The 57,671-nt window shown below is 42.7% G+C and carries 44 protein-coding genes (1 of these 44 running past the window's edge); 16 read left to right on the top strand and 28 right to left on the bottom strand.

What is annotated here, in order from left to right; all coding sequences use genetic code 11:
* The 6 genes from mrcB to purH all read left to right on the top strand — a co-directional run.
* Nucleotides 1-724 carry the 3' portion of a penicillin-binding protein 1B gene (gene mrcB / locus FQV37_RS11110; RefSeq protein WP_416220489.1) on the top strand. Its footprint begins 1,772 nt before the window's first position, so the window shows 724 of its 2,496 coding nt (coding positions 1,773-2,496); its start codon lies off the left edge, out of view; it ends in the stop codon at nucleotides 722-724.
* Nucleotides 725-804: 80 nt separating this feature from the next.
* Nucleotides 805-1,617, top strand: a complete 813-nt coding sequence (locus tag FQV37_RS11105) for a tetratricopeptide repeat protein (protein WP_228153215.1) — start codon at nucleotides 805-807, stop codon at nucleotides 1,615-1,617.
* Nucleotides 1,618-1,751: 134 nt separating this feature from the next.
* Nucleotides 1,752-2,678, top strand: a complete 927-nt coding sequence (gene prmA / locus FQV37_RS11100) for a 50S ribosomal protein L11 methyltransferase (RefSeq protein ID WP_102094262.1) — start codon at nucleotides 1,752-1,754, stop codon at nucleotides 2,676-2,678.
* A 172-nt stretch (nucleotides 2,679-2,850) separates the two neighbouring features.
* Nucleotides 2,851-4,137: a DUF3426 domain-containing protein gene (locus FQV37_RS11095; RefSeq protein WP_160023018.1), complete on the top strand. Its 1,287-nt coding sequence runs from the start codon at nucleotides 2,851-2,853 to the stop codon at nucleotides 4,135-4,137.
* A gap of 178 nt (nucleotides 4,138-4,315) precedes the next feature.
* Nucleotides 4,316-4,678: a DNA-binding transcriptional regulator Fis gene (gene fis, locus FQV37_RS14320; RefSeq protein WP_101206126.1), complete on the top strand. Its 363-nt coding sequence runs from the start codon at nucleotides 4,316-4,318 to the stop codon at nucleotides 4,676-4,678.
* Nucleotides 4,679-4,827: 149 nt separating this feature from the next.
* The gene (gene purH / locus FQV37_RS11085; RefSeq protein WP_160023016.1) at nucleotides 4,828-6,408 is read left to right on the top strand and encodes a bifunctional phosphoribosylaminoimidazolecarboxamide formyltransferase/IMP cyclohydrolase; all 1,581 of its coding nucleotides are present in this window, start codon (nucleotides 4,828-4,830) and stop codon (nucleotides 6,406-6,408) included.
* A 192-nt stretch (nucleotides 6,409-6,600) separates the two neighbouring features.
* On the opposite strand, the gene FQV37_RS11080 is transcribed toward purH, so the two are convergent.
* Both FQV37_RS11080 and FQV37_RS11075 read right to left on the bottom strand, forming a co-directional pair.
* Nucleotides 6,601-8,475: a SurA N-terminal domain-containing protein gene (locus FQV37_RS11080; RefSeq protein ID WP_102094267.1), complete on the bottom strand. Its 1,875-nt coding sequence runs from the start codon at nucleotides 8,473-8,475 to the stop codon at nucleotides 6,601-6,603.
* Nucleotides 8,476-8,826: 351 nt separating this feature from the next.
* The gene (locus FQV37_RS11075; protein WP_045445077.1) at nucleotides 8,827-9,099 is read right to left on the bottom strand and encodes an HU family DNA-binding protein; all 273 of its coding nucleotides are present in this window, start codon (nucleotides 9,097-9,099) and stop codon (nucleotides 8,827-8,829) included.
* A gap of 524 nt (nucleotides 9,100-9,623) precedes the next feature.
* On the opposite strand from FQV37_RS11075, the gene FQV37_RS11070 reads away from it, so the two are divergent.
* The 8 genes from FQV37_RS11070 (at nucleotide 9,624) to fdx (ending at nucleotide 16,788) form a co-directional block, all read left to right on the top strand.
* A complete protein-coding gene (locus FQV37_RS11070) occupies nucleotides 9,624-10,268 on the top strand; it encodes a hypothetical protein (protein ID WP_102094268.1) in 645 nt (214 codons plus the stop codon).
* Nucleotides 10,269-10,663: 395 nt separating this feature from the next.
* Nucleotides 10,664-11,173, top strand: a complete 510-nt coding sequence (locus tag FQV37_RS11065; protein ID WP_057759222.1) for an Rrf2 family transcriptional regulator — start codon at nucleotides 10,664-10,666, stop codon at nucleotides 11,171-11,173.
* Nucleotides 11,170-12,396 carry an IscS subfamily cysteine desulfurase gene (locus FQV37_RS11060; protein ID WP_057759220.1) on the top strand — a complete coding sequence of 409 codons (1,227 nt, stop codon included), beginning with the start codon at nucleotides 11,170-11,172 and terminating at the stop codon, nucleotides 12,394-12,396. Before FQV37_RS11065 ends, FQV37_RS11060 begins: the two co-directional genes overlap by 4 nt.
* A 154-nt stretch (nucleotides 12,397-12,550) precedes the next feature.
* Nucleotides 12,551-12,961, top strand: a complete 411-nt coding sequence (iscU, locus tag FQV37_RS11055; RefSeq protein WP_057759218.1) for a Fe-S cluster assembly scaffold IscU — start codon at nucleotides 12,551-12,553, stop codon at nucleotides 12,959-12,961.
* Between the two features lie 232 nt (nucleotides 12,962-13,193).
* A complete protein-coding gene (gene iscA / locus FQV37_RS11050; RefSeq protein ID WP_021814983.1) occupies nucleotides 13,194-13,514 on the top strand; it encodes an iron-sulfur cluster assembly protein IscA in 321 nt (106 codons plus the stop codon).
* Nucleotides 13,515-13,689: 175 nt separating this feature from the next.
* A complete protein-coding gene (gene hscB / locus FQV37_RS11045) occupies nucleotides 13,690-14,271 on the top strand; it encodes a Fe-S protein assembly co-chaperone HscB (RefSeq protein WP_160023014.1) in 582 nt (193 codons plus the stop codon).
* A gap of 211 nt (nucleotides 14,272-14,482) precedes the next feature.
* Nucleotides 14,483-16,363 carry a Fe-S protein assembly chaperone HscA gene (gene hscA, locus FQV37_RS11040; RefSeq protein WP_160023012.1) on the top strand — a complete coding sequence of 627 codons (1,881 nt, stop codon included), beginning with the start codon at nucleotides 14,483-14,485 and terminating at the stop codon, nucleotides 16,361-16,363.
* Between the two features lie 86 nt (nucleotides 16,364-16,449).
* Nucleotides 16,450-16,788 (top strand): ISC system 2Fe-2S type ferredoxin, encoded by a 339-nt coding sequence (gene fdx, locus FQV37_RS11035; protein ID WP_101206134.1) that lies wholly within the window; start codon nucleotides 16,450-16,452, stop codon nucleotides 16,786-16,788.
* Nucleotides 16,789-16,884: 96 nt separating this feature from the next.
* On the opposite strand, the gene FQV37_RS11030 is transcribed toward fdx, so the two are convergent.
* From FQV37_RS11030 to FQV37_RS11010, 5 genes are all read right to left on the bottom strand, one after another.
* On the bottom strand, nucleotides 16,885-18,306 hold the full coding sequence (locus FQV37_RS11030) for an adenylate/guanylate cyclase domain-containing protein (protein WP_205962089.1): 1,422 nt from the start codon (nucleotides 18,304-18,306) through the stop codon (nucleotides 16,885-16,887).
* A 311-nt stretch (nucleotides 18,307-18,617) separates the two neighbouring features.
* Nucleotides 18,618-19,049, bottom strand: coding sequence for an HIT domain-containing protein (locus FQV37_RS11025; RefSeq protein ID WP_057759208.1), 432 nt, complete (start codon nucleotides 19,047-19,049; stop codon nucleotides 18,618-18,620).
* Between the two features lie 149 nt (nucleotides 19,050-19,198).
* Complete coding sequence (mfd, locus tag FQV37_RS11020) at nucleotides 19,199-22,921, bottom strand: transcription-repair coupling factor (protein WP_102094440.1); 3,723 nt, start codon at nucleotides 22,919-22,921, stop codon at nucleotides 19,199-19,201.
* A gap of 217 nt (nucleotides 22,922-23,138) precedes the next feature.
* Nucleotides 23,139-23,675: a ribonuclease E activity regulator RraA gene (gene rraA / locus FQV37_RS11015; RefSeq protein ID WP_102094439.1), complete on the bottom strand. Its 537-nt coding sequence runs from the start codon at nucleotides 23,673-23,675 to the stop codon at nucleotides 23,139-23,141.
* A 197-nt stretch (nucleotides 23,676-23,872) separates the two neighbouring features.
* Entirely contained in the window at nucleotides 23,873-24,574 is a 702-nt protein-coding gene (locus tag FQV37_RS11010) for an NAD-dependent epimerase/dehydratase family protein (protein WP_102094438.1), read from the bottom strand.
* 464 nt (nucleotides 24,575-25,038) lie between these two features.
* Between FQV37_RS11010 and rpsT the strand changes: the two genes are divergently transcribed.
* Nucleotides 25,039-25,305: a 30S ribosomal protein S20 gene (gene rpsT, locus FQV37_RS11005; RefSeq protein ID WP_010200097.1), complete on the top strand. Its 267-nt coding sequence runs from the start codon at nucleotides 25,039-25,041 to the stop codon at nucleotides 25,303-25,305.
* A gap of 155 nt (nucleotides 25,306-25,460) precedes the next feature.
* On the opposite strand, the gene FQV37_RS11000 is transcribed toward rpsT, so the two are convergent.
* The 19 genes from FQV37_RS11000 to FQV37_RS10910 form a co-directional block, all read right to left on the bottom strand.
* A complete protein-coding gene (locus tag FQV37_RS11000; protein ID WP_057759202.1) occupies nucleotides 25,461-26,297 on the bottom strand; it encodes a histidine phosphatase family protein in 837 nt (278 codons plus the stop codon).
* Nucleotides 26,298-26,455: 158 nt separating this feature from the next.
* Nucleotides 26,456-27,253 (bottom strand): metallophosphoesterase, encoded by a 798-nt coding sequence (locus tag FQV37_RS10995; protein WP_240991019.1) that lies wholly within the window; start codon nucleotides 27,251-27,253, stop codon nucleotides 26,456-26,458.
* A 225-nt stretch (nucleotides 27,254-27,478) separates the two neighbouring features.
* Nucleotides 27,479-28,177, bottom strand: a complete 699-nt coding sequence (gene pyrF / locus FQV37_RS10990) for an orotidine-5'-phosphate decarboxylase (protein WP_160023008.1) — start codon at nucleotides 28,175-28,177, stop codon at nucleotides 27,479-27,481.
* Between the two features lie 104 nt (nucleotides 28,178-28,281).
* Complete coding sequence (locus FQV37_RS10985; protein ID WP_101206142.1) at nucleotides 28,282-28,689, bottom strand: lipopolysaccharide assembly protein LapA domain-containing protein; 408 nt, start codon at nucleotides 28,687-28,689, stop codon at nucleotides 28,282-28,284.
* Between the two features lie 62 nt (nucleotides 28,690-28,751).
* Nucleotides 28,752-29,057 carry an integration host factor subunit beta gene (locus FQV37_RS10980; protein ID WP_057759195.1) on the bottom strand — a complete coding sequence of 102 codons (306 nt, stop codon included), beginning with the start codon at nucleotides 29,055-29,057 and terminating at the stop codon, nucleotides 28,752-28,754.
* A 324-nt stretch (nucleotides 29,058-29,381) separates the two neighbouring features.
* Nucleotides 29,382-31,070, bottom strand: a complete 1,689-nt coding sequence (gene rpsA, locus FQV37_RS10975; protein WP_057759193.1) for a 30S ribosomal protein S1 — start codon at nucleotides 31,068-31,070, stop codon at nucleotides 29,382-29,384.
* A 307-nt stretch (nucleotides 31,071-31,377) separates the two neighbouring features.
* Nucleotides 31,378-32,145 (bottom strand): (d)CMP kinase, encoded by a 768-nt coding sequence (gene cmk, locus FQV37_RS10970; RefSeq protein ID WP_102094434.1) that lies wholly within the window; start codon nucleotides 32,143-32,145, stop codon nucleotides 31,378-31,380.
* Between the two features lie 189 nt (nucleotides 32,146-32,334).
* Nucleotides 32,335-32,859, bottom strand: coding sequence for a tRNA adenosine(34) deaminase TadA (gene tadA, locus FQV37_RS10965; RefSeq protein ID WP_240991018.1), 525 nt, complete (start codon nucleotides 32,857-32,859; stop codon nucleotides 32,335-32,337).
* A gap of 27 nt (nucleotides 32,860-32,886) precedes the next feature.
* Nucleotides 32,887-33,624: a uracil-DNA glycosylase gene (locus FQV37_RS10960; RefSeq protein WP_160023004.1), complete on the bottom strand. Its 738-nt coding sequence runs from the start codon at nucleotides 33,622-33,624 to the stop codon at nucleotides 32,887-32,889.
* Between the two features lie 180 nt (nucleotides 33,625-33,804).
* Complete coding sequence (clpA, locus tag FQV37_RS10955; protein WP_160023002.1) at nucleotides 33,805-36,345, bottom strand: ATP-dependent Clp protease ATP-binding subunit ClpA; 2,541 nt, start codon at nucleotides 36,343-36,345, stop codon at nucleotides 33,805-33,807.
* A 635-nt stretch (nucleotides 36,346-36,980) separates the two neighbouring features.
* Nucleotides 36,981-37,376, bottom strand: a complete 396-nt coding sequence (locus FQV37_RS10950; RefSeq protein WP_101206289.1) for an ATP-dependent Clp protease adaptor ClpS — start codon at nucleotides 37,374-37,376, stop codon at nucleotides 36,981-36,983.
* A gap of 166 nt (nucleotides 37,377-37,542) precedes the next feature.
* Nucleotides 37,543-38,409, bottom strand: a complete 867-nt coding sequence (locus tag FQV37_RS10945) for a hypothetical protein (protein ID WP_160023000.1) — start codon at nucleotides 38,407-38,409, stop codon at nucleotides 37,543-37,545.
* Between the two features lie 103 nt (nucleotides 38,410-38,512).
* Nucleotides 38,513-39,580 (bottom strand): N-acetyl-gamma-glutamyl-phosphate reductase, encoded by a 1,068-nt coding sequence (gene argC / locus FQV37_RS10940; RefSeq protein ID WP_160022998.1) that lies wholly within the window; start codon nucleotides 39,578-39,580, stop codon nucleotides 38,513-38,515.
* Nucleotides 39,581-39,700: 120 nt separating this feature from the next.
* On the bottom strand, nucleotides 39,701-40,837 hold the full coding sequence (hemE, locus tag FQV37_RS10935; RefSeq protein ID WP_160022996.1) for a uroporphyrinogen decarboxylase: 1,137 nt from the start codon (nucleotides 40,835-40,837) through the stop codon (nucleotides 39,701-39,703).
* Between the two features lie 92 nt (nucleotides 40,838-40,929).
* On the bottom strand, nucleotides 40,930-42,102 hold the full coding sequence (proB, locus tag FQV37_RS10930) for a glutamate 5-kinase (RefSeq protein ID WP_057759177.1): 1,173 nt from the start codon (nucleotides 42,100-42,102) through the stop codon (nucleotides 40,930-40,932).
* Between the two features lie 78 nt (nucleotides 42,103-42,180).
* Nucleotides 42,181-43,386: an Obg family GTPase CgtA gene (cgtA, locus tag FQV37_RS10925; RefSeq protein WP_160022994.1), complete on the bottom strand. Its 1,206-nt coding sequence runs from the start codon at nucleotides 43,384-43,386 to the stop codon at nucleotides 42,181-42,183.
* Between the two features lie 290 nt (nucleotides 43,387-43,676).
* Nucleotides 43,677-45,119: a glyceraldehyde-3-phosphate dehydrogenase gene (locus tag FQV37_RS10920; protein WP_160022992.1), complete on the bottom strand. Its 1,443-nt coding sequence runs from the start codon at nucleotides 45,117-45,119 to the stop codon at nucleotides 43,677-43,679.
* Between the two features lie 356 nt (nucleotides 45,120-45,475).
* Nucleotides 45,476-46,708 (bottom strand): lipocalin family protein, encoded by a 1,233-nt coding sequence (locus tag FQV37_RS14165; RefSeq protein WP_160022990.1) that lies wholly within the window; start codon nucleotides 46,706-46,708, stop codon nucleotides 45,476-45,478.
* A 449-nt stretch (nucleotides 46,709-47,157) separates the two neighbouring features.
* Nucleotides 47,158-48,279 (bottom strand): NUDIX domain-containing protein, encoded by a 1,122-nt coding sequence (locus tag FQV37_RS10910; RefSeq protein WP_160022988.1) that lies wholly within the window; start codon nucleotides 48,277-48,279, stop codon nucleotides 47,158-47,160.
* Nucleotides 48,280-48,577: 298 nt separating this feature from the next.
* On the opposite strand from FQV37_RS10910, the gene hemP reads away from it, so the two are divergent.
* Nucleotides 48,578-48,736, top strand: a complete 159-nt coding sequence (hemP, locus tag FQV37_RS10905) for a hemin uptake protein HemP (protein WP_227672156.1) — start codon at nucleotides 48,578-48,580, stop codon at nucleotides 48,734-48,736.
* 151 nt (nucleotides 48,737-48,887) lie between these two features.
* Here hemP and FQV37_RS10900 read toward each other — a convergent pair whose 3' ends face one another.
* Both FQV37_RS10900 and FQV37_RS10895 read right to left on the bottom strand, forming a co-directional pair.
* Nucleotides 48,888-53,882, bottom strand: coding sequence for a translocation/assembly module TamB domain-containing protein (locus FQV37_RS10900; protein ID WP_160022985.1), 4,995 nt, complete (start codon nucleotides 53,880-53,882; stop codon nucleotides 48,888-48,890).
* A 102-nt stretch (nucleotides 53,883-53,984) separates the two neighbouring features.
* A complete protein-coding gene (locus FQV37_RS10895) occupies nucleotides 53,985-57,482 on the bottom strand; it encodes an autotransporter assembly complex protein TamA (protein WP_160022983.1) in 3,498 nt (1,165 codons plus the stop codon).
* Nucleotides 57,483-57,671: the final 189 nt, after the last annotated feature.

The following is a 57,671-nucleotide window of genomic DNA, read 5'->3' as shown; positions in this document are numbered from 1 at the left end:
CTTTGCCACTGGTGGCTTCCGTACGCCTATTCATAGTATTCGTACGGTCATTGATGATCGCGGCCGTATCTTACAGCGTACTGGGCTTAACACTCAGCGCAGTATTCCACCTGAAACCAACTTTTTGACCAACTATGCATTACAGCAAGTCGTCTCAAATGGTACAGCCAGACGCGCCCAATCACTCGGCAGTAATTTAAACCTAGCCGGAAAAACAGGTACAACAAACGACTACCGTGATGCTTGGTTTGCAGGCTATAGTGGTAACTATGTGAGTGTCGTTTGGGTTGGTCGTGATGATAATAAACCGATTGGTTTAAGTGGTGGCACTGGCGCCTTACCAGTTTGGGTAGATTATATGAAACGCCTAAAACTGACTCCAGTTGCCCTACCAGAGCCAGAAGGTATCGAGTGGTTATGGCTAGAGAACAATTCAGGCAAACTGTCTAATGAACGCTGCGCTAACGCTCGCTACTTACCAGTAATGTCAGCTCACCTACCAGAAGAAGCCAGCAGTTGTGCGCTGAGCCTGTATCAGCAAGATCGCGCTCGTGAACAGACACAGTTTCAGAACCAGCAAGGTGATATCAATCAACAACGTCGCCGCGAAGGTTTAGAGATTCCAAATGTTGAATCTGATGATGCAGCAGGTAGCAGCGAGCAAAGTGAAGGTGATGAAGACCGTGCTGATACTTGGTATGACCGTGCTGTTGAATGGTTCTAGCTATTGAGTGGTTCTAGCTGTTGAATGGCTCTAATAGTGTTTTTGATATTTAGCTTTTAATATTTAAAAAAGGTTTTAACATGATGGTGTCATCTTTACGGACAACTACTTCAGTAAAACAAACCATAGTGCTATGGCGCAATAAAATCACGTCAAACAATACATTACTTGCAGGCAGCGCGATCGTTGGCATGCTAAGCCTAAGTGCTTGTCAGACGGCACCTAGCACGTCGACTACAGTGCAAACCACGCCTGTTCAAACATTACCAACGTCACAACCGACCGTGCCATCAACGACAACTGCTCCAGCGCATATCACGGAAGCAAATGATCAAAGCAACTATCCAACCGAGCCTTACGATGCGGTTGAACAGTCCGAAACACCAAATCCGTTAACGCAAGAAACCCCTGTATTTACGCCTCCTGCTCCAGAAGTGATGCAGCCTGATCCTGTTATCATTGCACCTTCTCGTAACGACTATATAATCTCTGAACCATCAGTACCGTCGCATAATGAATTACTTGAGCACGCTAGAAGAAACTCGCAGCAACGTACTCAACAATCTGTAAGCAATAATAGTAATCTACCTGCGTTTCGCAATTTGATGCAAGTAGGTATCAGTCAGTTGAAAGCGGGCAATCTAACCAATGCCGAGAACAGCTTTACCCGTGCACAGCGTCTAGCGCCCAAATCATCGGCGGTATACTTCTATTTGGCACAAGTAGCATTAAAAAAGAACCAGCCTCGTAAAGCAGAAGCGATGGCACGTCGTGGTCTTAGCGTCTCTCAGGATAGCAGTCGTAGACGAGCACTATGGCAAGTTATATTGCAATCAGGACAAGCTCAGGGTAACTCACGCGTGGTCAATGAAGCAAAACAAGCACTGCGCTAATAGCTGAGTATTTGTGCCTCTTAGATTCATTAGTTAAAACATCTATATACATCATGAATTTCGTTGTATGTAGACTTATCTAGGGTATTCCCTAACACCTACACTTATTTTTATTTCCGCTTAAGGTTATCTTTATGGCATGGCAACAACTGCATTTACAATGCGAAAAATCAAACGTCGACTTGGCTGAAGCGCTTTTGTTAGAAGCAGGCGCATTATCAATAGCTTTAGACGATGCTGGCGATCAACCTTTGTTTGAGCCACTTCCAGGTGAATCGCCGCTTTGGGATGAGGTGATACTAACAGGATTGTTTGATGCGACTACTGATGCAGGTAGTCGTCAAGCGGTTGAGCAATTAAGTCATGAAATTGCTGCACAAGTACAGGCTACTCGTATCTGGCTAACGGCTGTTGATGATAAAGACTGGGAGCGCGAATGGATGAGCAACTATCATCCTATCGAATGTGCTAATGACCTATGGATTGTGCCTGACTGGCTAACACCGCCTAACCCTGAAGCCACCAATATCATTATGGACCCAGGTTTGGCATTTGGGACTGGCTATCATGCTACGACTCGCCTATGCCTAGACTGGCTAACAGAGCAAGACCTAACAGACAAAGTGGTTATCGATTATGGTTGTGGCTCAGGTATTCTAGGGATTGCTGCTTTGCTATTGGGTGCACGTCAGGTATATGCAGTCGATATTGACCCGCAGGCGGTACTTGCTACCAATCAGAATGCAGTACGCAACAATGTAGGCGAACGTTTACAGGCATTTCTACCAGAAGAATTTACAGAGTACTGCTCGCAACATGATGTGTTGCCTGTAGAAGTGATTGTTGCCAATATTTTAGCAAAGCCGCTTATTGGTTTAGCACCTTACTTTGCAACACTGGTTGCGCCAAAGGGCCGTATCGTTTTGGCAGGTTTGATTGAGTCGCAAACCGAGCAAGTCACTGAAGCTTATCAGCCATATTTTGCACTCGATCCTAAGCATGCTTTTACTGCGCAAGAAGACCAGCATTGGCAACGTTTATCAGGTACATTTACTAGCTAGCAACATTTAATTACATCTGTTACGATAGAGGGCAGTCAAATGTTATGTGTTTGACGCCACTCTGTCTTTGCCTACAATTCATCGAAATTAAATAAGTAAAATGCGTATTGTGGGCCGCTATTGGTGAGTGGCTAAGCGGTATTGATAACCATACTTTTTTGGATTCGCCTCTATGACCACGCCAATAGAAACCCAATGCCCCCATTGCCAAGCTTGCTATAGCGTTAAACAAACTCAACTAAATCAAGTCAATGCTACCATCAGCTGTGATCGGTGCCAGCAAAGTTTTTTGGTCAATAAACATCTTGTGGTAAATTCTGAGGTCATTCAAAAACCAACACCACAAAAAAATATTCCTGCTCAACAAAAAGCTCAAACTCAACCAATATCAAATGAGCAAAAAGCGAATACTAGTAGCAATCAGCATAAGCCTCAAAATATTCCGAAGCCCCCCACAGCTTCAACTAATAAGAAAAAATCATCTGATGCTTTAAATTATGATGGTTTAATCCATGACGATATGGATATAGACGAGCCAGAAGAAAATGTTCAAGAGTATGACTCTTTAGATAATCAAGAGTATGACTCATTAGATAGCATGGATGCATGGTTGACTCAAGCCAGTAATACCAGTCCTAGCGTAGCAACTACAGAAAAACCGAAAGCACCCTCTTCTAAAGAAACTATCAAAAGCCCTAATCCATCAATAAAGAAACCATCTACTAGTACAATATCAGCATCCTCATCAACACAGGACATGCTCAGCTCGGCAGCGGCCAATGATATTCATGCCAATGTTGAGAGTACTGATAACAATTCATGGCTGCAAAAACTATTAGAAGAACAAAATCAAGACGAAGAAATACCGCCAGACGATACAGACTTATCACAGCTTCTATCTGATATGGGAGTACCCGTTAAAGATGAAGACCCTGCTGCCGACGATCGTTTAAGAAAAACCCAGTTACCGTTTGCACCAACCCAAACGACACGTTCAATTGCATCATTGTTATGGGTACTAGGTTGTTTGGTCCTAGCACTGCTACTCGCGGCACAGTATGTTATTTTTAACTTAGAAAATTTAGTCAAAAACCCAGCTTATGCTCAGCGTCTCCAATCGATATGCTCTGTCGCTGCCTGCAGCTTACCCAGTGCAGATTTATCAGCGCTTACCATCAGCAATACCTTTCATAGAAGCAGTCAGATTAAAACTGCTGGTACATTTAGTGATATAGGCGCTACTCTAAGTAATGGCAGCCCGCAGGCACAATTATACCCCAATGTTAAAATAAGCGTTTACGGTAGAGACAAGCTTATTGGAGAGTTCATTGCAGATCCAAACGATTATTTATTAGGCAAGCAAAGTCAGTTAATGGCCAATACAGATAGACAGCTATTGTTTACTATCCCTATCGCTAATGCGCAAATTCGCGACATTACTATGACCGCTCTTTATTAAATTAGAGTGTTATATATAAATAAGTCTGAGTAGAAAACACGCTGTAAATTCATTTTCAATTAAACCGTGATAGCCAAGATAACGATGAATCTATCAGCGCTAGGCGATATTAATTTGATATACTATGGTTCTGACCCCTTACAATCAGAATTTTTCTTCATCTCAAGGATATGATTTTATGGCACCTCATGCACAGCATAATGCCAATCATTTTGCTAAAAGCTCTGAGCACCCTGCCGATTATAATAAAGACGAATACCAACCACCTACGCACGGCTTTGATTTTGCTAGTCAACACTATACAAGTAGTGCGCAGCAACCTCTACGGGTTCATGTGGAGCGTGTGGTACGTCAGTACTTTGCGATGTTAGGAGATGAGATGCCCACTGATTTATATGAGCTGATTTTGAAGCAAGTCGAAGAGCCTCTCTTATCTGTCGTCCTAGAAAAAACAAGAGGCAACCAAACCAAATGTGCTCAGATATTAGGCCTAAATCGAGGCACTTTGCGCAAAAAAATGAAAACCTATGATTTAATGTAGCATTGTTATATGAGCTTACCCATCATCATTGACTATCATTATGTATGGCAATCAAACGTTCGTCGCTTTATCTATCATGATACGGCATACCGTTGTCATCATCACCTTGCCAGACGTTTACGTCAGGCTTTTTTTATGGAAAATTTCTTATGAGTACAACCCCACTTGCCCTACTATCGGTCTCCGATAAGTCTAATATCGTCGAGTTTGCTCAAGGCCTTCTCAAAGCAGGTTTTGGTTTATTATCTACTGGCGGTACTTATCGTCTGCTCACAGAAAACAATGTCGACGTGACTGAAGTATCAGATTACACAGGCTTTCCTGAAATGATGGATGGCCGTGTTAAAACGCTACATCCTAAGATTCACGGTGGCATTCTAGGACGCCGCGGTACAGATGATGCAGTTATGAGTGATCATTCGATCGAACGTATCGACTTGGTCGTCGTGAACTTGTATCCGTTTGCTGAAACGATTGCACGTGCTGACGTAACTATGAACGACGCTATCGAAAACATCGATATTGGTGGCCCTACCATGGTACGTTCAGCGGCGAAAAACCACGCTCATGTGGGTATCGTCACTGATCCAGCTGATTATGACCGTGTACTTAGCGCCTTAGATGGTGGCACCGAACTGACAACTGCTTTGCGTTATGATTTGGCAGTAAAGGCGTTTGAGCATACTGCACAGTACGACGGTATGATTGCAAACTTCTTAGGTAGCCGTGTCAACGAAACTCAAGAACCAGAAAACTTCCCACGTACATTCAATGTACAACTTGAAAAAGCTCAAGACCTACGCTACGGTGAAAACCCGCATCAAAACGCGGCTTTCTATACTGAAAACCAGCCTTTAAAAAGCAAACAAGCTTCAATCGCAACAGCTAAACAGTTACAAGGCAAAGCATTGTCTTATAACAACATCGCTGATACCGATGCTGCGCTTGAGTGCGTTAAAGCTTTCAGCGCGCCTGCTTGCGTTATCGTTAAGCATGCCAACCCTTGTGGTGTCGCGGTTGATAATGATCAAGTAGCTGCTTATCGTACTGCTTTTAGCACCGATCCTGAATCGTCTTTTGGCGGTATCATCGCATTCAACCGTCCGTTGACGCTTGCTGCGGCAAAAGCCATTATCGACAATCAGTTTGTAGAAGTAATCATTGCACCTAGTATCGAAGACGGTGTACTTGAAGCGACAGCTACTAAGAAAAACGTACGCGTATTAGTATGCGGCGAGCTACCAGCACCAGATCAACGCGATATCCAACTTGACTATAAGCGTGTCAACGGTGGCCTACTGGTACAGGAGCAAGATCTAGGCTTAATCACTGCTAACGACCTAAAAATCGTCACTGATGTACAACCAACTGAAGCGCAAGTGGCAGATCTACTGTTCAGCTGGAACGTGGCAAAATATGTTAAATCTAATGCCATTGTCTACGCAAAAGGCCAACGTACTATCGGTGTTGGCGCAGGCCAAATGAGCCGCGTTAACTCAGCACGTATTGCTGCTGTCAAAGCAGAACATGCTGGACTAGCAACTGAAGGTGCTGTTATGGCATCAGATGCGTTCTTCCCTTTCCGTGATGGCATCGACAATGCTGCTGAAGTAGGTATCTCTGCTATCATTCAGCCAGGTGGCTCTATGCGTGATGACGAGACCATTGCTGCTGCTAATGAGCATGGTATCGCGATGGTATTTACTGGCATGCGCCATTTCCGCCATTAAACAATCACCTATTAGTTTAAAACTGGAATTAGTCACAGCAATTGTATTTATTACTGCGACTAATTTTCAGTCTATATAACATTCGTGATAATTATCGTTAAAGCATCACCCAAAAAAAAGCCACTGTATCAATCGATACAGTGGCTTTTTTACGTCTAAAAATAAGAATAAGAATAATAATCTAACAAATACTTAGCGTCCTTGCGCGTTTGCCATATTGCTTTCATTAATCTCAACCGTGTACACCATCCGTAGATAGTCCAAATAGTCTTGCAACTGGTCTTGGCCTAAATTGTCACGAATGATACTGGCTGTTTGCGCTCTTTGCATATCAGACAATGGTGACTGCTGCTCAGTTTTAATACGGTCTCCAACCAGTAGCGTTGCACCCATTTCAGTCTCACTAGCAATCGCTACAACACCATTATCAGCGGCTTGCTGACTAAATGCCAATCCACGCTCTTTGTCTGTTAGCTGCGTCGTTTGACGGTTAATCTCACCCAGTGCTTGGAAACTAACCGACTGCTTACTTATATCAGCTGGCGTCTTGATACCAGCAGCCAATGCTTTAGCATCTTTTAAAGCTAATGCTGTCGCTTTCTGCTGACGGAGTATTTGAGTGATTCTTGGAGTTGCATTTGCTAGAGCAAGCGTCTTAGTAGGACGATAATTGCTTGGCTGTAACCATACGGTACCGTTGCCAACTTCTACGCCTGCCGTTACCGCCTGATCTTGAATAGTAAACTCATCAAAGGCCTGCTTAACCACTACTGGTTGCGGCAGTGCTGATTTGTTGTTCACTTTACGATAATCTTTGATACGCTTGAGGCTGACGTTTTCTTGCTGTGCAATATCTTCGATACTGAAACCATCTGCTGCCAAATCATTGATTGATGTCACTTTATCAGCATAGATTTCCTGACGTTTATACTCTTTTGCTTTCGCAGTTAGCTCTTCACGCATACTGTCTAGACTTGGAATTTTTTTGCCATTATCTTCAGTAACCGTAAATATCTGATAACCAAAGCTAGTCTTGATAGGCGCAGTCACATCACCAACGCTCAACCCTTCTAGTGCCTCTTGCACAGTATCCGCGTCACTGCCAAACACTGACGGATTAAAGCGTCCGATATCACCACCTGTTTCACCTGATGGATCATCCGACTCTGCTTTAGCAAGCGCAGCAAACGCTTCACCTTTATTCAGACGCGCTTTCACTTTATCGGCTCGTGTCTTAGCATCTTTACCAGTAAACAGTATCTGACTGACTTTACGCTCATCAGTAGCCGCAATGCTCTGCTTATATGCTTCATACTGCTGCTGCAACTCTTCTGCGGTTACTTCATCAACCTTGATAGTTTGCGGGCTAAGCTGGATATAAGCCAAGTCAACCATCGCTGCACTTTTCAATGTGTCTTTGTTGGCATCATAGTATGATTGAATGTCTGCTTTACTAAGCTTAACTTTGTCAGCATAGTCTTGCCAATTAAAGCGATGCACCCAAACGTTGCGCGACTCAAGTTGCAAGTCAATCAATTGACTGACCGCTTGCATAGGATAGACGGCCGTCCCAACAATACTGGCGTTCAATTGATCCAAGCTTAACTGATTGCGAAATTCTGCAAATAGTTGATTTTTGGTCATGCCGCGCTGACGCAAGAAGTTTGAGAACTGATCGTTTGAAAAGTTACCTTCTGCATCTTGGAATATTTCTTCTTGACGCAGCAAACGATTGATCGTGTCGTCAGACACTGTCATACCAAGCTTACCTGCTTGCTGCTCTAACAACGTACGGTCGATTAGACCCTTTAATACTTGCTCATGAAGCACATCTTCATTCAATAAGCTGGCATCTTCAACTTGCTCTAATACTTCAGAACGACGGCTATTGACAGCAGTTTGATACTCGGACAGTCCTACGCTTGCCTCACCTACCTGCGCAATCTGGTTGGGATCGACGTTGCCGCCAAAATAGCTTTCGACACCCAAGAGAGCGAGCGGCGATAGGCATAAAATCAATAAAATGCGACCTGGCCAGCTTTTTAAGAAATCGCGCAATTTATCCATAGTTATCTCTGCTTTATTAACCTATATTGATGAAAAACCATTGTAATACTGTTAGGAGCTGTTGAGTGCAACCTGTCAATATCAGTACTATTTAAGCTAGCAATGGTAAGAGTAAGAGCGTATGCATTTTATAGTAAAAAACAAAATTTACTAAAGAAATCTGACTTAAATGACACACCTATCGCGCGCCCTATGATACGTGATTTTTCATGCAGACTCAAAATATTCACGACGCATGATACAAACTATAGCGATAAAAAAAGCACCTAAATATTAGGTGCTCTCTTCGATGGTTAGCTCATTACTTCAGCTATAGACCACCGACTATCATTTTATGCTTAAAAAGGCGGCTTAATTCAAGCGCTCTTTTAAGTTTTTACCAGCTTTGAAGCTTGGTACTTTGCTTGCTGGAATGCTTAGCTCTTCGCCAGTCTTAGGGTTGCGACCAGTGCGTGCTTTGCGATCTTTTACACTGAAAGTACCAAAGCCAACTAATGAGATGCTATCGCCAGCTTCTAGCGCTTCGCCAACACTTTCCATAACAGCGTTTAGTGCATCACCAGCTTGGGTTTTATTTAGACCACTTTTGTCTGCGATGCTATCAATTAATTCTGACTTATTCATAAAATTTCCTTCAAGTTTAAGGGGGTAATAAATGCTCACGCCAAGTATTGTAACGCTCTCATGGTGCTTACGCAATAAAAACTACCTAACTGGCGCATTAACAGGTTCTTCTTTGTTATCGTCTTTATATCAAGGCAGCATAAGGAGCGCAAGCGATTTTACATATTTTTGTGCTCTACACTACGTATTTGACACCTAATGTTACGCAAAGCGTTAGGAACTTATATATAAGTGGCTCTGTATAACTGAGACGATTGGCTTTCCTATTTTCTACGCTTTGTCAGATTTGTCAATTGCCGTCTGTGCATTGCTATGCATTAAGTTTGTATATTACTGGTCATAAATAAGAGTGTCTTTATTGACTGCTAAATTGTAATGTAATAGTTTAGCCACTACAGAAACTAGCGTTACTTTTTATTATAAAGACGTTACTATAAGCAAAATATCACTGCAAGTATTGGGCAAATACAGACTTCTGTTTGCTAAATATCTAAAACTTGCTAAATAAAAAACGGATTACTTACATGAAGCGTTCTACGTTGTCTCACTCTTTTCTTAATATCATTTTAGTATTTATCGAGTCGGCGCTGACATTATTGTTACGTTTGGATCCTGAATTGCGTAAGGCCGCTTATCCGCTTGCTAAGCAAGGCACCGTGGTGGCGCTTCGCCTGTATTTACCGCATGTAGAAGTATTTGCCACCTTTAGTACCAAAGGCGTGTTACTAGATGCTCAGCTGCCGATTGGTCGTAGTGAGCCTGACGTGGTTATCAATGCCTACAGCATTCAAGTTATCAACGCCATCACCACTCATGATAGCGAAACCACTGAAAAGCTACAGATGCGCGGTGAGTCGATTCAAGTACAACTGGTTAAACAGTTTATTATGCAACTTGGGCTTGGCAGCTTGATTCAGGGGCTGATCAAAAAGATAAAGGGTGGTAAAGCTAAAACCAAACCTACAGAAGCTGACTTGGAAGAAAAAAAGAACAACTACAAACTGCGTATTAAAGAACAGCAAACACAGATCAATACCTTGACCATTAAAAACCGTGAACTTGAAACAACCGTGAGAGAGCTTCAAAGCAAGCAAAAGATGTTGATGATTGTCACTGTTGTTGCCCTTGTCATTATGATCGGTTCAATCATCGCACTATTGATGAATTAGTTTTGCTTCGTTGAATTACCTATAAATAAGCGTTCAATGTCTTCTATAGATATTGAACGCTTATTTTTTACTTCGTCAAACGTATCTGTAGCAGACAAATTAAGCTGCTTATGTCTCACTCATATATCTTTTCTAAACATCATTATTTTTATCAATTACAGCAATAAGCTTGATTAACCATTGAACCACACTTTAATCTTGACTAAATTACTCGGGATTAAGTATAATTACCTTAATCGTTGCACACATCGGGTTAATCATCTGTTGTTCAATAACGACAAGACAAAACTTAGCTGACGTATTATTGGTTGCTCTTTTTATCTTATGAGTACTTATTAAGACTTTCGGCTAAGATCGTTGTTAAACATAAATGACATCAAGTTTGGAGATAACACATGCGTTTGACTACTCGGGGCAGATACGCTGTTACCGCATTATTAGATTTGGCATTACAGACCAGCCAACAAGACAGTGCTGTATCGTTATCCGATATCGCCAAACGGCAATCGATTTCAATCTCGTATCTTGAACAGTTATTTTCTAAACTTCGCAAACGCGGCCTTGTCACGAGTATTCGCGGTGCTGCAGGTGGTTATCACCTAGCTAAGCCATTGAATGAGATAGATGTGATGAGCATCATATCTGCGGTTGATGAGTCAGTAAACGCGATGCAGTGTGAAGGACGCGGTGACTGTCAAGGTGGTACAATGTGCCTAACTCACGATCTGTGGTGTGCACTATCAAATCATATCGAACAGTACTTGAAAAATATAACATTAGCGCAATTATTAGATATGGAAAATGTGCAGTCAGTCTCAGAGCGTCAGCACACCTCTACAAAAGATATTTCCATAAAAGACATTAATACTATTACTCTATCGAACAGCGAGGCAAACCCAGCATGAGCCAACATAACAACCTTATATACTTAGATTATGCCGCCACTACCCCAGTTGCTAAATCAGTAGCTGCTAAAATGAGCGAGTATTTGACTGTAGATGGTGTCTTTGGTAACCCAGCTTCACGCTCACATGGTTACGGCTGGCAAGCGGAAGAAGCAGTAGAAACTGCTCGCGGTCAAGTTGCTGAAGTTATCAACGCTGATCCACGCGAAATCGTATTTACTTCTGGCGCGACTGAGTCTGACAACCTAGCCATTAAAGGTGCAGCACATTTTTATCAGTCTCGTGGTAAACATATCATTACCAGTAAAATTGAGCACAAAGCTGTATTAGATACCTGCCGTGAGCTTGAGCAAGAAGGTTTTGAGATTACGTATCTTGAGCCACAGCCAAGCACAGGTCTTATCCTGCCAGAGCAAGTAAAAGAAGCACTGCGTGATGATACGATTTTAGTATCACTTATGATGGTGAACAATGAGCTTGGTACTATTACTGATGTTGCAGCGATTGGTGAAATCACTCGCGAAGCTGGTGTGGTTTTCCATGTTGATGGCGCACAGTCTGTTGGTAAAGTAAAAATCAATCTTGAAGAAATGAAAATTGATTTGATGAGCTTCTCAGGTCATAAAGCATACGGCCCTAAAGGTATCGGCGCATTGTTTGTTCGTCGTAAGCCGCGTATTCGCTTGAAAGCTGAGCAACATGGCGGTGGTCATGAGCGCGGTATGCGTTCAGGTACTCTACCAACGCATCAGATCGTTGGTCTAGGTGCAGCATTTGCTTTAGCTAATGAAAGCTATGAAGCCGACCATGCACATGCAGCAAAATTGCGTCAAAAGCTTTGGGATGGCCTACAAGATATCGAAGAGATTTACTTAAATGGTGATCTTGAGAATAGCGTACCAAACATTGTAAACATTAGCTTTAACTTCGTTGAAGGCGAGTCATTGATGATGTCACTTAAAGACTTAGCTGTATCATCAGGTTCAGCCTGTACGTCAGCAACGCTTGAGCCATCATATGTACTACGTGCAATCGGTCGTCCAGATGAATTGGCACATAGCTCAATCCGTTTCAGCTTCGGCCGTTATACCACTGATGAAGACATCGATACCGTTATCAAACAGATGCATGAAGCCGTTGATAAACTACGTGCCCTATCACCACTTTGGGATATGTACCAAGAAGGTGTTGATCTAAACTCAGTCGAGTGGGCTGAGCACTAATTTTTAATACAGCTTTTTAGTATAGCTAGCAATATATATTTATTAAACAATTGATCAGACAATTAAATTAAGCGTTTGACCCCAATTATCGATGAGTAGTTAGACACTTAAAGTTGATAAACGACTACTCATCATCTAACTAGGAGAAAACCCCATGGCCTATAGTGACCAAGTTATTGATCATTACGAAAACCCACGCAACGTTGGTAATCTTGATAAAAATGCCAAAAACGTTGGTACCGGTATGGTCGGTGCCCCAGCATGTGGCGATGTAATGCGTCTACAAATCCAAGTCGACGATAATGGTATTATCGAAGATGCACGTTTCAAGACTTATGGCTGCGGTTCAGCGATTGCTTCAAGCTCGCTTGTTACTGAGTGGCTAAAAGGCAAAAGCTTGGATCAAGCTGGCGAAATCAAAAACAACGATATCGCTCAAGAGCTAGCATTACCACCAGTAAAAGTGCATTGCTCTGTACTTGCAGAAGACGCTATTAAAGCCGCTATTAGCGACTATAAAGGTAAGCATGGCGTAGCAGCTCCAGCAGAAGAAGCTGCGATCTAAATTAAGCTAGGCTAAGCCTGCTAGCGTATGCGCTATGTTGTACTAGCAACGCTAAAGTAGCAATGTGTAATCGCTACTGACGCTAAAGAGGTGACAATGACACTTATGTAATTGTCACCTTTTGTTTTCTAATAGTCGCAAGCCTATTGTTTTGGCAATCTTGTAATTCTGGTTGTCAGTTTATCTAGATTTTTTTATTGATATTTATGATTAATAGTCAATGGGAGTTGGCATGATTGAAATGACAGAACGCGCCGCTCAGCATGTTCGAGACTTTTTGGACAATCGCGGCAAAGGCGAAGGCATTCGAGTTGGTATCCGTACGGCGGGTTGCTCGGGCTTGGCTTACGTTTTAGAGTTTGTAGATACCCCTGATGAAAATGACACGCGTTATGAAAGTCGTGGCGTTAGCATCTTTATTGATCCTAAAAGCCTCGTGTATTTAGACGGCTTGTTGATGGATTATGAAAAAGAAGGTCTAAACGAAGGCTTTAAATTCACCAACCCTAACCAAAAAGGTGAATGCGGTTGCGGTGAGTCGTTTACAGTTTAATTGTTCAATGGCTGAAAATTAATAGATTTATGCTTCAATAAACTTTCATAAGAGCAGTGCAGTATCTCTGCTATCGCTATGAAAAATGGCTAATTTAGTTAGGTAGCCAAGCGATTGAGATATTCTTAGCTAGGTCATGACTTCAAAAATAAATAAAAAAGCAAGGCATCAGATTATGACAGATATTACTTCAGAACCACAGTTTGATAACTTCTTTGCCCTATTTGAGCAGCCTGTACAATTTGAAATCAACCAAAGCAATCTAGAGCAACGTTTGCGATTGCTGCAGAAACGCTTTCATCCTGATAATGTTGCTAAAAATCAGACCGATATGGTTCAAGCACAGTTGCAGTCTGAAAAAGCATCAGCTTTAATCAATCAAGCGTATCAAACACTAAGCGCTCCTGATAGCCGTGCTGGTTATTTACTAGATATGGCGGATCAAGCACAAAACATAGAGCATTCAATCGCAGATTTAGACTTTTTGGAAGATGCGATGCAGATGCGTATGGCTCTAGATGATGCTATCGAAGACAAAGATCTTGCAGCCTTGCAGCAATTACACCCTCAAATTACAGAGCGTCTAGCAAATCAATCTGAGCGCTTTAATAGTGCTTATCAAAATCAAGATTGGCAAACAGCGATTGATGCGACACAGAAGCTAAAATTTTTAGTTAAGCTAAATGCTGATGTGACAACTGGGCTTGATGATGTTGCAAATTCATCGCATTCAGATGACGATGATTTATACGTCTAAATATCTGTGGTTATATCTCTCACTGATAAGCTAAATTCTATATATTTGGTTAAAATAGTGCCCGTGATACCGTATAATCTTTGAGTCTAAGCGCATCAAACTGTCAGAATCTATCTTCTTTATGGAATGAGATTACCGACGTTAAGCTCTCGTACTGCATATGCTATATTTGCTCCATTTCACTTATTCATTTTATCTCTGAGTTATCCTTATGTCTTTAATGCAAATTGCTGAACCCAATCAAAGCGCTCAACCTCACCAACATAAATTTGGCTTGGGCATCGACCTTGGTACTACACGCTCATTGGTTGCTGTGGTGCGTTCAGGTAAGGCACAAGTCTTAGAGGCAGGCGCAGCGACAGATACATTATTACCGTCTGTTGTCTATTATCCAGCGACTGGTACGCCATTAGTTGGCTATGATGCCCTAGCGCATTTAGCGGATGATCCAAAAAATACGATCGTCTCGGCTAAGCGTTTTATGGGTCGTAGTCAAGCTGATATCAAATTCTCTCATCCTTATGAGCTGTCTGGTAACAAAGACGATATGCCAGCTTTTGTAACGGCTCAAGGTGAGGTTTCTCCTGTTGCAGTATCGGCGCGTATATTAGCCGCTCTTGAGCAGCGTGCAGCAAGTGCTTTACCTGCAGATAGCATTGAAGGTGCCGTAATTACGGTTCCCGCTTATTTTGATGAAGCACAGCGTCAAGCAACCAAAGATGCCGCTCAAGCAGCGGGTATCAACGTACTGCGTTTACTCAATGAACCAACGGCCGCTGCGGTCGCTTATGGGCTTGACCAATCATCAGAAGACAGTAAAAAAGAAAGCTATTACTTAATCTATGATTTGGGCGGTGGTACTTTTGACGTCTCTATCTTAAAGCTTACCGATGGTGTCTTTGAAGTATTGGCAACTGGTGGTAATAGCGCCCTAGGCGGCGATGATATCGATCGTCTTATTACCAATTGGATCATTAAACAATTAAATATCGATCCAAAAGACGTAAGCCTACATGACAAATCAATACTAGCTCAACAAGCCAAAGCTTATAAGCAAGCGCTGACTGATGCTGAGCAAGTAGATATCAGTGTCACTGTCAATGGTCAGTCTTATCAAGGCGTATTAAGCCGTACAGATGTGCTAACGATTGTAGAACCTGTCAGTCGCCGTACGCTAAGCGTGTGCGAACAAGTCCTACGCGATGCCAAGCTGTCTACTATAGATCTAGATGAAGTTATCTTAGTGGGCGGTTCGACTCGTATGCCTGCAGTGCAGCAAGTCGTGACTGATTTTTTTGCTAAGCAGCCACTTTGCCGTCTGAATCCAGATGAAGTTGTTGCTTTAGGTGCTGCTCAGACTGCTCATCAATTGGTTAATGGTGATAGTGACAACAATTTATTATTATTGGATGTGACGCCATTATCATTAGGTCTTGAAACCATGGGTGGTTTGGTTGAAGTACTGATACCACGTAATACGCCTATCCCTGTGAAGAAACGTCAGGTATTTACTACTTATCAAGATGGTCAAACTGGCATGGTGATTCACGTGGTACAAGGTGAGCGTGAAACGGTAGAAAACTGTCGTTCTCTGGGACGTTTTGAGCTGTATGGCATCCCGCCAATGAAAGCTGGGTTTGCGCGTATCGAAGTTACCTTTAGTATTGATGCCAACGGTCAGCTTACTGTCAGTGCGCAAGAAACTACGACCAAAACAGAAAGCAAAATCGAGATTGTGCCTTCTTATGGTCTATCAGATGAACAAAAAGAACAGTTGCTTGTTGCAGGGTTTAAACACGCAGAAGAAGACAAAAACGCGCGGTCTTTAATTGAGACAAAGGTAGAAGCGGAACGTGAAGTACTTGCCCTAGAGTCGGCACTTAACGAATTTGCGGCGTTGCTTTCTACTGAAGAACAACAATCACTAGCAGAGCATATACAAGCGCTACGTAACTCTCTCAGCACTGATGACTTAGCGCTTATTGAAGCACAACAAGCACAGCTCAAGCCACATAGTGATGCCTTTGCTGCACGTATTATGAATCAAAGCGTCAAGACCAGTATGGCAGGTACTAGTGCCAAAGACTGGTAATAAATACATCGACATATATCGCTTAACTGACACGTTAAGCTAACTTCTAATATTTTTTAAATTGATTAGCATCGGACAGATAATTTATGCCAAAAGTTACCGTACTACCCCATCACGAAATTTGCCCTGAAGGCGCAGAAGTTGAGCTGCAAGCTGGTGAAAACTTATGCAAAGCACTATTAGAAAAAGGCATTAAAATCGAGCATGCCTGTGAGATGTCGAAAGCTTGTACTACATGTCATGTTGTAGTACGCAAGGGTTTCAACAGTTTAGATGAGATGGATGATATCGAAGCTGATCTACTTGATCGTGCTTGGGGACTAGAGCCTGATTCACGTTTATCTTGTCAGGTCATGCTTGATGACGAGGATTTGACCATCGAAGTTCCTAAATATACCCTTAATCATGCTAAAGAAAATCATTAAACACTGATGATTCTTTCTAGTTAAGATAAAAAAGGCCAGCTATGTGATAGCTGGCCTTTCTCTATATATGATTTTAAGACGATAGACTTGAAACGCTTACTTGCGATTGGCATTCTCACGCTTACTTTCTGCAGCTATACTCTTTACTACTTTTTCTTCCTCTTGCTCGATGCGTTCCAGCGCAAAATTTAAACGAGCTCTAATATCTTGATAATCATTGTCTTTCATATCTTTGAAATTCAAATGCAAATTAAAACCAGGCAATGTGTGGTCGACCCATTTAGATAAATGACCTGTACTGGCACTAGGGTCAAGTACTTGCCATGCATCGACCTTTTCATCAATTCCCTTCAAGCAAAATGCGGCAACGTGCTCACACTCATAGTTATGGCATATATAATCGTAAGTGCTTTCACTGACCAATATCTGATCTTTGCCCGCACAAGACTCAAGCCTAGAGGCTAGGTTGGCTTCTTTGCCAATGATGGTATAGCTTAATCGACTATTACTACCAAAATTACCAACGTGACAGTAGCCAGTTGTGATACCAACACGTATATATAAGCCTTCAAATCCCATTAGCCGCCATTTTTGGCGTAAAGTACGCATTTCCCGGCGCATATCGATTGCCATCGCCACACAATCTAGTGCATCTTGACGCGAGCCGCGGCTATTCGGTTCACCAAAGAAACATACCATGCCATCACCAATGAACTTATCAAGTACTGCACCGTGTTTGTCAGCAATCGATGTCATGCAATGCATATAAGTATTGAGAATATCTGCTAAATTATCAGAACTTAGACTATCAGACAACTCGGTAAAACCGACAATATCCGAAAACATGATAGTTATTTTTGCGCGTTTATTAGAAACCCTAACAGGGCTATCCGATTTGACAATAGGCTCCCAAATTTGTGGTGGTACAAAACGGGTAAGCTTATTGATCACTGATACCATTGTGTTCAGGCGTCCACTAGCCTGATGGGTACGTACTTTAAAAGTAATATGTTGCTGATAGATACGCCAGAACTGGTATAAAATAACGCCTAGACTTGCCACCATTACTATCAATGGTAATAAGCCTTCATCAAAGTCCATACTGTCTGCATTTAAGACTGTGCTAACGTAGAAAAACACAATGATAGTCACAACAGATACAGATAACAGTCTGAGGTGATTCTCAGGTCGGCTAAGAATGATACGTACACCAATCAAAGCAGCCAAACTGATTGATATGACCGTACAGCATTGTAGCGAGCCAATGACAACCGATAATAGAATAATAACGATATTAGACGTCCAAAAGCTGGTCTGGCGTCGGTAGTTATATATCAGGATCATAAGGCTTGGCAATGTAATAATAACCAATAGTGCCATTGAGATAGAGCGGAAGTCGTAGTATATAGCACGCAAAACAACCGTCAGTATCAACACGAACACTTCTGGATAGTCAAAACGACATGTCCCGGTGTCCTTTAACGGTGTCATTGGTTTGAATGTCTCTGAGAAGGTCATATGAGATTCACTTAAATAAGGTGAGCTACCTGAGAGACAAAGGCATACTACACTAACATATGTACGTTATTTGTCCTTATGACGATTTATCATAAGATATATCTAATAATATATTATACTTTTGAAATAAGTTTAAACAAGGTTACTGATGACTATAAGGCGACCTTTTGTCTAGTTTATTCACTGTTTTACAGTTTTTATCCAAATTTAAATAAAAAGAGAGGCCAGATACATTTAAGTATCTGGCCTCTCTTTTTACATATAAAATTAAGGTTCAATCTATTCTTATTGAAGGCAAAATAGAATAATAATTACATTTGCCAATCAAACGGCATTTGGTGATGACCACGTAATGCCATCATCAATGTTTGCTGCATTTGCGCCAATACTTCTTTAGTATATGGGACAGCTGGCACACCCCATACTGGATTTGGCCATTGCATATCATTTTGATAACGGACAATGTGATGAAAGTGAAGTTGTGGCACTTGATTACCAAGAGCGGCCACATTCATTTTATCAGCTTGAAAGGTTTTAGCTAACTGACTCGACAACCAGCTGGACTCTCGTAAAAACTGTGTTTGATCTGCCTCAGACAGCTCATATAACTCTTTGATACCGGAGACACGTGGCACTAATATCAGCCAAGGAAATTGGCAGTCATTGATTAAACGACAAGTGGATAATGGAAAATCCCCCACTAAAAAACTATCAGCAGCAAGTTTATGATGAAGTTGGAACATAATGACGGTTCTCTTGTTGTTTAATGCAAATAAAATACAGAGGGTTAAAAAGTTAGTTGGGCTATTTTATCAGTTATCGGGTTGATAAAATAGCACCATAATTTATTGGTTTAATATGACTACTGAGCCTACTGATATCTAGCCATGTACTAAGCAGGCTCTGTCACCATGTGCTCGCTAAAATAGCGCAGCAGCTCTTGTATGACCGTTACGCGCTGTTGCGGTGTGGCCAGTTTATCGCTATTTTGGTAACGGATACCAGATGCGCCATTCATACGATAATGCTGACCATTTGATTGGATCAATTTAATAATCGCTAACGCATCAACTGGAGTATCTGGCGCAAATTCCAGCGTCATACTACTACTGTTGGCATCAATTTTGTTAATCTTAAGCGGCTCTGCTTGTAAGCGTAATCCATGAATAGCGAATAGCTGCTTGGTTTGATCTGGCAGTGCTCCAAAGCGGTCTATCATCTCCGTACGAATATCTGTCAATGCTTCTTTATCATCGGTATTACTAATACGCTTATAGAACAATAAGCGCTGATGCACGTCATGTAGATACTCTTCTGGAATAAGAGCAGAACTATGTAAGTTTATTTCACTGGTTAGCGACAATGGTGTATTTAAATCAGGCTCCTTGCCAGCTTTAATGGCTTTAGTCGCACGCTCAAGCATATCCATGTATAAGCTAAAACCAATCGCCTGCATATTGCCACTTTGCTGCTTACCCAATATCTCACCTGCGCCGCGAATCTCTAAATCCTCACTTGCCAGCATAAAACCTGCACCCAAAGTATTGGCGCGTTCAATCGCATGTAAACGGCGCTTGGCATCACCTTTGAGTCCTTTTAGAGATGGCACTAGTAAGTAACAATACGCTTGATGATGACTACGTCCTACTCGGCCACGCAGCTGATGTAATTGCGCAAGACCAAACTTATCTGCACGCTCAATGATAATCGTATTAGCATTGGGCACATCAATACCCGTCTCAATAATGGTAGAGCAAACCAACACATTGAACTTTTTATGATAAAACTGCTGCATAATCTGCTCAAGTTGGCGCTCTTGCATTTGTCCATGGGCAACCCCTACCCGCGCTTCTGGCACGAGGTCACGAATAGTCTCTGCCATACGCTCAATACTAGCCACATCATTATGCAAGAGATAGACTTGCCCGCCGCGCAACAGCTCGCGCAAGATGGCTTCTTTCATCAAGGCATCTGTCTTTTGCATGACAAAAGTTTTAATCGCAAGTCGACGTGCTGGCGGTGTGGCAATAATAGACATGTCACGCATGCCTGAGAGTGCCATATTAAGCGTTCTAGGAATGGGAGTCGCGGTCATAGACATACTGTCTACATCTGTCTGAATAGCCTTGATACGCTCTTTGTGACGCACCCCAAAGCGGTGCTCCTCATCGACGATCATTAGCCCAAGGTTGGCAAACTTCACATCAGGCTGTAAGAGTTTATGGGTACCAATCACGATATCTACTTTGCCAGCAGCCAAGTCAGCTAAGACCATTTCTTGATGTTTTTTACCGCCAAAGCGCGACAGGCTCTCAATACGAACTGGCCAATCGGCAAAACGATCGCGGAAGTTGTCTTCGTGTTGTCCCGCGAGCAAGGTAGTAGGCACCAACACAGCAACCTGATAACCAGCACTAACGGCAATAAAGGCCGCTCGCATCGCCACTTCTGTTTTACCAAAGCCAACATCACCGCAGATGAGGCGATCCATTGGCTGATTTTGTCTCATGTCTTCCATAACTGCATGGATAGCATTTGCTTGGTCAGCAGTCTCCTCGAACGCAAACTGACTGGCAAACAGCTCGTATTGAGACGGATCTATTTTAAAGTGAATACCAACTTTGGCCTCACGACGCGCCTGCATGTTAAGTAGCTCTGCCGCAACATCGTGAATTTGCTCTAACGCTTTTTGTTTGGCCCTATCCCATTTGCCACTACCAATCTTATGGAGCGGTGCTAAGGCTGGATCGCCGCCGCTATAACGACTAATCATTTGTAAATTAGCCACTGGCACATAGATACTAGCGTCATCGTCATACTTTAAATGAATAAACTCTTGCTCACCATCACCCACATCTAAGGTAATCAGACCATTATAACGACCAATACCATGCTCAATATGAACAACTGGACTACCATCTGTTATCTCAGTGACGCTCTTAACCAAGAACTCCTCTGATACACCGCTTTGGCGACGACGACGCGTCTGTAAGACTTGACGACCAAACAGCTGCGTTTCACTAATCAACACCAAACGCTCAGGCACATAAACACCGCGCTCAATCGGTGCCACAGTCAGACCGACATGTGGTAGTCGAGCATTATTCATAGCGCTCGTCTTGTCTGCTGCTAAAAATGCTTCAAAGCTATCGTATGCCTTGATGTCAATCTTACCCTTAAACAGCTCGATAAGAATCTCGCGACGGCCTGCGGTTTCTGCAACAATTAGTACTGGCGTTGCTGTTTGTTTTTGAACGTTTAAAAAGTCGAGCAATTCAGTTAATGGCTCAGATTTCTGATGGTTTACTGCCAGTTGCGGCGGTTCTTCGGCACTTAATGTCACCAAGCCTTGCTGCTTAGTAGGCGTTTTAGTAGGCGTTAATGGCAGTTGCGGCTGAGATGAGTCACTACCTTCTAGCGCTGCCACATCATTCATCATAGCCAGTTCATCACGAGCACTTAATATTACTCGTGGATACTGGTTTAACTGCTCGTTAAGCGCGTTAGATAATAGATACAGCATTGCTGGCTCTACGATAGGCTTATCAATATCATGGCGACGCTCTTCGTAGCGGCGCTGGATTTGTGACCAGTAATCAGCTTGTTTTTCATTGATTAATTCATCGGTGATAAACAATGCATCGCTTGGTAAATAGGAAAATAAACTACTCTCCGCCTTCCAGTCTTTTAAGTCAAAAAATAGTGGTTGATAATACTCTAATCCGCTACTAGCAATTCCTGCCATTACGTCTTTGTGCAGCTCAGACTTACGGCTACTGGTATTAGGGAACATCGCAGCAAAGTTCGTGCGAAACGTCTCCCGCCCTTCGTCAAGTGGAAACTCTTTTGCAGGCAAGATTTGAAATTGTTCAATAGGTTTAGAGATATCTGGCATTTTGTGCAGTAGTGACAGCGATTCTTTTGCCATACTGGTATCGTTGCCCGTTAACATCGCCTTCAAATCATCAGCAGTCAATGTACGCTGGGTTTGAGGATGAAAAAAGCGAATCGTTTCGATTTCGTCATCGAACAAGTCTAAACGTAGCGGAAAAGGCTGACCCATGGCAAAAATATCAATAATACTACCACGTACTGCAAACTCACCTGGTTCAAAGACATTTTCAACCGCTCGATAACCAGCCTTTGCCAGTAGCCCTCGCTGGGTATTGATATCAAATCGATCGCCGACACTCAAATCAAAATGCTGTCCAATCAACCAGCTTGGCGGTGCGACGCGATGCATGAGGGCTTGTATCGAAATAAGTAGCACGCCCGTTTTCGGCATATCCGTCAATAGATTGATACGTTCACTGACGATGTCTTGATGTGGAGATAGCTCATCATAAGTCAGTGTCTCCCAGTCAGGGAACACATAAGCATCGACTCCGCAAAATGCCAGCTCAGTCTCTATTTGATTGAGTTGGTTCTGGTCACGTGCTACCACAACTTTTAGGCGCTCGGCAACATTCCACATAGGTGTTTGCACCAAGCTTGCCAACCATAAACTGCTGACCGCCCCATGGACAGGCGCTACCCAACGCCGCTCGGCATTTTGGATAGGAAACAACTGCTGGTTAATAGGGTCAAACGCGTCAGTCAGAGCAGTAATAGGCATAAAGAGTAGAATCAAAGTTAAGGAGTCAGAAAGCTATTATACGAATATTTGAGCAATTACCAAAACTTATGCCGTAACGGTTTGTCACTTAAGAGTTTACTCATTAATGATTAAGGGTTAACAACGATTATTGCGCTTTAACTGTCGTTACATAACAAAAAACCCCAACTTATCAGCTGAGGTTTTCGTTTTTACTAATCAAGCCAAGCCTAAAACTTCAGCTGATAAGTGGTTTATCGCTAGCGATGATGCCATTGTTATCAGCATAAGCAAACATACCCGAGTTCAACGTTAAGTCACCAAAGCTGATTTCGATATCCGTTTGACCTTCATCACGGCGGGTTGATTTGCGCGGGATACAACCAAGCGCCATCACACCAAGATCCATCTCTGCCATGTCATCAACATCGCGGACACAGCCATATATAATAACCCCAGCCCAACCATTATCGATAGCTGATTGTGCAATCATATCGCCTAGTAATGCACAGCGCATAGAGCCGCCACCATCAACGACCAACACCTTGCCATTGCCTTCTTTATCTTTGCCATCGCTATTCAACAGTGACTTAACGCGGCTATTGTCTTCAAAGCACTTAACCGTCACGATTTCACCGCAGAATTTGTCTTTCGCACCAAACTGACGGAATGACTTGCCTTCGATATTTGGCAAGCATACTTGCGATTCAGGATTGGCATCCAATAGATCACAAGTGACAAAATTCCCTCTATCCATTTGTATCGATTCTGACATTGCTCCTGCTCCTTGTTTTAGTGTTTCAACTGACTGGTTTTTCAATACTTATTGATGCTTTGATAATAGTTAATAGTTATTGTGTTTTTTACTCTTATATTTTTGTTCTAATGCAATCTTGTCCCAATGCAATTAACAATCGATATCTGTAACTTTCCAGTTTTAAGACTGAATCTGTCACTAGAAAAACTGTCCTTTTATTTTTTAACACGGGTCATCGCTAGCATCTGCTTATTTTCGATAATATCCGTACGCTTGATTTGAGGTTCAGTACGGTACTTACTACGATGATATATACCATGAGCACTCATGGCCATAGCACTAGCAACGCGCTTAGCCGAGATAGGATGTAACGACAGTGATTCTGATACGAGGGGCGAGATGAGTTTAAAGGCTTTTTGACCAATGCTCTCAAGCGGACGACCTTTATGCTTACCAAGCAATAACGACGGACGGAAGACGACCAATTGTCCGAAATCTAATGCCATAACAGCCTGCTCTGTCTCAGCCTTAACTCGATTGTACAGAAAGCGGCTTTCAATATCCGCATTCATCGAGGAGAGTAAAAAGAAATTTTCTACCCCTTTATCACGACATAACTTGGCAAAATTTACATTATAGTCTCGATCTACCTTGCGAAAAGCCTCATCACTACCAGCTTGTTTTTTTGTCGTACCCAAACAACTAAAAGCATCCGTGGTTCGATCGGCACCGACACTTGCAAACACTTCAGAGAGATTATCAAAATCATTGATTTGATAAAAACGCATGCTGGCATTAATGTAGCGTGGCGGACGACGAGCAATCACAATCAATGTGTCATAAAGCTCACTCAGTTGCTTTACCAAATGCTGCCCTACTAACCCCGTTGCGCCAATCACAATTGCTTTTCGCTGCATACCCTATCCACTTATATAACATTAGATGAACTATATTGATGAGAAAATACCTATATCAAGGTCTATCGTTAGAATATCATACCTAAATTCCTCAATAACTGATGCTATTATATAGGATATATTGTAAGAGATTTTATCAACCCTCTATGTCTGTCAGCGCTTACTAAGGATTTAGTTACTAGAATGACCCAGATTCAATGATATTACGTAACTTCTTTGAGCATTAATCATCAAATATATTGTCCTTAGTTCAATAATTTGCTAAGATAATCGGCTTTACACGTCAACGCTGTTTAATTATTCCAAACAGCTCTGACGCTTACGATGCTCTATTTATATTAGATACTTTAATATCAGACATCGACATCATATTTGACGAGACGGCTGCTCGTCACCGATGATTGTTAAACCCATTATTGCAATCAACATTCATATTTTTATCTATCTTTATCAAGGAGATACGCGTGGCTAATACTGCACAAGCTCGTAAACGCGCCCGTCAAAACACCAAACGTCGTCAGAACTCTGCGTCACAACGCTCTATGGTTCGTACTTACTTAAAACGTGTTGATGCGGCTATCGCAGCTAAAGATTATGACGCGGCTACCGAAGCTTACAAAAAAGCGGTACCAGTTCTTGATCGTATGGCTGACAAAGGTATTATTCATAAGAATAAAGCTGCTCGTCGTAAGAGCCGCCTAAACAAAACAATCAAAGGCCTACAAGCTTAAGATTTGTATTGGTTAGACCGCATTTCGTTTTTATAGCGTAATGACTAAAACCTTGTCACTGGTTCTAATACCGTGGCAAGGTTTTTTTTATGCCTGTTCAAAACGTATTCAACGAATAGTTGCTCTATCAACTCATTCAATGTTTGAACAAAGCATCAATTCCACTGTACTTCTGGCGGCAATAGCAACTTGCTAGGATGATAGCCAGCTGCACGGTAACCGTCTAATAATGAACTAATCGGCCGAGTATATACCTGACCCCGCCAAATAAAATGCGCGCTCGCTTGATCAAATGGCTTATCATCGAACCATAAGAACACGCCTTCCATCATCTTTGGCCAATCATTCCAATCAATCTCTACCACATCGAACATGACGGCCAAGAACGCAGATAGCAACGTGTCATGACTCACAGCGAGCATCAGATGGCCATGCTGCGGCTGATTCTGATAAAAAAGCGACAGAATATCCAAACCGCCTTGATAGGTGTTTTTAGTCCCTTCGAGATTGCCTTGCAAAAAACGATTAATAAAGTTCAGGACGCCAATTTCTTTGAACACAGGATTGGCTATTTCAGGCTCAGTGACGAGACTGCCAGGCTCAACCAACAATGATTGATGCGTAATGTCACGCCGTAGTCCTGCCCCCTCTTGCATCAGCTGCGCGGTATCGATACAACGCCCAATCGGGCTAGAAATACTATCGACGTCGAGCGAATATGGTAGATGACCTGATAACCAACGACCCCAAGACTTTGCCAGTATACGGCCTTTAGGAGTCAACGGTAGCTGATAGCTAGCAAAGCCATTACCATCAGAACGCTCGCGTAAAGAGTGCCTAGTAAATAGTATCAGCCGCTTATTTTCAGGCAATAGGCTAACGGAGGAAATCATACTATCTGGTAGGTGCGAAGGTGCAGGCGCGCTTGGGGTGTGACTCGCAAGCTTGTCAGCAGATATTTTGGACAGGGTGTTATTTAGATATTTACTCATGATAGCAAGCCTAGCAGATTTCTTATCAGGAATGAACCACAGACAAATCTAGTTGCAATATATCTTATAAATACTATGTACTCTTTCAGAAAAACGCTTTATTCAAAAGAATCTATGTCTAGAATAAATCGAGATTTGCCAGATATTTACACACGGTCCTAGCCAATATCAATGACTTTGTCCCACGCGAACTCTAGTGCGGTACTACTGACCTCATTAGGATAGGCTCGTGGATTGACAATCACTCGCGTATTACCAATTTTATAATCAAATGCTTCATGAGTATGTCCGTGTACCCATAGCATCGGCGCCCAATCCTCGTGCATCCATCCTGACAGATCACTGACGAAAGCCGCATTACTCGGTAGATTGGCATATTTTTCAGACACCGATAACGCACTGACGCTGTGATGACTCATGACTACTGTTTTTTTACCTAGTTCATGAGATTCCATCAAAGCTTGCTGTAGCCACTGACGATGCTTGGCATGAATCTGCATAGATACTTCAGGTGAAAACAATTCGTTGCCTGCATAGATTTGCTTATAGTCACGCATAAAATGACGAGCAGCGGCCATGGTGTCTTCGTTAGCATGATACTGATAGTCTGTCCAAAGCGTACAACCTAAAAGGCGTATATCACCGATATCGATATGCTGGCATTGTAATACGCGAACCCCTTTTTTAGACGCAGTATCATAGTTATCCCAAGTTGCCAGTTTATGGTCAAAGTTCAAGACATCTTCATCAAAGTATTCATGATTACCAGCGATAGTAATCAGGGGAATTTCTAAGCGCGCCGCTTGTTCTTGCAACCACGGCATACCTTTGTCGCTATTAGCAGTATCCCCTGCTACCAGCACTATATCTGCATCAGTTTTGGGAATATGTCCAACGGGGTGCGATTGACGTGCATAACTATCAATATGTAAGTCACTCAATATCTGTAATTTCATATTATCCAACATCACTTAGTGGCGTTATTATTAAAAATCTAATTAGCGATAAACGCTCATAGCAGTACTACTGATCTTTAGCTACATGAGCGTTGTCAATATAGTTATTATATTTTAGAAAGGTTGTAAGAATAAATTTAAGTAGTGTAGCAGCTTTTCCTTGACCATCAAAAAGTAAAAAGACAGCCATTTAGGCTGTCTTTTTTTCTTAACATCTATTCAAACTTAAATACTTTGAAGTATTGTCTGTAGTTTAGCAGCAGGGTCTGAGGCTTGAGTGATCGAACGACCAATGACTAAATAATCGGAACCGTCTATTAGCGCCTGACTTGGTGTACAGATACGTTTTTGATCATCCGCATTGTCTTCAGCTAGGCGTATGCCAGGCGTTACCAGTTTAAAATCCTGACCACATAATGCTTTAAGTGCCTTTGCTTCTTGAGCCGAGCAAACTACCCCATCTAGACCAGCTTGCTTAGTCAGTTGTGCTAGTCGGCTTACTTGGGTATCTAAGCTATCAGTGATGCCTGTTTGCATCAACGCTTCACTATCCATAGAGGTTAATACAGTAACTGCAATAAGTAAGGTATCGAGATCTCTATCTAGCAAGCGCTGTTTTGCCAACGACATGGCCTCTAGACCTGCGCTAGCATGGACATTCACCATCCATACACCAAGTTCAGCGGCAGCCAATACTGCTTGAGCAGTGGTATTCGGAATATCATGAAATTTCAAGTCTAAGAACACTTCAAAATCACGTTGATGTAATGCCTTGATGATATCAGGACCACAACGCGTAAACAGCTCTTTACCGACTTTCAATCGACATTGGGATGGATCTAACTGGTCAGCTAACGCTAAAGAAGCCTTTACCGTCATATTGTCTAGAGCGACGACAACTGGAGAGTTAATTACTTTATTCATGGTTTTACCATATATTTTGAAGTTATCAAAGTATTGTATTTGAGGTCAGTACTGCGATCGTTGAACTGTCACTTAGCAGAGCACCTAAAAGATTACCTAAAGACTTAATCTCGTCTACGCTTAGATAGAGTAGAGCCTTCAGTTAGGCTAGTTGCATCGGTATTGTGCACGTTAGTAGCAGAAGCACCATAAACAGCTTCATCTACTGTTGGCGCGCTTGCTTGACGATCGATAACTGTATTGGCTTGAGTCAATTGCTCTTGCAGGTTTGCGTTTGCTTTTTGCAGACGTGAGATTTCCCACTTATTCTGTAGCACACGAAAGATAAGTAATGCCAGTAAAATACCAATAACAATACCTAGCATCAAACACAAAATAAGTAGCAACCCTAGATTCATCGTAGGTGCTTGTGAAAACAGTAGGTTGACTCCGACCTCAGTATTATTTGCCAATACCAAACCAAGTGAATAGGCAAAGCTCAAGAATAGCAATACAAATAGTAGAAAGCGCATGAGACAGTTACCTCAGTTTGGAATGATAAATTTTGACGGTTAGATAGCCAGTGCTGGTTTAATTAACCGTTTGCTACCGTATCGTTTACTGCTTCGCGTAGAGCCTTACCTGGCTTAAAATGTGGAATCGCTTTAGCTGGTACAGGTACGCTTTCGCCTGTCTTAGGATTGCGTCCCATACGGGCACGGCGATGATGTAGACAAAAACTACCGAATCCGCGAACTTCGACTCGGCCATCATTGGCTAAAGTATGGGTCATCAAGTTTAAGATTTCACGCACTGCGTCATCAACCACGGTATCTGCCATGTTGTCACAGTTTGCACTCAAATTACTAATAAATTCGGATTTGTTAATCGCTTGCTGCATTATTACGCTTGCCTTGTTGATTGATGGATAAGCTGATGATAAGTCAACGCTCTATAGTACGTAATTGCGTTTGTATAATTAAACTATATATACTGAATCTTTGAAAACTAACATTCAGAATCATATTATGACTATAAAAAGATTATAACTATCATCTCGTTACTCAATGGTGCAAATGATAGCGGATATTAGCGTAAATGGGAATAAGAGTTTGCCCATTTGGCTAAAAACCTCTATTACTAACTGTGTTAATAAAATCTAATCATAAAAAAAAGCGACCGAAGTCGCTTTTTTTATATCACTTTTATATTAATAATTTGCAGCTTACTGCATTTGCTCTTTGATCAAATCACCAATAGTTTTTGGCTGTGCATCAGAACCTGGAGCAGCAGTAGTGTTCGTGCTACCAAGATCTTTAATCGCTTGACGCTCTTCAGCTTCGTCTTTCGCTTTGATAGACAAGTTGATGTTGCGTGTTTTACGATCAACACTGATGATTTTCGCTTCAACGTCATCACCAACAGTCAGATGCTTAGTTGCATCTTCAACGCGGTCACGTTGGATTTCAGAAGCACGTAGATAAGCTTCAACTTCGTCAGCAAGTTCGATAGTAGCGCCTTTAGCATCTACTTCTTTTACTTTACCATTAACGATAGCACCACGGTCATTGTTGACTAGGTATTCGTTGAATGGATCAGAGCTTAACTGCTTAACGCCTAGGCTGATACGGTTAGCTTCTGCATCTACAGACAATACCATTGCTTCAACGGTGTCGCCTTTGTTGTAGTTACGAATAGCATCTTCGCCAGTTTCGTTCCAAGAGATATCAGATAGATGAACAAGACCATCAATACCACCGTCTAGACCGATAAAGATACCGAAGTCAGTGATTGATTTGATAGTACCAGTGATTTTATCACCGCGCTCATGTTTCTTATCAAACTCATCCCATGGGTTAGCTAGAGTTTGTTTGATACCTAGGCTAATACGACGACGTTCTTCATCGATATCAAGAATCATTACTTCAACTTCATCGCCCACTTGAACCACTTTAGATGGGTGGATGTTTTTGTTGGTATGATCCATTTCTGATACGTGTACTAGACCTTCAATACCTTCAGAAATCTCAGCGAAACAACCATAGTCAGTCAAGTTGGTTACGCGAGCTTTTACAACACTACCTACTGGGTAAGTGCCGCCAACGTTATCCCAAGGATCAGTACCAAGTTGTTTTAGACCTAGGCTAACGCGGTTGCGTTCACGGTCAAACTTCAATACTTTAACTTTTAGGTCTTGGCCAACTTCAACAACTTCAGATGGGTGCTTGATACGGCGCCATGCCATGTCAGTGATGTGCAATAGACCATCGATACCACCTAGATCAACGAACGCGCCGTAATCAGTAAGGTTCTTAACGATACCTTCGATCTCGATGCCTTCTTCAAGCTTGTTCAATAGCTCTTCGCGCTCAGCTGAGTTTTCAGCTTCCATAACTGCACGACGGCTAACAACAACGTTGTTGCGCTTCTGGTCAAGTTTGATGACTTTGAATTCTAGCTCTTTGCCTTCAAGATGCGTTGTATCACGGATAGGACGTACATCTACCAATGAACCTGGTAAGAACGCGCGTACTGAACCGATATCTACAGTGAAACCGCCTTTAACTTTGCTTGAGATAATACCTTTAACGATTTCATCGTTATCAGCGATTTTTTCAAGGAAGTTCCAAGTTTCAACACGTTTAGCTTTCTCACGTGACAGCAAGGTTTGACCCATGCCGTTATCAACCGCTTCAACTACGACATCAACGCTATCGCCAACTTCAACTTCAAGTTCGCCTTCTTCGCTTAAAAACTCTTCACGAGCGACGATACCTTCAGATTTAAGACCAGTATCTACTGTGATCCAATCGCTATCGATGGCCACAACAGCACCTGTAATAACCGAGCCACGCTCGATATCTAGGCCCTGCTCTTCAATGCTCGCTTCAAATAGTTCAGCAAATGATTCCATTATGTCTACCTTTGTATAGCCGTATCCTGTCCAGCACAGTACGGATCAAATTTATGATTGTATAGAACGAAATACTGGTTTTATATCCCATACAATCATATAAAAAAACGTTTGTTGATAGCGAGCTCATTATAATTAAAACTGACTAACAACAACTGTCTTATATCGAATGCAATATCTTGAATAAACTAAGTTTTTCTTATGGCTTCAATAAAATTTAACTTAACCGTATTATTTTATACTAAAACAATGATTAATAGGAAACTTTTTAGTACTTAATATGTTGTTTTTACTAGCTATTAAATGACTAGCTAGTGAAAAAAACACCTTTATCTTGGCAATGCTTCTTAACCTGCTCATATACTGCATCAGCATTAAGCGCTGAGCTATCAAGTAATAATGCATCTGCCGCAGGCTTCGATGGCGCTGTACTGCGATTTTCATCACGATCATCACGCTCTTTTATCGTCGCTAAAATCGCCTCAAAATCTGCTGTTTGACCAGCATTCAATAACTGAATCACACGGCGCTCTGCACGTGCTTCAGCACTGGCCGTCAAAAACACCTTAACATCAGCATCTGGGAAAACAACCGTACCCATATCGCGACCATCAGCAACCAAACCTGAACGAGTGGCCATATCTTGTTGTAGCTTGAGCAATGCTTGACGAACTTGTGGAAAGACAGCTATCTGTGATGCATAGCCTCCGACCGTTTCATTGCGTACTTGCTCACCTACTGCTTGTCCATTAACAATGATATCTACACGTCCTGAGTCATTGTTTGGTACAAACGCTATCTCTAAGCTTTCAGTCAATGCTAATACAGCATTTTCATCAATTGGTTGGCTAGTATCTGCGCTGATCAAACCCGCTTCAAAGGCTTTTAGCCCAACAATTCTATAAAGCGCACCAGAGTCTAACAACTGATAGCCTAACACTTGTGCTAGACGCCATGTGACCGTACCTTTACCAGCGCCACTGGGACCATCGATACAAATAACAGGGTAGCGCACTGATGAGGTATGGCTATCCTCTGTATTGAGTAAAACATTATCAGGTGTAGAACTAGTCATAATACTTACTCAATAATATGCGTTACTTATATCGCTTATCGTATGTCATTAATAAAACAATATTTATTCGTATGTTAAGTCTTTAATAGCCCATTGAAATGGGTGCTATCAAATAGGGCAATATTATAGCAAAAAATCATCGTGACCACTAGCACCAAGACTGATATCTTGTTTATTAGTATTTTGAGTTTACATAGTGGCCTTATTCTTTTTCGCCGCTTGCCTACGCTCACGAAAAAATGTCTTAAGTATTTGACTACTATGCTCGCTGCATAATCCACTATAGGCTTGAATACTGTGATTATAGAAAGGTTGTAATGATAAGTCCATTTGACTACCAACCATCCCAGCACGCGGTTCACTCGCTGCGTACACCAGCTTGTTTACACGCGCATGAATTAATGCACCAATACACATTGTACACGGCTCCAGAGTGACATATAAAGTAGTCTGTAGCGGCAGTCGATAGTTTTCTAAACGCGTACAAGCATCTCTCAATGCAACTATCTCTGCATGAGCAGTAGCATCATGGCTACTAATGGGTTGATTAAACCCTTGGCCAATAATCTGCTGATCATGTACCAATACCGCACCTACCGGCACCTCTCCTCGTTCAGCACCTTGCTTAGCAAGTTGGATTGCTTGTTGCATCCATTTAATATCTTCAGCTAACCAAAAAGTGCTGGCCTGCATATTTAAAGGTTGATACGGCATTAAGCTTATATTCTGTATATTTTGCATTTATTGTGGTAATTGCCAGTCAATTGGAGTTTGGCCATACTGCACCAAGTAATCATTTGTTTTAGAAAAAGGTTTAGTGCCAAAGAAGCCACCACGGTTTGCCGCAAGTGGTGACGGATGTACCGCTGTCAGAATCAAATGCTTATCCGTATCGATATACTTGCCTTTCTTCTGGGCTTTACTACCCCACAAAATAAATACGGTATGCTTTGTCTGTTCATTGACTGCATCGATGACAGCATCAGTAAACTGCTCCCAGCCTTTATTTTGATGACTGTTTGGCTCGCCTTCTCGCACAGTTAGTGAGCTATTAAGCAGTAGAACGCCTTGCTGCGCCCAGTATGTCAAATCGCCATGTGCTGAAGGGCGAATACCAATGTCATCTGCCATTTCTTTAAGCAAGTTATTTAACGATGGTGGCTTTGGAATGGCTTTAGGAACAGAAAATGATAACCCCATAGCCTGACCTGGACGATGGTAAGGATCTTGGCCCAAGATTACCACTTTGACTTGTGACAAAGGCGTGAGGTTAAGCGCATTGAACATCAATGGTGCAGGCGGATAGATACTATCATCCGACTGATAGGCTTCCTTTAAAAATGCGCGTAGATTATCCATATTCTCAGACGTTAATTCATCTGCTAATGCTGTTTTCCAATCCTCTGGTAAACGGACATTGTCTAAAATCGCTTGTTTTTGTTCTGGAGTCTTGGTTGTCGATTCATCAAACAGTTCCATAGTGTGTCCTTTTTGTACTTGTTATCTTGTTATAAGTTCAATAAATTTATTAAAGCTAGTTTACTGTAAATAATCATACTAACAAAAAATGGTGTACGCTTTGTTGATGAATTATAGCAATAAAAAAACGGCTACCGCAGTAATACGGTAGCCGTTTTTATGATGTCAATATTAAATAACTTAACTGGCTAAAGACTCAGAATCAGGATGCGGTTCATGAGTTTCAACGACTGTCAGAATAATACGACTATCAGCTGAGCCTTTGTCTGATACCTTATCAAGCTTCATCGTATCACTCTCTTGAGAATCATCAACTTTAGGCTCTAAGGTCAGATGCACGACACCGCCATTAACCAAATCTCCAAACAAAATCATACTTGCCAATGGTTTTTTGATTTCATCTTGAATCAGACGTTGCATCGGACGTGCACCCATTAGACGGTCATAGCCTTTATCCGCCAAGTAGTCACGTACATCATCATCAATCTCTAATGTCACTTGTTTATCATCAAGCTGTACTTGCAATTCCACCAAGAACTTATCGACAACCGATACAACAACTGACGTATCTAGAGGGTTGAACTGAATGATAGCGTCTAAGCGATTACGGAACTCTGGCGTAAAGACACGTTTCAGCGACTCTGTGTTGTCACGACTATGGTCTTGTTGAGTAAAGCCCATTGACGAGCGACTGATACTATCAGCACCAACGTTCGTTGTCATAATAACGATGACTTGCTTAAAGATAGCAACACGACCATTGTTATCGGTCAACGTACCATGATCCATCACTTGTAGTAACAAGTTGAACACATCTGGATGCGCCTTTTCAATCTCATCAAGCAACAACACGCAATGTGGATGCTGATTGATTTTTTCGGTGAGTAAACCGCCTTGATCATAGCCAACATAACCTGGAGGCGCACCGATCAAGCGTGATGCCGTGTGCGCTTCCATATACTCTGACATATCAAAGCGTACTAATTCTACACCTAACAGGTTCGCTAACTGACGCGATACTTCTGTTTTACCCACACCAGTTGGTCCTGCAAACATAAATGAACCGATTGGCTTATCAGGTGCTTTTAATCCTGCACGTGATAGTTTGATAGCATCAGCCAACGTAGCAATCGCCTCATCTTGACCAAACACCAAGTGCTTAAGGTCTCGATCTAGGTGCTCAAGGATACTCTTGTCATCACTCGATACAGATTTAGGTGGAATACGTGCCAGTTTAGCAATGATAGCTTCGATATCAGCTACATCGATCTTCATCGGTGGCTTTCGACCTTTTGATAATTTCACACCATCTGCTGATTTAGCACTATCGCTCGCTTTCGCAGTCGCTGCCTCATCCTGCATTTCATTATCTGTATCACCATCGATACCTTCGATATCAGCATCAATCTGCGCATCAAAATCTTGCTCTAAATCAGCAATGAAACTTTCTTCCGCTTCGATATCATCGACATCAGGCACCACACCTAAGCGCTTATACGCACCTGCTTCGTCAATTACGTCAATAGCTTTGTCAGGTAAAAAACGCTCATGAATATGTTTGGCTGATAATTGTACCGCTGTGACCAACGCTTCATCCGTATACTCAACATTATGGAATTCTTCATAACGAGGTTTTAGACCACGCAGGATATCAATGGTGTCATCCACACTTGGTTCTTTAACATCGATTTTTTGGAAACGACGTGACAATGCATGGTCTTTTTCGAATACTTGGCGATATTCAGTAAAGGTTGTTGAACCGATACAACGTAGCTCACCGTTAGCAAGCGCTGGCTTGATAAGGTTCGATACGTCCATGTTGCTGCTCATAGATGAACCAGCACCAATAATCATATGAATTTCATCAATAAAAAGAATAGCATTTGATTTTTTCTTTAGTGCATCAAGCAATGACTTCATGCGTTTTTCAAAGTCACCGCGATACTTAGTTCCCGCAATCAATGAACCGATATCAAGGCTATAAATCACGCAACCGTTAAGGGGCTTTGGTGCTTTATCATTAATAATTAACCATGCTAAACCTTCAGCAATAGAGGTTTTGCCTACACCAGGCTCACCTACTAGCAATGGGTTATTTTTACGACGACGGCACAGTACTTGGGCAGCACGTTCAATCTCAGAGGCACGGCCAATCAAAGGATCTGTTTTACCTTCAGCAGCTCGCTGGTTTAGATTGGTCGCAAATTCAACTAAGGGATCTTTACTGGTCTTTTCAGAGGCACTACGGCGCTCAGTACCTGCAGAACCACGTGATTCAGATGGCTCTTCTTTATCTTGACCATGTGACAAATACTGGGTTAGCTCAAGGCGACTGATGCCTTGTTTTTTAAGCAGGTAGACAGCATAGGTATCATGCTCTGAAAACATAGAGACCAAAATATCAGAGCCTTCTACCAAACGACCACCACCGATCGATTGCACGTGAAAAATAGCACGCTGCAAGATACGATCAAAGCTTTGAGTCGGCTGCGGTGACTGTTCTGTATCAGCATCGATGGTTGGCGTATGTTTGTTAATATAAATCTCAAGCTCAGTACGCAACGCCGAGACATTAGCATTACAAGCAGTCAACGTATTGGCAGCATGAGTGTTTTCTAATAAGGCCAAAAGCAGGTGTTCAACAGTGAGATACTCATGCGATTTTTGGCGCGCAAGCGTCATTGCTAAACGTAGAGAAACTTCAAGATGACGACTTAACATAACAACTTCCTACGGTTATATCTATCTTTATAATTGATAGTTTTATGAATGAGTTAGTAAGTAAATCAGGGCGGTAGATGAATTGTTCAAGGGCTATATTCGTATTATTAGAAGTCATGAATAAATGAGGTGAGCGATAGACTATTGATTAAATACTATAATCTCGCTATCAGCCAACAGTAACCACAACTATCCATGGCCGCTTTTCTTTATATCAACACGATACTTCGACGGAGTCAATCTATTAACACAGACTAAAATGTATCAAAGCGTGCTACAAGTTAGTAGCGACAACCTTAATAACAAATATTAAATATTGAAAACTGATTAGATAGAAAGAGAGATTGATAGTTGAGAGTCTAGTGATGACGTGGTTTTAGCAGGTTTAACTGAGATACTTAGTCTAAAACTATTGAACGGCTGTTTTAATAGATAGGGTTGTTTGCTATAAAAATCAAGACTCTATGGATAATAAAACTATTTTAAGAAGCAAAGTTCATATATAAGAGGGGTGACTGAAAAGTCGGAAAAGCTCACTATAAAAGTGAGCTTTGATATGGATTGCTTAGGAATAGAGAACAGTAGGTAAAGCTTTAATAGAGCCATATATCAGTATAAAAAATTAATAAACTGCTCTACTCGCCTTGATGTGGTTCGATTTGGGTCAATAACGGATAACCTTCACGATGCGCCAGACTATTTACTTTTTTGGCCTTAGTCTCGGCGATATCTTTGGGATAAATGCCAGCAATGCCTTTACTGCTATTATGAATAGTCAGCATAATCTCGACCGCAGAATCCATACTATGACGAAATTCTGACTGCAATATATATACAACAAACTCCATCGGCGTGTAGTTGTCATTATACATAACAACCGCATACATAGGCGGTTTGGCTACTTCAGGCTCTGCGACCAATACATCTGCTTGCGGTGACGTTTCACCATCGGTATCACCGTCTTGTGCACGATGAGCAGGCATATTGGGAAAGTGCCAATCAGCAACCGTTGGCGTGGCTTGTGATATCATTTTTTTCATCATAATCAAAATATAATTATAAGGTAAGTTTAAGATAGAAGGGGTTGTTAAGGCAGGCGATAAGGCATGGTATAAAGCACAACCACTAATTAAGGTCATTGTGCTTTGATTTCAACCACAGCATCGTCACTGAGTATTTCATTAAGACATGAGGTAATTAAGGTACGATAGGACTTTCATCAACTTCTGGTAAATCTAGGAGCGATGGTAGCATGTTATCCACACTATCACCGAGCTTCCAGTCATACAATTGCTCTACTTTCTGACCACCAGCTTGCAAAGTCAGTTTTGCTTGCAATGGTCTAAAGCCTGATGGCATTACAAAGCGACCACGTATCCGAACGATACCTTCGATCATATGGTATGCAGGATCAAGTGGTACTTCTACAAGGTCATCATTGTTAAGTAGCGTCAATACAGGCCTTAAGCGTTTGGCTTGACCGTCGCTACTGAGCATCCCAATATCAAAACCATACTCAAAAGCATTTTCAGGTAATGGCGAAATTTTGGCACCTAATACCTGTAAAGGCATACCACCTTTCTTACGGATAACATCTGAATATAGCTCATTGAGCTGCGATACTTGCTTATTTTCTACTGTTAATTCTTGCTGGCTCTCACGCAGTTCTTTTAAATTAGCCAAACTGATGGCCAGTTCTTGTTTGGCAGTTGCCGCTTGATTAGTAGCTATCTTATTGCTCAGGCGCAAATCTTCTAGCGCTTGTGTCGCTTCAGTGCTATCGATGATTGCTTGCTTGGCTTCTGTTTCCATCGAATGAAGGCCTCGTTGGTAGCCAAGCTTATGACCGAATACCAGTCCAACCACCGCTGTCACTAATACGGCTACAACAAACAGTGCCAATACCAATGTAGAAGCACCGCGTTGTGAGCTAGCAATACCACTTATCGGGACATTATTATTTCTAAAGGAATGCTGTTTGCGCTCCAAGCTAGGTATAACCGAGTCTTTGCACGATAGACGTGCTGGCTGTGAGCAAAAGCGTAGTACGAGCTGAGAACGCATTTAGACAGTATCTCTTAAGGGTAAGGGCAAGTCATTATAGCCGAATTTATAATCAATACCTAGCACCGTAAATGTGAATGATTGGAATATGAAGTCGTTGATATTAAGGAACAATCGGTGCAAAGTTCAGTCCCATTGACTCATCAAAACCGAACATCACATTCAGGTTTTGCACAGCCTGCCCAGCAGCACCTTTGACTAAGTTATCTTGAACAACAATAACTGTTAGCTCAGCACGCTCATTATCCTGATGTACGGCAATACGTAGACGGTTACTAGCGCGAACACTACGCGTATCGGGATAAAGCCCCTTTGGCATGACATCAACAAACAACTCTGACGCATAGCTACTTTCAAACGCTTGCTGCCAATCGATAGCCGCACCTGCGTCAGTCAACTCCATATGAATAGAGCTTAGCATGCCACGAATCATCGGTACTAAATGCGGCAAAAAGCGAATACGGTGCGCGAACTGACTGTCTAATAACTGTGCAACACCCTGCTCAATCTCTGGTAAATGACGATGGCCTTCGACGCTATAAGCCTTAAAGCTATCTGTTGTCTCAGCATAGTTAAGTGCAAGTGATGCTTGACGACCTGCACCAGACACGCCAGATTTTGCATCGATAACGATACGAGACTCAATCAAACGCTCTGCTTGCTTATTCTGAGCTTCGATAATTGGTTTTAGACCCAAAATCGCAGTGGTTGGATAACAGCCTGGGTTGCCTACTAGTAACGCATTCGCAAGCTTGTCGCGATTGATTTCTGGTAAGCCGTAGACTGCTGTTTTCAACAGCTCAGGACAAGCATGTGACTGCTTGTACCAGTGCTCAAAGTCAGTCAGTGACTGCAAACGAAAATCAGCAGCCAAATCGATGACCTTGACGCCAGCTTGGGTAAGCGCTTCAGCTTGCTTCATTGCCACACCATGCGGAGTCGCAAAAAATACAACATCACATTTTTGCAATGCAGCAAGCGTATTATCACCCAAGTCGCTAAAAACGATGTCAGACACACCGCGTAAGCTTGGAAAGATTTCATCAGCACGAGTGCCAGCTTCGCTACGAGAAGTTAATAAATCAATAGAAACCTCAGGATGAGCAGATAATAAGCGAATGAGCTCAATACCCGTATAGCCTGTGCCACCGACGATCGCTGCTGAAATCATAAAACACCCTTTTCTTGGTAAATACTAAATATGCACTGATAGATTCTATGTTTGCCTGTAATGCGTGTAATTCTACAAATACAGAACAAATACAGAATCACTCTCTAAATATTCTGACTCTTAAATTTTATAGTCGTGTACTGCATCTACAAACACTTTGGCGTTGTCAGGGTTGACCCATTGGGTGATACCATGACCTAAGTTTGCTATGTAACCAGTCTTTTCACCGTCGGCGTAAGCACGGTCAAGCATGGCGTTCACTTCAGAACGAATTGTCGCAGGCGAACCGTATAACGTCGCTGGATCTAAGTTACCTTGGATAGCTTTGCTGCTTTGCAATTTTTTATGCTTCTTGGTCAACTGACGCTGACTTTCAGTCAACACTTGACGCGCACGATCAATCGGCATCGTCCAATCTAAACCTAACACGTCCGCTTCGCTGTCAGCCTGAATATCAAGCCATAACCCACCACCTTTAGTGAATAGCACTACAGGTACTTGTGGATGACGTTCTTTTAGTTCAGCGACAATACGCTTATTGTAAATGTGTGAAAATTCGATAAATTGACGATGGCCTAACGCCCCGCCCCAACTATCAAATATCTGAACAATTTGAGCGCCAGCGACGATTTGGGCATCTAAATAGTCAATAACTGACGTCGCAAGCTTGTCCAATAACTGATGTAAAAAATCAGGGTTACTATACAAGAAGCTTTTGGTATAACGATAATCTTTCGAGCTACCGCCCTCTATCATATAAGTAGCCAACGTCCACGGACTGCCAGAAAAACCAAACAATGGCACTTGACCATTTAGCGCTTTGCGAATGCTGGTTACAGCACGCATTACATAATCTAGAGAGTCGTTTGGCTCGAGCACTGGCAATCTATCAAGATCAGCCTGTTCGCGGATAGGATGTTTGAACTTAGGGCCTTCACCCGTTTCGAAATACAAGCCTAGTCCCATCGCATCAGGGATAGTTAGAATATCACTAAACAAAATAGCAGCATCTAAATCATAACGACGCAATGGCTGTAGAGTTACTTCAGTAGCACGGTCTGTATCTTTGCACAGACTCATAAAGTCACCCGCTTCAGCACGAGTGGCCTTATATTCTGGCAGATAACGACCGGCTTGGCGCATCATCCATACCGGTGTGGTATCAATGGGCTCAAAACGTAATGCACGTAGCAATCTATCATTTTTTAAAGGTGCAAACTGTTGTTGAACCGAGTTACTACCGTCTGAAGCACTCATGTACAAATCTCCAAAACAGCACAATATCCATTTATAAATATGGATATTGTGCTGGATAAAATAAGTTGAATAAAAAAGGTTATATAAAAGTGCTATACAGTTAATGCAAGATTGTCGCGATGTACCATGACAACACGTTCTTCGCTACTGCCAAAGATCTTATCGAACTGTTCGGTACGCTCACGAGCGACGCGGCGCGCATCATTCGATGAGAAATTTACCTGCCCGACGGCTATACGTTCGCCTGTATCTTGATGGATAATTTCTACCACATCACCTTCATCAAAACCGCCCTGCACTTCTACAACGCCCACTGGCAATAAACTTCTATTGTGCTCAGTCAGTGCTCTTGCAGCACCTGCATCAACGACCAAGCTACCTGACATACGTAGATGCGCAGCTAGCCACTGTTTACGCGCGATGATTTTATCTTCGTCATTAGTCGTCAGCAATGTACCTACCGCTTCGCCTGAAACCACACGGGTGATAACGTCATCGATAGCACCGCTAACGATAACAGTAGGACAGCCACCCATTGCAGCCAGACGTCCAGCGCGGATTTTGGTCAACATACCACCGCGTCCAAGCTTACCGCCATCTCCTGCAATATCAAATAAATAATCAGCCATTGCACGTTCTTGGCGAATCATCTTGGCATCAGGATTATCACGTGGGTTATCAGTGAAGACACCTTCTTGATCAGTTAAGATAATGTACAAATCAGCATTAACCATTGCGGCTGCCATCGCACCCAAGGTATCGTTATCGCCAAATTTAATTTCATCAATCGTGATGGTATCGTTTTCGTTGATAACAGGTAGTACGCGCCACTCTAATAACTGTGTCAGCGCACCAGTGGTATTAAGATAACGGCTACGATTAGACAAATCATCGTGAGTTAGCAGTAGCTGCGAGCTTTGAATGCCATGCTGAATCAAAGCTGACCACCATGTTTCAATCAAGCCCATTTGACCAATAGAAGCACAGGCTTGTAGTGCTGCTAGTTTCTTAGGACGTTCCTCAAGGTTCATACGTACCACACCTTCAGCAACAGCACCTGATGATACCAGCAGTACCTCAACGCCTTTTTTGTGCAGCTTAGCAATTTGCTTTGCCCACTCATATATGGCAGTACGATCCAGCCCTCGACCGTTATTGGTTAATAATGATGAACCAATTTTGACAATAACGCGCTGAATATCAAAGTTGCGAGTTTGCTTAACAAATCTTGCTTCTTCCATCGTGTTTGCTATGTCATCTGCCATATAAACTCCTTTTTTTCATATAAATTGATTGTAGGGATTAAATTCACAATTCAAGTATAACTGCTCAAGCATACTAGCTTAAGGAACGTACATTACCTCAACGCCATCGTCATCATCGTCGTCAAAATCAGACGCATCCAAGCCTTCACGTGCTGCTTTGCGAGCCGCACGATATGCTTCACGCTGTGCTTCAGTGTTAAGACGTACTTCAGCTTCTAGACGCTCAAAACGTTCTTTTTGTGCTTCAGCGAAGATAGGATCTTCTAGTTCACGCTCACGCTCAAGTTCGATATCATTCATCAAATGATATTTGACCGCATCAACGCCTTCACCAGTTAGCGTTGCGGTACGGAAGACCATACCAGTCCAACCAAGCTCTGCGACGATATGAGTACAAAGCGCATTCAAGTCTTCATCATTGACCTGATCAATTTTGTTTAATACCAAAATCTGCGGCAAGTTGGCCAATTCAGGAGAAAAACGCTCAAGCTCGTTTAAGATAACGCGAGCATTCTCGACTGGGTCGCTGCCATCAACAGGCTTGACATCAACTAAGTGTAGCAGACGACGCGTACGTGCAACATGTTTTAAGAAGCGAATACCAAGTCCTGCGCCTTCTGATGCGCCTTCAATAAGACCAGGAATATCTGCCATCACAAATGAGCGATGACGACCAATATCGACCACACCCAAGTTTGGTACTAGGGTGGTAAACGGATAATCAGCCACTTTTGGTCTAGCAGCAGAGACTTGACGGATAAAGGTCGACTTACCAGCGTTAGGCAAACCAATCAAACCAACATCAGCCACTACTTTTAGCTCAAACTTAAGAACTTTTAGCTCGCCTTCAAAACCTGACGTCGCTTTACGCGGTGCTTGGTTGGTCGAGCTTTTGAAATGGGTATTACCCAGACCACCATCACCACCTTTGGCAATCAGTAGTGTCTGGCCAATCTCAATCAAATCACCCAATACTTCGTCTGTTTCGGTATCAACTACCGTCGTACCAACCGGTACTGGTAAATAAAGATCATCAGACCCTTTACCTGAACAGTTTCTACTATGGCCGTTCTCAGCACGCATGGCGTCATGACGACGCGTATAACGATAGTCGACTAGGGTGTTGGTATTGTCTTCTGCAATGACATATACATCTCCGCCCTTGCCGCCATCACCACCATCAGGTCCACCACGTGGGACATACTTCTCTCGGCGAAAACTGGCGATTCCGTTACCACCGTCACCTGCTTTTACCGTTACGACGGCTTCATCAATAAATCGCATCTTACGTTCCTTAATTCACAATCCAGTCTATAAACTGGTGACAACCAACGGTTGTATTTTGGGGTTTTGCTATGTTGTTGCGTCAAAATATACACTGTATAAAGTCTACTTTTACTTAGTGCCCATTATGACAATAACACCCGATAATCAATCGGACTATCGGGTGTTTAAGTATGACAGTTAAAGTCCTACCAAGCTATTTAAAGTAGCATCTACTACAGCGCCATTCTTATGACACTATAGCGCTACTATACTTGGTATGACGTTATTGCTCTACTGTATTTAGTAATCTATGCTGGAATCTGAGCGTAGCTGATTCCGGCCATTTGCGTCGCCAAACGCAATACCTGAGTACTATAACCTACTTCATTGTCATACCAAACATATACGATAGCTTGGTTGTCAGTCAAAATAGTAGCTTGAGCATCGATAATACCAACATGAGTCGTACCAACGAAATCCGTTGATACCGCTTCTGTAGAATCTGTATAAGCAATCTGCGACTGCCAAGTGCTGCTGTTAGCCATTTTGCGCAAGAACTCATTTAACGCATCAGCACTTGCTGGAGCAGTTTTTAGATTCACGTTCAAGATTGCTAGGCTGACGTTTGGTGTTGGTACACGAATAGCGTTACCCGTTAGCTTACCGTTTAGTTCTGGCAATGCTTTACCAACGGCTTTTGCAGCACCAGTACTAGTAATAACCATGTTCATCACCGCACTACGACCACGGCGGTCTGCTTTATGATAGTTATCAACCAAGTTCTGATCATTGGTAAATGAGTGAATAGTCTCTACATGACCATTTACAATACCGTACTCATCATTCAATACATTCAGCGTTGGCGTAATCGCATTGGTCGTACAGCTAGCAGCACTAACGATCGTATCATCACCAACGGTATCATTGTTCACGCCATAAACGACGTTTTTGATATCGCCGCCAGCAGGTGCTGTCAGTAGCACTTTTTTCACGCCAGTAGACTGTAAGTGCTTACCAAGGCCCGCTTCATCTTTCCAGATACCTGTGTTATCGATAACAAGAGCATTGTCGATACCATAAGCAGTATAGTCGATTTCGCTTGGGTCTTTCGCATAGATAACTTGTACAAAACGACCGTTAACGATCATGCCGTTATTATCATCATCGATACTGATGCCGCCTAAGAATCTACCATGAATTGAGTCACGCTCAAGCAATGAGATGCGCTTAGCCAAGTCACCAGCAGCGGCTGGACGTACAACGATCGCTTTTAGTTGTAGACCTTTCGCGCTTGATGCTTGTGACAATAGCAGACGAGTCAAGATACGACCGATACGGCCAAAACCGTAAAGCACAACATCCGTCGCGCCATTTACAGCACCAGCGTTGTTGATAGACTGTAGAGCGGTTTGTAAGTCAGTTTCATTAGCAATCAATTGACCAACATCGATACGAGTGGCTTGGATATCAGTGTTTTCTGAGATAACTTTTACCATCGCTAGAGTATCAGCGATATCGATAGCCTTGGCGCCATGATCGCGTAGTGCTACTTTTTGATGTAAAGCAAGTATTTGACCAACTGAGGTAGAGTCTAGCGTTTCGCCAAACAAAGTCACTTGTACGTCTTGCTTGTTATAGAGCTTGTTTAGTAGCCCCATAAGCTCAATCGCTTGTTGCTCTTGATTGTTGTAGTTGTTCAAGTGGTCTTGATGTAATTGGCGTAAGGTATCAGCGTTGCTCACGAGAAACATCCTTATGGTCAGTAATGTATGATCAATAAAATATGAAGAAGTGTAAAATAGATAGGTCGTGTATGCTCTAAATGGCGACTCTAATATGATAATCAACCACTATCAATATGGGTTATTGACGCTAGAGTATTTGAATCGCCTAGATTTTAGCCTAAAACGCCTCATTTTGCCAGTGGTAACCGATTAGCTAGCGTGCATAATAGGTTTTACTCTCGTATATAGCTCTTATATATAGCTCTCATATACAGCTAGTAATAAAAATAAAGGCAGCTTTATATGCTGCCTTATCGAGACGTAATGAAATAATAATTGCTATAGGGCTTAATTAACCAAAGCAGTAAATTTAGTTATAACACTTATGGTGCTAGACTCACCGTTTGGTTGCTCTGCGACGTCAATTTAAACTCTTTTAAGTCATAACCTTGCTGCTGAGCAATTTGACGATATTTGGTATACGTTTCTTGACTAATATTTGGCGAGCGTGCTAGTAGCCATAAGTATTTTTTATCAGGCGTCCCTACTAGCGCAGTTTTGTACTCTGAATCACGTGCTAGCACCCAATAATCAGCACGGCCCACTGGAATCCAGCGAATCCACTTCGGTAAAAACGTCACTTTTAGTTTGCTACCGCTTTCATCGACTGGCTTAGCCAAACCTTCTGCCACTATGCCTGAACCGTCCTCGCTCACACACTTATTAGTTACCGTGATTCCTGAGCCGTCATCTTTTTGTGCATAGTTGGCGGTCACATCACCTGCACATTTACGTTGGAAATACATTGGCAAACGGCCAATCTCATACCAAGTACCTGCATAAGTGTTCAGATCTACGCTATCTACGGTAGTTGGGGTGCTTGCAGATTTATGAATAATATCACTTGGCTTAACCGATAGTACATCAGTCGTGGTCTTCTCACTCATCGCATCATCAGACATTCCATTAGTTGCCGAGTTATTAGTCCCCATGTTCACTGGCGGCGTGGCCGCATAGGCTGAGAACGCTGCTAACGGTATAATAATCGCTAAAGCAATGCCTGTATGTTTGATCAGTCCATTCATAAATATGCGCTCCGGTATTTCTTTGTAGGATGAATTATTTGTTGATGCATCACTCATTTGCTCAGCGTCGATGGCCTGTTCAGAACTATTGTTTAGATTATCTATTTGATCCTCTAACAGTCCTGACATTAGTGGCTCATCTTCATTTAGTTTTTGTGGTTGTTTCTTTGGTGATGACTTATAGCCAGATGATTTATAGCCACCAGCCACGTCATGATTGTCCTCATTGCTATTTTTTAGATCTTTGCTTATTTCATTGTTACTCATAGCTGACTCTTTTGCCCTAAGGCTTTTGTCGGCGCTTTTGTATCCAAAATAGCTGTCTTGCGAAGACGTGTCTTTTGCCAGATGGTGCGAATATTCGCCATTCGAGCTGTCATGATTATAGCTAGCATCGTTACTAGCTTGGTTTGTCTGTTGGGTATCATCGCCATATTCATTGTCATTGAGCGATTGCTTAGGCTGCTGAAGTTGAGAACCAGCTGCCTGTGAATCAGTCCATGCTGACTCAGGTAACTTATTGGTTTTCATAGGAGTACCATTCTTAAATAGTGATTGTTAGAAACGCTTTATGTACGGCATCTATTTGGTCTCGTTTTCTAAAAGCCATTTGCTTTGGTATAAATTATTCGTGCAAAACTTGACTCTACAAAAGCTTTTTTATTATTGTATTTTGAACATCACTTTTGATCAGTCACTCGTCTATAGAAATAAGATCAACGTATCGTAGATATGCAATATATATTAAGGACAACTGGACTATTAAAACAGTAGTGCAATGTAGGAAAACGCAACGGTTTGTAAGTAACTATGAGGTTTGAGTGTTGTTTGAACACATCATAACCACACAGTTACTTACTGGATAACTAAGTTAAAAATCAGTTATTTGAACTTACTAAGCTTAATACGGAAGTCTAATGCGGGTCACATTCAGCTATATGACACCATAGATTGCCTGTAGCTTTCTTGAAGTATGCAGATTATATAAACTGACGGATACCTGCCACACTGATACCACCATACTGCAATGCTTGATTGAGCATAGCAGGCTCCAGCCCGCCTAACCCAATGACAGGCATATCAGCTAACTCTGCTAACTCCGACCATGCTTCCCAGCCAAGTGGTGTGTCATCAGGATGCGTTTGGGTGGCGAACACAGGCGATACGAAAGCACCAATCACTGGTGGTAGCCCCTGTTGTATCCTCATGCTGGCAAGTTGATTGGCTGCCGTTATGCTCGCGATGTCATGACAGCTGACAATGAGCGGATGGTCTTTAGATAACGACTGCGTGAGAGCTGTAGGACTGCCTACCTCATCGAAACACTGCATCAGTGTTGAGTGTGTCAAATGCTTGGCAACTATTCGCTGGCCAGTTGCTGTCTCATTAGCGGTTGGTGATTCCTCAACATTCAAAGGTTGTTCTTCGTCATTAGGTAAAATCGCTAAAATATCTGGGCGTGCCGTCATCAGTTGCTCAGCAAGATGCTTAGAATTTACGTCCTTCAAGCGGATATATACCCACGATTCTGATGCTAGATTTTCTTGGTGATATTGTAGCCATGCTGCTGCGTCAGTGTGTGTGCCGAAATGTGCTAGAGGATAAGTAATCGTTATCTTCGATGGGAGCTTCAACCATTCAAGTATTGTCTTATTAGCAGCGGGCAGATGATACGCTCCTGCCAAAAGCTGTGATTTGATTACCCAAGTTAATGCCTGCCCTTCTAAACCCTGCTCACGGTGTTTATGCTGCTCGTACTGCTCTGCTGTCAGCTCAATCTTATAAACCTGTAAGCTGACCTGCTTATCGCCATAATCATGATGCAAACGCCCAAGCTTAACGATAGTATTATTATCAAGCAGGATATCCGTCTCTTCAGCCACTTCTCTTATCAACGCCTGCGCTGCTGACTCATTTGCTTCTATCTTTCCACCGACGAACTCGTAACGATTTCCTTGATGCTGAGTAGCATCTCGAAACCCAAGCAAATACTGATCTTTATAATGAATCACAGCCACTGCAACATTTACGATGCTAGGTTTGTTAGTTTTCGTCTTACTTTCCGGCTTGGTTTCTGATTGTTGATTTGACCCGTTCAACATACTTATATCCTTTATTCGGTGTTTACTCTGATTATTTTTGATAATTTAATAGTTTTTACAGGCTAGATGATTTATTTATATCTGCCACCTAATTCATTAATTTATATAGATAAAATATTCAAATGAGATATTTTATGACAGTAAATTTAGATAAGTTTACATAATAACTGCATTTTATTTTATCAATTGCCTTGCAAATTTATCAAATCTAAATGATAATTATTATCGTTAAAAACAATTACGCTATGGTTAGCCAATTTTTTAAGCCACTTCTTCTCAAAAGGAATTTACTATGAGCATGGTCATCTCTCGTTATTTAAACTGTCGTGAAAACCGTCTACCTACTTTGCAATCACAACATCTATTTGCACTGACTAAAGAGGTACGTATCGAGCATGAAGGCGAAGAGTATCGACTACGCCTAACTCGCAACAATCGCTTGATTCTAACCAAGTAACGTCTATTTCAGTGACACCTTTTTCAATACTTCTATAAAAAAACGCCTTCATTATGAGGCGTTTTTTTATAGGCTATACAACTTAAAAATAATTTCAAAAACTCTCTCAGTTGACATCAACTAGAAAACAGCTGTCATCTAAATAAATAATTTAGAACTGCCAACTATAGACCACATCTACTGCATTTTCTGCTGCTGAGCTTGCTTCTACATAGATGCGGCGTGTCAATTGATAACGAACAGAAAGGCTGTTTTGCGCGTTGAAAACACCTACGCCATAGCGAATGTATAAATCAGGCGTTACATAACCTGTGACGTTGACATTGGTGTCCTCGCTACTACCTGAGGCATCGACTGTTAGGCTCTGCAAACCGAAAGCTTGCCCGATTTGATTGGTCAGGCTACGAGTGCCACTCAGACCGAAGCTCAATCCAGCGGCAGCCAGATTATTGGTCACTTGCGATTTAAACCCTTGCTCACTGATTTGTGTGGCGCTCTTATTATCGATGCGACCTGTCACCAACGCGTTCATGGCTTGTTGCTGGGTCAGTCCTGCATTGTTAAAGACGATAATATTGGGGCTTTCAGTCGTCCCTTGGACACGCAGACCAACTGTTTTGCCATTAATCGTTTTGGCCGCTTCAATACTCAAGCTCGGTTTCATCACATCGCCATTGAAACGAACTTGACCATAATTCAGCTCTAGGCTTTGTCCAAAGGCATTGATATTGGTGCGGCGTGAGACCTGCACAACACCTCTGGCACGCATGATACCTGTACCATTCTGAGTCACATTAATCGCACCTGCCAATGGAATGACGGCGCCAAAACCACGGAAGTTGATATCATCGCCCAAATCAACACCGATATCAGCATTGATTGACCAAGGTTTTGAGATAGCCAGTACTTCATCGATATTACCAATCAAACGACGATCTAGTACGACTGCATCTTCAGTCTGAGTGATGATATCTTCGCTGGCTTCAGGCGGACGAATGGTCGCAGACGGCACACTAATCGCTCCTTTTATATCAACATAACGGTCGCCTGGGCGTACGATAATATCAATATCAGGGTCAATTTCAGCGACCAGTAATGGCGGCTGAGTAATGACTAGGCCTTCACCGACGATACTCAACTTGGCCTGCAGTTTTTGCTGCCAATTGACTGTCCCTGACAATTCGCCTTCACCTGTACCACTATTGAATGTGCCATCAATGGTCGCTTGTGTACCTCGGATTTTGGCTGCCGCATTTACTTTGGACAGATTTACTGGCAAATCAAGCATGGCTATACGGCCGTCAGAGAGTTTTACGTCGCCATAGAACTGCGGTTTGGTTAAGGTACCACCTAGACCACCCGCCATTGTGACGTTACCTCTTAGGACGCGCATACCGGGGAAGAATGGCTTAAATATCGCAAGATCAAGCTCGTTCAGTACCAATGCTCCAGAGATTGGTTTAGGGTCTTTATAAGGATCGACGACCACCTCAGCATAGCCACGCGCCCCGCGTCCAGTATTGATATCGGTACGCAGCTTGATGCCCTCAGGCACAGACAGAGCAATAAGAGAGACACGCTTGTATGGCAAGGTCATTGATGTGCTTTCACCATCTTGAACGAGGCCAATCTTGCCATTGTCGGAGTATAGCGTGGTATTAATGGTTGGTGGACGACCACGTTGCCATCCGACGATTGCTTTACCATTAATCTTGCCATTCCAGTCAATATCTTCTGGCAAGAACACTGAGAATAACGATGTATCTAAATTCTGCAACGCTACATTGACTTCACCTTGGTCCGGCGATGCCACTAGTTTTTCTCGTAGACAGAGCTTGCCAGTTTGATCCGTGGCCTGCCAGCAGTGAGCAGCAAGCTGTACTTTTAGATCACGATTCTCACCACCCTGATTATAAGGTAAATTCACAATCAGCTGTGCAGGTTGCAATTGATTCAAAGTCGCATACTTAGATTTGATGCGGCCTTTTCCAATGACACCTGACCAGCTTAGCCTATCTCGATCAAAACCACCTTTTAGCCTAGCGCCGACATCGAGTTGCTTATTGGCCACATTGAGATCGACCACATGAGATTTCTCTGTCCCATTAAAAGACGCTTTAACACTATCGAAACTTTGACCAGCAGCATCTAGGCCTTCAGCCGTCACGATTAACTGGCTTGGGCTATTGGCTAAGTTGACCAGCTTGCCGCGTACACGGCCTTGACGCAATATAAAGCCAGGTAGCGCGAGTCGCTCACCGACCAAATCAATATAAATAGTAGGCAGTGCTTGTCCAGCCGGTTGAGACAGCGTGGCACCGCCCGTGACTTTACCAGCCAGTTGGTTAGACAGCTGATCTAGACTGGTGATATTAATTTTGGTTTGTAGCTGCTTGGCATTGCCGTTAGCCGTGACATAGTTGTCACCCCAACGCAGCACAAGGTTATTAGCATTTAAGCTATCAATCAAAGCATTTACTTGCTTGTATTGTGCTTGAGCATCTTGGGTCTGAAGTTGTTTGAAGTAACTTGCTAAATCTTTAGGCAAACGCATTTTCGCTGATAGGCTGCCTTTGGCACTCAGTTGCTGCCCTTTTAGCATGCCATTCAGATTGACTTGTTTAATATTGATGATTTGCTGCGTGTCACTCCAGCGGCCATCTGTATCAATCGTACCAGTGATAAGACTTGGGGTATCTTTTAGGAAATAACCAATATTAAAACGATCCATCACCGCGTTAATATCCCACGCAACGCCTTGACGCACATCAACGGTACCGCTGGCATCAATACTACCTGCCGCACCCACATGACGGAAACGGTTGATACGGATTAGCTGACTGTCACCACTGGCTTCTATATTCAGCTTACCTGCTGGCAATTGCTCGGCATCCAATATGCCGTTGAAATTTACGGCAAAGCGCTGCAAAGTACCTGCAGTATTTTTGCTGTTCTTTGGTGCATTTTGCCATTCGCCACTGGTTTTTAAATCGCCTGTGATTATCGCTGGATTATTGGGTAAGAAATAACCCAAATTGAACTGGTCAAAACGACCATCTATATTCCAGCCGATATTTTTACGTAAGTCGATGACCCCTTTAGCATCAACTGCGCCCGCTTCACCCTTATAGTTCAGCTTACGAATACTAATCAGCTTTGGCGTACCCGCAGCATCGATGGACAGACGGCCTTGTGGTACATCTGCTGTATCAATCCGACCATCAAAACGCGCATCAAATACTGACAGCTCACCACCTATGATATCGACACTGGCATCGCCAGCACCAGTAATACCAATAGCACGATCTGCTTGCGTCGCATCGAGCTGCGCTTGCATATCAGTGTTGTTTAAAGTAATCACATGACGCTGTCCGCTGACACCATTTTTAGTGATGTTTAGCAATCGACCACGCGCACTTATACTACCTATTAAGCGCTCAAGTGGTAGATCGCTACGATATTTCTTAGGGAGTAGACCTTTAGTACTGGCATCAATTTGCCATGTCAGTGGACGCTGTTTGCTCGCTAACTGAATCTGTCCTGTGCCGGATAAATCTCCTACGATGCCGTTATAATTAAGACGATTGATATCAATGACATCACCAGCCTTACGTATACGTAGATCATAGTTGCCCTTGGGGGCAGCATTTAGCTCATTGATAACGGCATTGGCATCGACTGATAATGTCGAACCTCGAACGATGACGTCCGCCTGCCCACTAGGACTGTCGATATTGCCAATATTGGGTACGTTACGGCGGGTTAGGTTTTTCCAGTTAGCATCAATATACCAAGGCGCGACTTGCTTGGACTTGGCAGAGGTTTTACCGCGAACCATATTGGCATTGATATGCTCACCATCACGCTGACGCAAATCTGCATCGATCTGCGTATTACCAGTGGCATTCTGCTGCTGATAGCGCAATGACAGCCTACCGTTAAGGGTTTGCGGCGCATAAGCTTTAAAGTCAGTATACTCAGCCGGAATAGCTTGGCGAATATCGAAGTTGCTACCCGTCGCACGCACTGTGGCCTCAAAGCTGTCTTTCCAGTCTAGAATACCTTGCAATGCCAAACGTCCCGCTGGCACGTCAGCATCTAGGCGATCTATACGTAGCTGACTGTTGGCAATAACGGCGCGGCCTTGGTAATGACCTGATGGAATGTCTTTGGCCGTCAATTCAGTATTGATACGCAATCGTATCTCAGAGATGACACCAGAAGCTGTGGCTATACCGCTTTGTAGGCGAATGTTTTGGCTATCAGCATAAGGAATAAGAATATCATCCCACTGTAGTTTTGCATCAAACGGTGCACCCGCATCTAACCCTTGTACTACAAAGTCGCCTCTCACATCGCTATCGTTATAACGACTGCGTACTTTACCGACAGTACGTTTAAGCGTTCCCGTTGCAGAGATATTCAATGGGTCGATATAGGCTTTTTCAAGGGCGCTGACTTCCGCAATCGCACTCAAATCTAGTGGATAGTCGCCCTGTAGGTCGATCTCTCCTTGTAAGGCACTGACTTTCACGATATCAGCATACTGCAAATCACCACGGCCAACGGTTACCGTACTACCTACCCACGTCAGGTCACGCGCCGTAATGTCTTGAATAACGATAGGATCTTTGGTTACTTGCTTATAAGTAATTTTCTTAATTTTTGCTTGGTCAAAACGCAAATTCACTGGCAACTTTAAAGTTTTATAATCAAATGGTTCACCAGTAGGCGGTTTTTTATTGATAATCTCTATGGTCTGGATGTCTGCATCGCTTAAATGCACTTCTTTTGCAAATACTGCACGCCAGCCTATTTTTACATAGGCTTTATCTACTAATATCTCAAGATCTTCAGTCGCTTCAATATCGATATCAGTGACCCAGATACCATCGCGCAAGTTGCCGCGTCCGTATTTGAAATCAATACCTGTTTCAACACTGATTTTTTCTAATATAAACTTCGTGCCAGCGTCAGTCCCTGCCGCATAAAAGAAGATGGCGAACATAATTGCTAGTACGATAAGCACCAATACCAGAAGTTTGAGCAGAAATGACAACGGATACCAACGCCTAACGGCACGGGCATCACGCTGTGCTGGATCTTCATCTGGAGCATTATTAGGCGGGGTATTTTCTGTCAGCATGACACTCAACTACGTTAAAAAATGAAGACCAGCAATCGGTACGATAAGTGATAATTAGAACATTTGGAGCGACTAAACATTTGGAACTACTACATTAAGCGATTATAACGGTGAACCAATAAAGAAGTGTAGTCGTACTGGAATGCTTTCCTCGGTCACGCCAGCAGCCACATCGACACGCACCATTCCTACAGGCGACGCCCAGCGGATACCGACACCAACGCCGACTTTTGTCTCAGTATCAAAATCTTTGTCATAGGCATTACCGACATCTGTGAAGAATGCACCACGGAAACCTGGTTTAAATTCATAGTTATACTCAGCACTACCGACCGCTAGCACCTGCCCGCCCGTTAGATAGCCTTTGTCTAATGGTGACAAGCTCTCATAGTCATAACCGCGGATACTCTGATCGCCACCTGCAAAGAAACGCAACTTATAAGGCACATCGTAAAAATCATCTGCCCAAATATAACCTGCATTGGCACTACCTAATACTTGATGCTTTTTGTCTTCGCCAAAGCTGTAAATACCACTAACGCCTGCGCGAATAATCGCCATATCGGTATCACTGAATGCGCTGTCAGTACCAGCCTCGATTGAGTAGTACTGGCGCATGCCTTGCGTTGGGTTGGTCGCATTGTCGGTATCTGTTTTATTCATACCATAGCCAAACAACAGCGCGCGCTGTTTCGGACTTGAAGAGGTAAAGCGAATAGGCAGATCATCTAGTGCTGCCCCATCAACCCCCGTCTCAAGCTCATCCAAGCGGTAACGCACAGAGTAGCTACGGTTCCAACCAGTGTCACTACGGATATTGCGAGCCAAAGCCGCTTTTAGCGTTGTGGTTGATAGATCAAAGTTGCCTTCACCTTGATCAATTACCTCTTCTTCATAAGTCAAACGCCCATCTAACTTATCATTGAGCGGATGCTTCCATGGACGACTGGCATAGACAGCCACGTTTTTGCTGATTCTCGATACTTCCGTCTCAGCCCCTGCTTGATAGCCTTGACGGTTAATCAAGTTATAGTCTATTTTTGCAGTGGCGCGAACGCCTGTATCTGTTCCATAACCAAGACCAACTTGAGCATCACGTGGTTTATCCGCGTATACAAACACATATAAAGGTACTTTTTTGCTTTCTGCAACGTCTTGCGGCGTTTTACGTCCTGCTAGCGTTGGCGGTACAAAGTTTTCATCAGCGATTAGACTCTTTTCATCAGGGAATATCTTTTGTGCAACATTACTGATTGAGTCACTGATTTTACCCAATAGATTATCAGCTTCCTGATCTTTTTCATCGAGCACACGGTCATTCGGCAAGCGGCTTAGTCGTTCTGCTTTTTGTCTGATGGCTTGCAGCTTATCAAGAGTGGCTTCATCAGCCTCAAAATCAATAGCAGCGATATCCGCTTCATTGACCGTCTCGCCGCTGTTAGCACTCAGAGCATCATCGCTCTCTGCACCTATATCGCTATTATCGTTAACCGTATCTTCTGTGCTAGCAGTTACATTTGAGGCAGCTGCGCCATCATTGCTACTCAGATCTGCGATACCATAATTGTCCACATTGTTAATGTCGTCATCTAATGTGTCGTTACCCTCGGTAGCAGCATTGTCAAACGCCAAGGTACCAGCTTCACTACTATCAGTTGGTGGTAGTATCGACTCGACGTTGACCGTATTAAAGTATCGAGTTGCCGATAAGTCGTTACTAAACTTCGTAACTGCTGGACGATAAAACGGCTCACCCGGCGTAAAGCCATAGAGCTGTTGTAATAATGAAAGCTCTACTGGTAGCTTGTCAGGGTCTTGGGTCAGCGTATTGGTTTCTTTGTCGTAGGTAAAAAATACCACATCGTCAAACTCGTAACGATCACCCGTGTTATAAACCAACGAGACATCTGCTTTGTTGTCCGGCAAGATGATATCGACGGACTTGTTCAGCCAATACTGGTCAAAGTAGCCATAGGTATTGCTCAAGGACTCTAAAGCCGCTTTACTGCTCTTATAGACCCGGTGATTAAAAATATCACCTTCTTGCGGTGGCAAGTCTGCCTCAAGCGATGCAAACTCTTCTTGCTCACTACCCTCACCGCGAATCTCAATAATACGGCTATCTACTAGTACCGGCTCGCCTAGCTCTTCAATCACAACATTGACCGTATCGCGATCAGGTTGGGTCAAACGCAGCTCAACCTCATAGTAACCAACGGCTTTAGCAGCATTCTGTGCCGTCTCACGCAAACGTGGCAATGCCGCAGTAAAGTCAATAACCGACTGAACGGAAGTATCATCCAGTGCTGCTTTGATGTTTTTCATTGGCTGAATGTCATTATCAGCCTCAATCAGCTGAGCCTTACCATTAGGAGAGTCTTCAGCGGATACTTGCTCTAGATAAATAGTGGTTTCTACATTTGGCAAAGCCACCACGCCACCGTCATTAAAAAAGCGATTGTAGAGACGCGTCACGATATTACCTCTATTGCGTGCGCGTGGCCTTGGTCTATTGGCTTGTTCGATACTTTGATCGACGGCCTGAGTATCATTCTGATAATCTGGTAGATAGTCATTCGGATTGATAATATCTGTCGTCGTACCTTCTACATTGGCAGGAACATTCGTGCCAGCTATCACCTCATCACTACTATCATCAGTCGTCAGGCTATTTTCATTCTTAACAGTAGCTTCATTACTAACGACATCTTCATTGCTGACAGCGCCACTTACCTCAATCGGACGTGACATCCCTTCAGCTGCGCTCGCCTGTTCTTCTGTTGTTTCACTTCTACCCAACGTATCAAGGTTGTTAGGTGCTGGCAAGTTTGTTGCATCTAGCTCTGTATCTAGACCAATTGGCGATGTTGTGTCATCTAACGTAGCGATTGGCGCATCAAAGTCACTGTCGTTATTGCTAATATTAATACTATTAATATCTTGAGCATTCTGCGCATCCATTGCCGCTAGCTCACGATCGATCTGCTCAGGGGTCATCATTTGATAACCCTGCTGCTGAATCTCGGTTGCTTGTTGCAACAGGTCATCATTAGAAGCGATTGATTGAGCGTTATTTGGATTGTATGAAGTGCTTGGACTGTCAGGGAAACTCTCTAGATCTTGAGAGTTGTTTTGAGAAACTGTATTTTGTGAATTACTGCTCTGAGAAGATAGGTTTTGAGCATTAGCATTTTGCGTCGTCGAGTTTTTAGAGCCTGACTTTGTCGAGTTAGGTTTCTTAATGCCCAAGCTCTGTTCGCTATAGTCGTCCAATACTGACTGATCGATGATGCCTTGCTCTACTGCTTTTTTTAGACGTAGCGCATCTAGAGCCATATCTAGCTGAGTATCGTCAGTTTGGTCAGCAGCAGATGAGTTGGTGATAGCCGTATTGTTTGCATTATTAATGGTATCTGCCATTGCCGCAGGTGCCATACCGAACAAACTGGTCGCAAGCGCAGTGCACAATGCCGAACGTCTGAAATTTTTACGCGGTGCTACTGGGTACGTACTTAAATTATTACTATCGTTTTGGATTATGGCTGTGTCACGCTGCATCATTAGACCCTTGCATGCTCGAGTTGAAGGCTGCTTTATCATCTTTACGTCCTATCAGCTCACGCGGCACAATCTTATCAACGATAACGATCGTCAAGTCTGACCGGTGAATAAACTTATAGCAGTTATCTGCAATTAATGGTTTACTACTTTAATTTTATGACTGGTTATCTATAGTCACTGCACTACAAAAGAGTTATGTTTTGGATGAATATCATAAAACAATTTAGA

This window comes from Psychrobacter nivimaris, assembly GCF_009812035.1.
In the GTDB taxonomy this organism is placed as follows: domain Bacteria; phylum Pseudomonadota; class Gammaproteobacteria; order Pseudomonadales; family Moraxellaceae; genus Psychrobacter; species Psychrobacter nivimaris.
Note: the sequence above shows the minus strand (reverse complement) of the source record. Positions and strands in the feature narration are given on the sequence as shown.

Coding starts and splice junctions, on each gene's coding strand:
- fdx (WP_101206134.1), top strand. CDS start 16,450: ATGCCAAAAGTTACCGTACTACCCCATCACGAAATTTGCCCTGAAGGC.
- FQV37_RS10910 (WP_160022988.1), bottom strand. CDS start 48,279: ATGTTGAACGGGTCAAATCAACAATCAGAAACCAAGCCGGAAAGTAAG.
- clpA (WP_160023002.1), bottom strand. CDS start 36,345: ATGTTAAGTCGTCATCTTGAAGTTTCTCTACGTTTAGCAATGACGCTT.
- FQV37_RS11030 (WP_205962089.1), bottom strand. CDS start 18,306: ATGACCTTCTCAGAGACATTCAAACCAATGACACCGTTAAAGGACACC.
- FQV37_RS10900 (WP_160022985.1), bottom strand. CDS start 53,882: ATGCTGACAGAAAATACCCCGCCTAATAATGCTCCAGATGAAGATCCA.
- mfd (WP_102094440.1), bottom strand. CDS start 22,921: ATGCCTATTACTGCTCTGACTGACGCGTTTGACCCTATTAACCAGCAG.
- FQV37_RS11095 (WP_160023018.1), top strand. CDS start 2,851: ATGACCACGCCAATAGAAACCCAATGCCCCCATTGCCAAGCTTGCTAT.
- pyrF (WP_160023008.1), bottom strand. CDS start 28,177: ATGAATAAAGTAATTAACTCTCCAGTTGTCGTCGCTCTAGACAATATG.
- hscB (WP_160023014.1), top strand. CDS start 13,690: ATGACAGATATTACTTCAGAACCACAGTTTGATAACTTCTTTGCCCTA.
- proB (WP_057759177.1), bottom strand. CDS start 42,102: ATGGCAGATGACATAGCAAACACGATGGAAGAAGCAAGATTTGTTAAG.
- FQV37_RS10945 (WP_160023000.1), bottom strand. CDS start 38,409: ATGCGTTCTCAGCTCGTACTACGCTTTTGCTCACAGCCAGCACGTCTA.
- FQV37_RS11105 (WP_228153215.1), top strand. CDS start 805: ATGATGGTGTCATCTTTACGGACAACTACTTCAGTAAAACAAACCATA.
- hemE (WP_160022996.1), bottom strand. CDS start 40,837: ATGAGTGCTTCAGACGGTAGTAACTCGGTTCAACAACAGTTTGCACCT.
- FQV37_RS14165 (WP_160022990.1), bottom strand. CDS start 46,708: ATGAAAACCAATAAGTTACCTGAGTCAGCATGGACTGATTCACAGGCA.
- prmA (WP_102094262.1), top strand. CDS start 1,752: ATGGCATGGCAACAACTGCATTTACAATGCGAAAAATCAAACGTCGAC.
- fis (WP_101206126.1), top strand. CDS start 4,316: ATGGCACCTCATGCACAGCATAATGCCAATCATTTTGCTAAAAGCTCT.
- FQV37_RS10960 (WP_160023004.1), bottom strand. CDS start 33,624: ATGGAACTGTTTGATGAATCGACAACCAAGACTCCAGAACAAAAACAA.
- FQV37_RS10920 (WP_160022992.1), bottom strand. CDS start 45,119: ATGTTTCTCGTGAGCAACGCTGATACCTTACGCCAATTACATCAAGAC.
- FQV37_RS10895 (WP_160022983.1), bottom strand. CDS start 57,482: ATGATAAAGCAGCCTTCAACTCGAGCATGCAAGGGTCTAATGATGCAG.
- FQV37_RS11010 (WP_102094438.1), bottom strand. CDS start 24,574: ATGCAGCGAAAAGCAATTGTGATTGGCGCAACGGGGTTAGTAGGGCAG.
- tadA (WP_240991018.1), bottom strand. CDS start 32,859: ATGCCGTATCAACCTTTAAATATGCAGGCCAGCACTTTTTGGTTAGCT.
- FQV37_RS11075 (WP_045445077.1), bottom strand. CDS start 9,099: ATGAATAAGTCAGAATTAATTGATAGCATCGCAGACAAAAGTGGTCTA.
- iscU (WP_057759218.1), top strand. CDS start 12,551: ATGGCCTATAGTGACCAAGTTATTGATCATTACGAAAACCCACGCAAC.
- FQV37_RS11000 (WP_057759202.1), bottom strand. CDS start 26,297: ATGAGTAAATATCTAAATAACACCCTGTCCAAAATATCTGCTGACAAG.
- FQV37_RS11065 (WP_057759222.1), top strand. CDS start 10,664: ATGCGTTTGACTACTCGGGGCAGATACGCTGTTACCGCATTATTAGAT.
- FQV37_RS11025 (WP_057759208.1), bottom strand. CDS start 19,049: ATGTTCCAACTTCATCATAAACTTGCTGCTGATAGTTTTTTAGTGGGG.
- FQV37_RS10985 (WP_101206142.1), bottom strand. CDS start 28,689: ATGCGCTTTCTACTATTTGTATTGCTATTCTTGAGCTTTGCCTATTCA.
- FQV37_RS10980 (WP_057759195.1), bottom strand. CDS start 29,057: ATGCAGCAAGCGATTAACAAATCCGAATTTATTAGTAATTTGAGTGCA.
- cgtA (WP_160022994.1), bottom strand. CDS start 43,386: ATGCGATTTATTGATGAAGCCGTCGTAACGGTAAAAGCAGGTGACGGT.
- rpsA (WP_057759193.1), bottom strand. CDS start 31,070: ATGGAATCATTTGCTGAACTATTTGAAGCGAGCATTGAAGAGCAGGGC.
- rraA (WP_102094439.1), bottom strand. CDS start 23,675: ATGTCAGAATCGATACAAATGGATAGAGGGAATTTTGTCACTTGTGAT.
- argC (WP_160022998.1), bottom strand. CDS start 39,580: ATGATTTCAGCAGCGATCGTCGGTGGCACAGGCTATACGGGTATTGAG.
- FQV37_RS10995 (WP_240991019.1), bottom strand. CDS start 27,253: ATGAAATTACAGATATTGAGTGACTTACATATTGATAGTTATGCACGT.
- hemP (WP_227672156.1), top strand. CDS start 48,578: ATGGTCATCTCTCGTTATTTAAACTGTCGTGAAAACCGTCTACCTACT.
- iscA (WP_021814983.1), top strand. CDS start 13,194: ATGATTGAAATGACAGAACGCGCCGCTCAGCATGTTCGAGACTTTTTG.
- FQV37_RS10950 (WP_101206289.1), bottom strand. CDS start 37,376: ATGATATCACAAGCCACGCCAACGGTTGCTGATTGGCACTTTCCCAAT.
- purH (WP_160023016.1), top strand. CDS start 4,828: ATGAGTACAACCCCACTTGCCCTACTATCGGTCTCCGATAAGTCTAAT.
- FQV37_RS11070 (WP_102094268.1), top strand. CDS start 9,624: ATGAAGCGTTCTACGTTGTCTCACTCTTTTCTTAATATCATTTTAGTA.
- FQV37_RS11060 (WP_057759220.1), top strand. CDS start 11,170: ATGAGCCAACATAACAACCTTATATACTTAGATTATGCCGCCACTACC.
- cmk (WP_102094434.1), bottom strand. CDS start 32,145: ATGACTAGTTCTACACCTGATAATGTTTTACTCAATACAGAGGATAGC.
- hscA (WP_160023012.1), top strand. CDS start 14,483: ATGTCTTTAATGCAAATTGCTGAACCCAATCAAAGCGCTCAACCTCAC.
- FQV37_RS11080 (WP_102094267.1), bottom strand. CDS start 8,475: ATGGATAAATTGCGCGATTTCTTAAAAAGCTGGCCAGGTCGCATTTTA.